This is a genomic window from Polyangium fumosum (assembly GCF_005144585.1).
Classification (GTDB): domain Bacteria; phylum Myxococcota_A; class Polyangia; order Polyangiales; family Polyangiaceae; genus Polyangium; species Polyangium fumosum.
In genome coordinates, this window is sequence record NZ_SSMQ01000075.1 from 1 (window position 1) to 57,671 (window position 57,671).

At 69.3% G+C, this 57,671-nt stretch carries 46 protein-coding genes (1 of these 46 running past the window's edge); 28 read left to right on the forward strand and 18 right to left on the reverse strand.

Going from position 1 to position 57,671, the window contains the following annotated elements:
• Window positions 1-89: 89 nt before the first annotated feature.
• The 12 genes from E8A74_RS42695 to E8A74_RS42750 all read left to right on the forward strand — a co-directional run bounded on the left by E8A74_RS42695 (window position 90) and on the right by E8A74_RS42750 (window position 14,574).
• On the forward strand, window positions 90-272 hold the full coding sequence (locus tag E8A74_RS42695) for a hypothetical protein (RefSeq protein ID WP_136934897.1): 183 nt from the start codon (window positions 90-92) through the stop codon (window positions 270-272).
• Window positions 273-410: 138 nt separating this feature from the next.
• Window positions 411-1,652, forward strand: coding sequence for a hypothetical protein (locus tag E8A74_RS42700; RefSeq protein WP_136934898.1), 1,242 nt, complete (start codon window positions 411-413; stop codon window positions 1,650-1,652).
• The gene (locus tag E8A74_RS42705; protein WP_170229802.1) at window positions 1,649-2,584 is read left to right on the forward strand and encodes an AEC family transporter; all 936 of its coding nucleotides are present in this window, start codon (window positions 1,649-1,651) and stop codon (window positions 2,582-2,584) included. Before E8A74_RS42700 ends, E8A74_RS42705 begins: the two co-directional genes overlap by 4 nt.
• 19 nt (window positions 2,585-2,603) lie before the next feature.
• Window positions 2,604-3,077 (forward strand): transcription elongation factor GreB, encoded by a 474-nt coding sequence (gene greB, locus E8A74_RS42710; RefSeq protein ID WP_136934900.1) that lies wholly within the window; start codon window positions 2,604-2,606, stop codon window positions 3,075-3,077.
• Window positions 3,078-3,136: 59 nt separating this feature from the next.
• Entirely contained in the window at window positions 3,137-3,910 is a 774-nt protein-coding gene (locus E8A74_RS42715; RefSeq protein ID WP_136934901.1) for a hypothetical protein, read from the forward strand.
• A gap of 13 nt (window positions 3,911-3,923) precedes the next feature.
• Window positions 3,924-4,904: a fatty acid desaturase family protein gene (locus E8A74_RS42720; RefSeq protein WP_136934902.1), complete on the forward strand. Its 981-nt coding sequence runs from the start codon at window positions 3,924-3,926 to the stop codon at window positions 4,902-4,904.
• Window positions 4,905-4,908: 4 nt separating this feature from the next.
• A complete protein-coding gene (locus tag E8A74_RS42725) occupies window positions 4,909-5,490 on the forward strand; it encodes a CDP-archaeol synthase (protein WP_136934903.1) in 582 nt (193 codons plus the stop codon).
• Window positions 5,487-8,042 carry a PEP/pyruvate-binding domain-containing protein gene (locus E8A74_RS42730; RefSeq protein ID WP_136934904.1) on the forward strand — a complete coding sequence of 852 codons (2,556 nt, stop codon included), beginning with the start codon at window positions 5,487-5,489 and terminating at the stop codon, window positions 8,040-8,042. The genes E8A74_RS42725 and E8A74_RS42730 overlap by 4 nt, the downstream gene beginning before the upstream one ends.
• Window positions 8,026-8,667, forward strand: coding sequence for a hypothetical protein (locus tag E8A74_RS42735; RefSeq protein WP_136934905.1), 642 nt, complete (start codon window positions 8,026-8,028; stop codon window positions 8,665-8,667). Before E8A74_RS42730 ends, E8A74_RS42735 begins: the two co-directional genes overlap by 17 nt.
• 11 nt (window positions 8,668-8,678) lie before the next feature.
• Window positions 8,679-9,656 (forward strand): class I SAM-dependent methyltransferase, encoded by a 978-nt coding sequence (locus E8A74_RS42740; RefSeq protein ID WP_170229803.1) that lies wholly within the window; start codon window positions 8,679-8,681, stop codon window positions 9,654-9,656.
• Between the two features lie 2 nt (window positions 9,657-9,658).
• On the forward strand, window positions 9,659-10,405 hold the full coding sequence (locus tag E8A74_RS42745) for a lysophospholipid acyltransferase family protein (protein WP_136934907.1): 747 nt from the start codon (window positions 9,659-9,661) through the stop codon (window positions 10,403-10,405).
• Window positions 10,402-14,574, forward strand: coding sequence for an AMP-binding protein (locus E8A74_RS42750; RefSeq protein WP_170229804.1), 4,173 nt, complete (start codon window positions 10,402-10,404; stop codon window positions 14,572-14,574). The genes E8A74_RS42745 and E8A74_RS42750 overlap by 4 nt, the downstream gene beginning before the upstream one ends.
• 2 nt (window positions 14,575-14,576) lie before the next feature.
• On the opposite strand, the gene E8A74_RS42755 is transcribed toward E8A74_RS42750, so the two are convergent.
• Together E8A74_RS42755 and E8A74_RS42760 are read right to left on the reverse strand one after the other, a co-directional pair.
• Entirely contained in the window at window positions 14,577-15,098 is a 522-nt protein-coding gene (locus E8A74_RS42755; RefSeq protein WP_136934909.1) for a response regulator, read from the reverse strand.
• A 151-nt stretch (window positions 15,099-15,249) separates the two neighbouring features.
• Window positions 15,250-15,795 carry a GNAT family N-acetyltransferase gene (locus tag E8A74_RS42760; protein ID WP_136934910.1) on the reverse strand — a complete coding sequence of 182 codons (546 nt, stop codon included), beginning with the start codon at window positions 15,793-15,795 and terminating at the stop codon, window positions 15,250-15,252.
• A 121-nt stretch (window positions 15,796-15,916) separates the two neighbouring features.
• Between E8A74_RS42760 and E8A74_RS42765 the strand changes: the two genes are divergently transcribed.
• From E8A74_RS42765 to E8A74_RS42775, 3 genes are read left to right on the forward strand one after another with little or no spacing between them, the layout of a single operon-like run.
• Window positions 15,917-16,537 carry a hypothetical protein gene (locus E8A74_RS42765; protein ID WP_232379994.1) on the forward strand — a complete coding sequence of 207 codons (621 nt, stop codon included), beginning with the start codon at window positions 15,917-15,919 and terminating at the stop codon, window positions 16,535-16,537.
• Window positions 16,537-17,310 (forward strand): DUF4159 domain-containing protein, encoded by a 774-nt coding sequence (locus E8A74_RS42770; RefSeq protein ID WP_136934911.1) that lies wholly within the window; start codon window positions 16,537-16,539, stop codon window positions 17,308-17,310. Before E8A74_RS42765 ends, E8A74_RS42770 begins: the two co-directional genes overlap by 1 nt.
• The gene (locus E8A74_RS42775) at window positions 17,307-19,619 is read left to right on the forward strand and encodes a glutamine amidotransferase (protein ID WP_136934912.1); all 2,313 of its coding nucleotides are present in this window, start codon (window positions 17,307-17,309) and stop codon (window positions 19,617-19,619) included. The genes E8A74_RS42770 and E8A74_RS42775 overlap by 4 nt, the downstream gene beginning before the upstream one ends.
• Before the next feature lie 172 nt (window positions 19,620-19,791).
• On the opposite strand, the gene E8A74_RS42780 is transcribed toward E8A74_RS42775, so the two are convergent.
• Window positions 19,792-22,107, reverse strand: a complete 2,316-nt coding sequence (locus E8A74_RS42780; protein WP_136934913.1) for a nitric-oxide reductase large subunit — start codon at window positions 22,105-22,107, stop codon at window positions 19,792-19,794.
• A 221-nt stretch (window positions 22,108-22,328) separates the two neighbouring features.
• Between E8A74_RS42780 and E8A74_RS42785 the strand changes: the two genes are divergently transcribed.
• Entirely contained in the window at window positions 22,329-23,459 is a 1,131-nt protein-coding gene (locus E8A74_RS42785) for a TauD/TfdA family dioxygenase (RefSeq protein WP_136934914.1), read from the forward strand.
• 65 nt (window positions 23,460-23,524) lie between these two features.
• Here the strand turns inward: E8A74_RS42785 and E8A74_RS42790 are convergent, their stop codons facing one another.
• Both E8A74_RS42790 and E8A74_RS42795 read right to left on the reverse strand, forming a co-directional pair.
• On the reverse strand, window positions 23,525-23,824 hold the full coding sequence (locus E8A74_RS42790) for a hypothetical protein (RefSeq protein WP_211365583.1): 300 nt from the start codon (window positions 23,822-23,824) through the stop codon (window positions 23,525-23,527).
• Between the two features lie 158 nt (window positions 23,825-23,982).
• Window positions 23,983-24,882 carry a hypothetical protein gene (locus E8A74_RS42795; protein WP_136934915.1) on the reverse strand — a complete coding sequence of 300 codons (900 nt, stop codon included), beginning with the start codon at window positions 24,880-24,882 and terminating at the stop codon, window positions 23,983-23,985.
• A 160-nt stretch (window positions 24,883-25,042) separates the two neighbouring features.
• Between E8A74_RS42795 and E8A74_RS42800 the strand changes: the two genes are divergently transcribed.
• Window positions 25,043-26,881 (forward strand): hypothetical protein, encoded by a 1,839-nt coding sequence (locus E8A74_RS42800; RefSeq protein ID WP_136934916.1) that lies wholly within the window; start codon window positions 25,043-25,045, stop codon window positions 26,879-26,881.
• A 651-nt stretch (window positions 26,882-27,532) separates the two neighbouring features.
• A complete protein-coding gene (locus tag E8A74_RS42805; protein ID WP_136934917.1) occupies window positions 27,533-27,841 on the forward strand; it encodes a hypothetical protein in 309 nt (102 codons plus the stop codon).
• A gap of 135 nt (window positions 27,842-27,976) precedes the next feature.
• Here the strand turns inward: E8A74_RS42805 and E8A74_RS42810 are convergent, their stop codons facing one another.
• The 4 genes from E8A74_RS42810 to E8A74_RS42825 form a co-directional block, all read right to left on the reverse strand.
• The gene (locus E8A74_RS42810) at window positions 27,977-28,642 is read right to left on the reverse strand and encodes an SDR family NAD(P)-dependent oxidoreductase (protein WP_136934918.1); all 666 of its coding nucleotides are present in this window, start codon (window positions 28,640-28,642) and stop codon (window positions 27,977-27,979) included.
• 34 nt (window positions 28,643-28,676) lie between these two features.
• A complete protein-coding gene (locus tag E8A74_RS42815) occupies window positions 28,677-29,378 on the reverse strand; it encodes a TVP38/TMEM64 family protein (protein ID WP_136934919.1) in 702 nt (233 codons plus the stop codon).
• Window positions 29,375-30,037, reverse strand: coding sequence for a Rossmann-fold NAD(P)-binding domain-containing protein (locus tag E8A74_RS42820; RefSeq protein ID WP_136934920.1), 663 nt, complete (start codon window positions 30,035-30,037; stop codon window positions 29,375-29,377). The genes E8A74_RS42815 and E8A74_RS42820 overlap by 4 nt, the downstream gene beginning before the upstream one ends.
• 108 nt (window positions 30,038-30,145) lie before the next feature.
• Window positions 30,146-30,712 (reverse strand): TetR/AcrR family transcriptional regulator, encoded by a 567-nt coding sequence (locus E8A74_RS42825; RefSeq protein ID WP_211365584.1) that lies wholly within the window; start codon window positions 30,710-30,712, stop codon window positions 30,146-30,148.
• Window positions 30,713-30,829: 117 nt separating this feature from the next.
• On the opposite strand from E8A74_RS42825, the gene E8A74_RS42830 reads away from it, so the two are divergent.
• From E8A74_RS42830 to E8A74_RS42845, 4 genes are all read left to right on the forward strand, one after another.
• Window positions 30,830-31,888 (forward strand): TQO small subunit DoxD, encoded by a 1,059-nt coding sequence (locus E8A74_RS42830; RefSeq protein WP_136934921.1) that lies wholly within the window; start codon window positions 30,830-30,832, stop codon window positions 31,886-31,888.
• A gap of 4 nt (window positions 31,889-31,892) precedes the next feature.
• Window positions 31,893-32,426 carry an RNA polymerase sigma factor gene (locus E8A74_RS42835; protein ID WP_232379995.1) on the forward strand — a complete coding sequence of 178 codons (534 nt, stop codon included), beginning with the start codon at window positions 31,893-31,895 and terminating at the stop codon, window positions 32,424-32,426.
• 46 nt (window positions 32,427-32,472) lie between these two features.
• Entirely contained in the window at window positions 32,473-33,144 is a 672-nt protein-coding gene (locus tag E8A74_RS42840) for an anti-sigma factor (protein ID WP_170229805.1), read from the forward strand.
• A gap of 195 nt (window positions 33,145-33,339) precedes the next feature.
• On the forward strand, window positions 33,340-33,690 hold the full coding sequence (locus tag E8A74_RS42845) for a thioredoxin family protein (RefSeq protein WP_170229806.1): 351 nt from the start codon (window positions 33,340-33,342) through the stop codon (window positions 33,688-33,690).
• 41 nt (window positions 33,691-33,731) lie between these two features.
• Here E8A74_RS42845 and E8A74_RS42850 read toward each other — a convergent pair whose 3' ends face one another.
• The 5 genes from E8A74_RS42850 to E8A74_RS42870 form a co-directional block, all read right to left on the reverse strand.
• Window positions 33,732-36,206: an MXAN_6577-like cysteine-rich protein gene (locus tag E8A74_RS42850; RefSeq protein WP_170229807.1), complete on the reverse strand. Its 2,475-nt coding sequence runs from the start codon at window positions 36,204-36,206 to the stop codon at window positions 33,732-33,734.
• A 184-nt stretch (window positions 36,207-36,390) separates the two neighbouring features.
• Window positions 36,391-37,818, reverse strand: a complete 1,428-nt coding sequence (locus E8A74_RS42855) for a DNA methyltransferase family protein (RefSeq protein WP_136934925.1) — start codon at window positions 37,816-37,818, stop codon at window positions 36,391-36,393.
• Window positions 37,815-38,255 carry a 3-hydroxyacyl-ACP dehydratase FabZ gene (gene fabZ / locus E8A74_RS42860; RefSeq protein ID WP_136934940.1) on the reverse strand — a complete coding sequence of 147 codons (441 nt, stop codon included), beginning with the start codon at window positions 38,253-38,255 and terminating at the stop codon, window positions 37,815-37,817. The genes E8A74_RS42855 and fabZ overlap by 4 nt, the downstream gene beginning before the upstream one ends.
• Before the next feature lie 26 nt (window positions 38,256-38,281).
• The gene (locus E8A74_RS42865; protein WP_136934926.1) at window positions 38,282-39,226 is read right to left on the reverse strand and encodes a UDP-3-O-(3-hydroxymyristoyl)glucosamine N-acyltransferase; all 945 of its coding nucleotides are present in this window, start codon (window positions 39,224-39,226) and stop codon (window positions 38,282-38,284) included.
• Between the two features lie 25 nt (window positions 39,227-39,251).
• Complete coding sequence (locus tag E8A74_RS42870; RefSeq protein ID WP_136934927.1) at window positions 39,252-39,854, reverse strand: OmpH/Skp family outer membrane protein; 603 nt, start codon at window positions 39,852-39,854, stop codon at window positions 39,252-39,254.
• A gap of 183 nt (window positions 39,855-40,037) precedes the next feature.
• Here E8A74_RS42870 and E8A74_RS42875 point away from each other — a divergent pair, with 183 nt between their 5' ends.
• Window positions 40,038-44,804: a MopE-related protein gene (locus tag E8A74_RS42875; protein WP_170229808.1), complete on the forward strand. Its 4,767-nt coding sequence runs from the start codon at window positions 40,038-40,040 to the stop codon at window positions 44,802-44,804.
• A gap of 144 nt (window positions 44,805-44,948) precedes the next feature.
• On the opposite strand, the gene E8A74_RS42880 is transcribed toward E8A74_RS42875, so the two are convergent.
• Window positions 44,949-46,019 (reverse strand): class I SAM-dependent methyltransferase, encoded by a 1,071-nt coding sequence (locus tag E8A74_RS42880; protein WP_232379997.1) that lies wholly within the window; start codon window positions 46,017-46,019, stop codon window positions 44,949-44,951.
• A 293-nt stretch (window positions 46,020-46,312) separates the two neighbouring features.
• On the opposite strand from E8A74_RS42880, the gene E8A74_RS42885 reads away from it, so the two are divergent.
• Entirely contained in the window at window positions 46,313-48,994 is a 2,682-nt protein-coding gene (locus tag E8A74_RS42885; RefSeq protein ID WP_136934929.1) for a hypothetical protein, read from the forward strand.
• Between the two features lie 93 nt (window positions 48,995-49,087).
• Here E8A74_RS42885 and E8A74_RS42890 read toward each other — a convergent pair whose 3' ends face one another.
• Together E8A74_RS42890 and E8A74_RS42895 are read right to left on the reverse strand one after the other, a co-directional pair.
• On the reverse strand, window positions 49,088-49,930 hold the full coding sequence (locus E8A74_RS42890) for a hypothetical protein (protein ID WP_136934930.1): 843 nt from the start codon (window positions 49,928-49,930) through the stop codon (window positions 49,088-49,090).
• A gap of 265 nt (window positions 49,931-50,195) precedes the next feature.
• Entirely contained in the window at window positions 50,196-51,848 is a 1,653-nt protein-coding gene (locus E8A74_RS42895; protein ID WP_232379998.1) for an aminotransferase class I/II-fold pyridoxal phosphate-dependent enzyme, read from the reverse strand.
• Window positions 51,849-51,985: 137 nt separating this feature from the next.
• On the opposite strand from E8A74_RS42895, the gene E8A74_RS42900 reads away from it, so the two are divergent.
• Window positions 51,986-53,347, forward strand: coding sequence for a sigma-54-dependent transcriptional regulator (locus E8A74_RS42900; protein ID WP_136934931.1), 1,362 nt, complete (start codon window positions 51,986-51,988; stop codon window positions 53,345-53,347).
• Between the two features lie 110 nt (window positions 53,348-53,457).
• Here the strand turns inward: E8A74_RS42900 and E8A74_RS42905 are convergent, their stop codons facing one another.
• A complete protein-coding gene (locus E8A74_RS42905) occupies window positions 53,458-54,108 on the reverse strand; it encodes a hypothetical protein (RefSeq protein WP_136934932.1) in 651 nt (216 codons plus the stop codon).
• On the opposite strand from E8A74_RS42905, the gene E8A74_RS42910 reads away from it, so the two are divergent.
• From E8A74_RS42910 to E8A74_RS42920, 3 genes are all read left to right on the forward strand, one after another.
• Window positions 54,044-55,027 carry a M29 family metallopeptidase gene (locus E8A74_RS42910; protein WP_136971887.1) on the forward strand — a complete coding sequence of 328 codons (984 nt, stop codon included), beginning with the start codon at window positions 54,044-54,046 and terminating at the stop codon, window positions 55,025-55,027. The two genes, E8A74_RS42905 and E8A74_RS42910, sit on opposite strands and share 65 nt — an antisense overlap.
• Window positions 55,028-55,253: 226 nt before the next feature.
• On the forward strand, window positions 55,254-56,579 hold the full coding sequence (locus E8A74_RS42915) for a PhoH family protein (RefSeq protein ID WP_136934934.1): 1,326 nt from the start codon (window positions 55,254-55,256) through the stop codon (window positions 56,577-56,579).
• A 32-nt stretch (window positions 56,580-56,611) separates the two neighbouring features.
• A protein-coding gene (locus E8A74_RS42920; RefSeq protein WP_232379999.1) for a tyrosine/phenylalanine carboxypeptidase domain-containing protein crosses the window boundary here: on the forward strand, window positions 56,612-57,671 show its 5' portion. The gene runs 11 nt beyond the window's last position; only the first 1,060 of its 1,071 coding nucleotides appear in the window; its start codon is at window positions 56,612-56,614; its stop codon lies off the right edge, out of view.

The window sequence follows — 57,671 nt, forward strand, 5'->3', positions numbered from 1 at the left end:
GGTTGCCGGGAGGCCCCGCCGCGCCGACACGTTTCTCCTCCCCCACGTCCTTCGGGACGCGCAGAACCCCAAGCGAAAGGCAAAGCTGCATGCAGAGGCAGGGAGCGCTGAAGCGCCAGAAGGAACGCGCGCGTCAGGAAAAGCAGCGCGAGAAGTCCGCGAACAAGCTCGAGCGCCGCAAGGAAAAGGACACGCGCGGCGATCAGACGCCGGGTGAAGATCCGGACATTGCCGGCATCGTCCCGGGCCCCCAGCCGCCTGTGGTGGACTGAGGCCGAAGCGCCGCGAGCGAGGCTCCGCCGCGCCCGCCCTCCCGCTCCGGCGGGTCTCAGATCCTCACAATTCCCGCGGAACCACGCCCGCATTCCCTTGTCGTTCGAGGCACGGGTCGTCATGGCTCGGAGGGAACGATGGATGCGTTTGTGCGCGAACGGAGCGTCGTGATACGCAGCCTCATGCGGCGCATGAGGCATGGGGGATTGGGGCTGGTCCTCGGGCTCGTGGCGTGCGGCGGGGCGGCGAGCGACGCCGGTGGAGGGAACACCGTGCCCACGACGCCGGGCCCTGGCGCGGCGGCGAAGGGCGGGGAGGAGGTCGGCGGCGACAAGGTTCCCGGCGACGCGATTCCCAAGGCGCCCGAGTCGCAGAAGCCGAACCGCTGCGCGAAGGGCGGGCCTTTCCCGCCGCTCTCGGCGACGCCGAAGCCCGCGACCGAGCCCAAGCCACTCGCGTGTCGCCCGAAGGATACGGCGGCCGAGCGATCGATCACGGCCGACATGCGGGCGCAGTACAAGCCCACGCGGCCGGGCAGCACGGTCGAGGTCTCGTTCGGATGTGACGGGCTCGATCAGCCCATCACGAAGCTCGTGTACGAGCATGGCGCCGGGCACGGCAACCAGCTCGAGATCGTGCAGATCTCCCGCTCGGATCCGGCGGACGCTTCGTACGACGTGATCGGGATCCGCGAGTCGTCGCCGTTCGTGAGCAACCCGAAGATGCCCCCGTTCCAGGTGTTGCGCGCGAAGATCTCGACCGACGCCGTGGCCGCGAAGATGCCCTCCGTGCGCGCGGCGCTCCACACGACGATCCGCGAGATCTTGCCGAAGTCGGGGCTCACCGGGCTCGCTGCGTTCGGCTCGTCGTCGTCGATGCACGTGCTCGTGCGTCTCGAGGACGCGGCGGGGCGCGCCGTGGAGAAGAAGTACTCGGACTCGATCGGCAGCGATGGCCAGGGCCGGTACTTGCCGCTCCAGCGGGCCGGCGCGGAGATCGGGCAGCTCGTCGACAAACTGTCGTGGCAAGAGGGGCCCGCGTCGGGGGACGTGCTCAAGCTCTTCGAGGAGCGGTTCCTCGCGGCGATGGTCGAGTCCGCCGAGCCGGGTGCGTGGTGGGTGCGCGCGGCGCATCTGCAGCTCGCCAGCCTCGCCGGGGCCCGGGCCCTCGTGCCGTCGATCCTCGAATGGCTCGGCGCGCCGAGGCCGGAGGGGCGCATCGACGCCTGGCAACGCCAGCAGGAAGCCGCGACGGCCACGCTCGCCGATCTCACGGGATGGGATCCGCGGAAGGACGAGAAAGGCGCGGCGCGCCCGATCGAGGCGGCCGCCCGTGATTTCGTGGCGGAATGCGGGAAGGTTTCGCCCCCCGCGCGATGACGCAGGCGCTCGGACCGCTCCTCGGCGGGCTCTCGCTGGTGCTGGCCCTCGGCTTCGTCCTCGCGCGCGTGCGGGGCCTCGGCGCGCGTGAGGCCGACGTGCTGAATGGGCTCGTCGTCGACGTCACGATGCCCGCGCTCCTCTTCGCCGTGCTCGCGCGGGACGGCATGGACTGGGGCGCGGCGCGGGTGCTGCCGTGGTCGGCCATGGCGCTGCTCGCCTCGCTCGGCGTGGGCGCTGCCGTGGCGCGGGCGTTTGGCCTCGACGCCCGTGCGATCGGCAGCGCGGGGATCGTCGCGTCCTTCAGCAACACGGGCTTCCTCGGGTTGCCGCTCCTGCTCACGCTCTTCCCGGGCGACGCGGCGGCGAGCTCGGCGGCCATGATGATCGACCTCGTCATCACGACGATCCTGCTCTGGACCCTCGGCCAGGCTTATGCCGAGCGCTTCGGCCGCGGCGCTGCGTTCGACGCGAGAGCCGCGTTGCGCACCTTTCGCAAGCCCCTGGTCCTCGCCGTCCCGCTCGGCGCGCTCGCGCATGCGCTCCACCTGCCGATCCCGCCGTTCTTGCTCACCACGATGGAAGGGCTCGGACGCACCACCACGTACCTCGTGTTCCTCTCGCTCGGCCTCTCGCTCGACGTGCGCGCGCTCTCGGGCCGCGTCGCGCCGGCGATCGCGATCTGCGCGGTGAAGCTCTTGTTTGCGCCGGCCGTCGCGCTCCTCTGCGTCCGCGTCTTCTCGGTGTCCGATCCGCTCGCGACCGTCGCCGTGCTCCAGGCGGCGATGCCCTCGGCGCTCGCCAGCGTGATCATCGTCGCGCTCACGGGGTGTGATCGTCCGCTCGCGGCGGCCGTGTGCACGCTCGCGTCCCTCGCGTCGATGGCGACGTTGCCTCTGGTCGCCTGGATCGTCGAGGTCACGCGGCCCTGACCCTGCTAAGGTCGCGGCCGTGCCGAACCCGAACTACATCACGCCCGAGGGGGCGCGCCGGCTGTCGGAGGAGCTCGGCCGGCTGCGCTCGGTGGACCGGCCGCGGATCGTCCAGGAGGTCGCGGATGCGGCTGCGCAGGGCGATCGGAGCGAGAACGCCGAGTACATCTACGGCAAGAAGAAGCTGCGCGAGATCGACCGCCGCATGCATTACCTCACGAAGCGGCTCGAGAGCGCGGTCGTCGTGGATCCGAAGGAGCAGAAGGGGGACAAGGTCTTCTTCGGCGCTGCCATCGAGGTCGAGGACGAGGACGGCAAGCGGCACACCTATCGGATCGTCGGCGAGGACGAGATCGACAGCAAGACGGGGCGCATCAGTTGGAAGTCGCCCGTGGGCCGGGCGCTGCTCGGCAAGGCGCCGGGGGACGTGGTGACGGTACGTCGTCCGGCGGGCGACATCGAGATGGAGATCGTGAGCGTCAAGTACACGTGAGGTGATACGATGTCCGCGTTTTCCGTCGTGGCGTGCTGCCTGACGGACCGGAGCCATCGATGCCGCCGCGTGTCTTCTTGCCGCTTGCTTCCGTCGCGTTTGCCGCCCTCGGCGCCACCGCCGCGCGTGCAGCGCCACCGCCGCCGCTCGCGCCGCCCGCCATGAGTGCTCCGCCCGCGCCCTCGGCGGCTCCCGCTTCCGATTCCGCGCCCGCTGCGGAGTCCGCGCCCGCCGCACCCACTTCCGCTCCCCCTGCGACGCTTGGCGCGCCGCCTGCGCCTCCGTGGGCCCAACCCTACTGGATGCAGCCCCCGCCGCCGTGGGCCTATGGGCCTTATCCCGGGTGGAGGCTCGAAGATGCGAAAGCGTCCGAGGCATCGAAACGGCAATGGTACGGCGCGAAAACGCTGCTCGGACTCATCCCCTCCGATGTCGTGTTTGCTCTCGGCTACGTGCTCACGTTCAGCAGCCACAGCACCGAAGACATCGGCGTGGTGATGGTGGGAGTCGGTGCTGCTGGGCATTGCTTGACGGCGCCCATCGTGCACTGGGTCCATGGCAACACCGGCCGCGGGTTCTTGAGCCTCGGGCTCAACGTGGGGTTGCCCGTCGTCAGCGCCATGATTGCCGATGTGGGCGAGGCGCGGAGCATGACCCTCCCCTTGGTCCTCCTCTCGGTTGTCGCCTGGCCCGTCGTCGACATCGCCGTGTTCAGCTATGAGGAGCCGGACTCGGAGCCGAAACGCAAGCGCACGTCCGCAATGCCCTCGTTCACCATCCTGCCCATGATCGACCGTGACAAACGAGGTTTGTCACTCGTCGGCCAGCTCTGACCGATCCGGCGCCATGGCTCCCCCGAAGGAACCTCCCGCCCGTCCCCCGTCCGCGCGCGACGCCGCCGTGACGGGCCTCCGGCCGCGGGATGCCGAGGGCGCGCTGCACACGTTCGTCGCGGTGTCCCTCACGGCTGCGGGGATCGGGTTGTCTTCGTGTGCGTCGTGGGTCGCGTGGTTCATCGGGCAGCTCGTGTTCGCCGTCTCCTTCGTGAAATGGTTTTCCCTGCTGCACGAGGCCGGGCATCACACGCTCTTCGCGACGCGGGGCCTGAATACCGTGGCCGGCCACCTCGCCTCGGTGATCTCGGTGCTGCCTTATGCGAGCTGGAAAGCCATCCACCGCATGCACCACAAATGGACCGGCTTTCAGGACAAGGATCCCACGACCTCCTCGCTCGTCCCGCGCCCGCTCGGCGCGTTCGAGCGCGCCGCGATCAACATCGCCTGGCGCGCCTGGATCCCGCTGTTTTCGTTCCTCTACCGGGCGCAGAGCTTCTGGCACCTGCCGCGCCTCTTCCAGCTCTTCCCCGAGGCCCGCGCGCGTCGCGCCTTCGTCGTCAATACGCTCGCCTTGCTCGCGCTTTATGCCGCGGCGTTCGTGTTCGTCGGGCCCGCGGCGCTGCTGCGGCTCGTCGGGCTCGGGCTTTTCCTCGGGTTCGCGTGGATGGACGTGATCATGTTGAGCCAGCACACGCACATCCCGCTCGAGCTCTCCCACGGCGCCGACGTCACGCCGATTCCCGCGCCCGAGCAGGCGCCGTACACGCGTTCGCTGCGGTTTTCGGGGTTCCTCTCGACGTTCGTCCTGACCGGCTTCGACGCGCACGAATTGCACCACGTCTTTCCCTTCGTGCCGGGCCCGCGCCTGCGCGAGATCCCGTGGACACCGCCGAACGAGGCGCCTGCGTGGGCCTGGATCCGCGCCGCCAAGGCCGTGCCGGCCGAGGTCTTTCTCTTCAAGAACCGGAGCACCTCCGGCCTCTCGATCTAGCCCCATGGAATCCGCGGCGCTCTCTCCGCTCGCTTGTGCAGGGCTCCTCGTCGGGAGCTTCGTCATCGGCGGCGCATGCCAGTCCGCGTGGTTCGCGCATCCGCTCTCGAAAAGGTTCACCCGTCCGCTCGATGGAGGTCGAACGTTTCGGGGACGGCGCCTCTTCGGCGACAACAAGACCACGCGTGGCTTCGTGGTCATCGTGCCCGCGACCGCGCTCGCCATGGCCGGCCTTGGGACCGCAGCGCAGCGCCTCGGCCTCGCCGTGTGGCCCTCGACGTTGCCGGGGCTCCTCCTGCTCGGCGCGATCTCGGCGCTCGGGTTGATGCTCGGGGAGCTGCCGAACTCCTTCGTGAAACGGCAGCTCGACGTCGCACCGGGCGCGCCGCCGAAGCACCGCTTGGGGCGCGTGATCTCAGCCGTGGCCGATCGCCTGGACTCGGTCGTCGGCGCGCTCGTCGGTGCATCGTTGGTGGTCGAACTATCGTGGGAAACGGCGTTCTTCTGCCTCTTGATCGGGCCGCCGATCCACGGGCTTTTCAGCGTCCTTTTGTGGGTGCTCGGCGTGAAGAAGAGGGCGGGATGAGGGGGCGCGGGGGGATCGGGGCGGTGCTCCGGAAGCCGCCGTTCGTGCGGGGGTTCGATGCCATCGACGACGTCGCGCTCGTCGGCGGGAAGGGGCGATCGCTCCAGGAGCTACGCGCCGTGGGGGCGCCCGTGCCCGAGGGCGTGATCCTGACGACGGCGTTTTCCGCTGTGCTGACGGACGAGAGCAAACCCGTGCCGGCGCGCTGCATGGAGGCGCTCGACGAGGCGCGCCAGAGGCTCGGCAGCGGGCCGCTCATCGTGCGCAGCTCGGCCGTCGGCGAGGACGGGACGACGGCGGCCTTCGCGGGGCTGCTGGAATCGATTTTTCCGGTCGACGGCGCGGATCCCGCTGCGCTCCTCGACGCCGTGCGTCGGTGCGTGGCGTCGCGCGCGGCGGCGCGCGTGCGCGCGTACGAGCAAGCCCGGAAGGTGTGTTTGCAGGGCGTCGCGGTCGTCGTGCAGCGGCTCGTGCCCAGCGCTGCGGCCGGCGTCCTCTTCACCGACGGCGTGATGCTTCGCGGCGAATGGTGCCGCGGGCACGGACAAGCGCTCGTCGACGGCGCGATCACGCCGGGCGCCTTTCGCCTCGATCGCCGCGCTGCGGAAGGCGCGCGACGCATCGTGCACGTCGAGCGTTTGCCCGAGGACGGGAGCCCGTTTCCCCTGACGGACCAAGCCGCGCGCGCGCTCGTGCGACATGCGACCACGCTCGAACGGCGGCGGGGCCTCTCGCTCGACCTCGAGTGGGCCGTCGATCCCGCGGACAATCTCTGGATTGTGCAGGCCCGTCCGGTCACGGATCGGCGCACGTTCTTGTGGTCGAACGCGAACATCAGCGAGAACTTCCCGGCGCCGGTGACGCCGCTCCTCGTCTCGTTCGCCCGCGCGGGGTACGACGCGTATTTCCGCAACCTGGCGCGCGCGTTCGGGATCGAGCACGCGCGCATCGCAGCCCACGATGAGGCATTCCGGGGCATCGTCGACGCGCACGGCGCGCGGCTCTATTACAACCTCTCGCACATCCACGCCGTGCTCCGGCTCATGCCGTTCGGCGACTGGTTGGTGGACAGCTTCGACGTCTTCGTCGGCGCGGGCGCCTCGTCGCCCGAGGGCCGGCGCGTGGCCGACGAGATCATGGCGCTCGGCCGCGTGATCACCCACGTGGTGCGCGCCTATCGTGATCTGCCGGCCCGCGTGGCACGCTTCGAGCGCGCGGTGGATGACGTCGCGTCGCGCTTCCATCCGCGCGACGTCGGGGTGATGCCCGCACGCGCGCTCGCCGAAGGGCTCGAAGCGATCCTCGACGTACGACTTCGGCGCTGGGTCGACGCCTCGCTCGCCGACTGCGCGGCCGCTGTCACGTATCGCGCGTTGCAGACGCTTCTCCGCGTGATCGATCCCGACGACGCGGGCGCGAGCGGGCACGGCGCGGAGGACCCTGCGGCGCGGCATCATGCGCTCCTCAAGGGGCTCGACGTCGCCGGCGCGTGGTCGCTCCGCGCGTTGTGGGAGCTCGCGGTCGTGGTTCGCGCGGACGCACCCGCGCGCGAGGCGCTCGCCGCGTGTGAGGGGAGCTTTGCCGTGTTTCGTGGCGCGCTCGGCCCGGAGCTCGGCGCGCGCGTCGATGAATGGCTCGATCGGTTCGGCTTCCGCGGATCGGGCGAGCTCTTGCTCACCGAGCCTTCGCTCGCGGAGGAGCCGGACCGCCTTCTGCCGTTGCTCTCGCGGTACGTGGAGGCCGTTGGGGATCCAAGCATCGAGAGCCCCGCGCGTGCGTTCGAGCGCCAGCGCGCCGAGCGTGAACGCGAGACGGCGCGGCTCCGCGCGCGGCTCGGGGGACCTCGTCGCGCCTTGCGACCGCTCTTCGATGCGCTCGTGCTCGCCACGCAGACCTCCGTGCAGCTCCGCGAGCGCGCGCGGTTCCGGCAGGCCTTGTTGTACACGCGCCTGCGCGCCGTCGCGCTCGCTCTTGGCCGGCGGCTCGTCTCCGCGGGCACCACGGATGCCGACGACGACGTGTTTTTCCTCCGGTTCGACGAGCTCGTGGATCTCGCGGCGGGCCGCGGTCTGTCGAGCGACGTGCGCGCCCTCGTCGCGTCGCGCCGCGCCGAACATGCCACGCTCTCCGCGCTCGATCTGCCCGATGTCTTCACCCTCGCCGCGGGCACGTGCGTCGCGCCTTCTGCGCTCGCCGAGGCCGTGGATCCCGCGCCCGATCGCCCGGCCGACGACGGCGTGCTGCGCGGCGTCCCGGCGAGCGGTGGCCGCATTTCGGGGCGCGCCGCGGTGCTCGGCGGGCTCGCCGATGCGGGCAGGCTCGCGCCCGGCGACGTGCTCGTGGCGCGCCAGACGGATCCCGGCTGGGCGCCGCTGTTTTTTCTGGTGAAGGGCCTCGTCCTCGAGCGCGGCGGCATGCTCTCGCACGGCTCGATCCTCGCGCGGGAGCTCGGCATTCCTTCGGTCGTCGGCGTCCCCGAGGCCACCACGCGGATCTCCCACGGGCGCCACATCGTCGTCGATGGAGACACGGGGCATGTTCGGCTCGCGTGACGGTCATTGGTCCATCACGTGGTTTCGCGAGCGCGTCGGTGCGTCGTGGTACCTGCTCGTGCCGCTCGCGCTCTTCGTCGCGCTCGCGGGCGGGACCGGCAGGCTCTCTGACCGGACCATGATTGCGTTTCTCGGGATCGTCGCGTTTCGCTTGTGGGACGACGTCGCGGATCTTCCGCACGATCGAGAACACCACCCCGAGCGCGCGCTTTGCCGACGCGTCTCCACGACCGAGCCCTTGCTCTACGCGCTGGGCGGGCTCGCGTTTACGGCGGCCTCGATCGGGCTCACCCGAGTCGCGATCGCGCCGTTTCTCGGCGCCGTCCTCGCCACCCAGGGCGGCTTTGCTGCGCGCGCCGCGTGGCCCCACCTGCGTGGCCTCTTCGCCCACGTAATTCTGCTCAAGGTGCCCGCGCTCGCGCTCAGCCTTGCCCTCCCCGACACGCCGCCATTCGTGGCGCTCGGCCGCGCGATCACACTGTATGGCGTGGTCGCTGCCTACGAGCTGGTGCACGACGAAGACGCGCGCCGCGGACCCCTCGGGCCCACGCTGGTCCTCGTCGACGTGGTTTGTCTTTGCGGTGGAGCTGCGCTCTGGCTGCTTCACGACCGCACTATTCTATGAAGGACACGACGATGACGACCGAGGCCACGATCCCGGACACGAAGCCCCGCATGGAAGACAATGCCTGCCCTGGTTGTGGCGGGCGCGACGCCGATTTCCTCATTGAGGCCGAGGACGATCTCACCGGCAAACCCGGCCGGTTTCGCTTCGTGCAGTGCCGTTCGTGTGACCTCGCCTATCAGCGTCCGCGGATCCTCCAGGACGACATCGGCGCGTATTACGACTCCGAGTACATCGCCCATCGCAAAAAGAAGGATTGGGGCGTGTTCACGCCGCTTTATGAATGGGGCATGAACGGGCACGATCGTCGCAAGGTCGAGCTTTGTGGCCAGTACGTCTCCCTCCGGCGCGGCATGCGCGTGCTCGACATCGGCTGCGCCGTGGGCAGCTTCCTGCAGATGCTCCGTAAGAAGCACGGGGCCGCCGTGACTGGCGTCGATTTCAAGGATCTCCGGGAAAATCCGCTGCTCGAAGGCGTCGATTTTCGCCTCGGCGTCCTCGCCGACATCGATTTCGGCGACGCTCGCTTCGATCTGATCACGATGTGGCATTTCCTGGAGCACGATTACGAGCCCCTCCAGACGCTGGAGCGCGCGCGGAGCCTGCTCGCGCCCGGGGGGCGTGTCGTCATCGAGGTGCCGCGCCTCGATTCGACGAGCTTCCGGCTCTTCAAGGACCGCTGGCCGGGGCTCCAGGCGCCACAACACACGGTCCTCTTCGATTGGAAATCGCTCCGGGCGATGTGCGAGAAGAGCGGCCTCTCGATCGTCGACCACCTGCCCTGGGGCGCCTTCCCGGCTTATTTTTACCTCTTCGCGGGTGCGGCGTTCCACGTGCTGCGTGGCAAGGGGCTCGACGTGGGCAAGGCGATCGGCCCGTATTTCGCGGGACAACTTGCGCTTTCGCCGGTCTTGCTCTTCGAAAAACAGCTCAACCTGGCCATGCAGACGATCGTCCTCGAACGGCCGTCGTCGGGGACTTCGCCGTGAACATGAAGCGGATTCGGGGCGTCGTCGCCCTCGTTTTGACCATTGGCTTCGTCACGGCCCTCTCGCCGCTGTTCGTCTTGGTACGTCTTCTCCTCGGCAGGCGCGCCGCGGCCGAGGGGCTCGGGGCCTGGGCCGCTTCCGTGGTCCTTCGCCTCTCGGGCGTCTCCGTCGAAGTGCGCGCGCCAGTGTTTCCGCTGCCAGAGCGCCGCGTCGTGTACGTCTCGAACCACACCTCGTCGATCGATCTTTTCGTCTTGCTCTCGTTGCATTTGCCGCGCGCGTGGTTCTTCATGAAGCGTGGCGCGTGGGTGTTTCCGCCGGGCGCGCTCGTCGCTGTGTGTGTCGGCACGTTTTTTACGGTGCCGCAGGCGTACACCGAAAAACGCCGCAAGCTCTTCGCCGCTGCGTGCGAGGTGCTCCGAGAGACGGGCGATGCGGTGTATTTGAGCCCGGAAGGGACACGCGTGCTCTCGGGCGGCGTGGGACCGTTCAACAAGGGCGCGTTTCACCTGGCGGCGGCGCTCGGGGCGCCGATGGTACCGCTTTATCTCGAAATTCCGCGGGCCGAGAACCCCGGGAAGAGCTGGGTCATGACGCGGACGAGGGTGATCGTCCACGTTTTGCCCGAGATCGACACGAGCGGCTGGCGGCCCGAGACCGCCCGCGAGCACGCCGACGACGTGCGCGGCATCTTCCAGGCCTTCGAGGCCAAGCTCGCCGCGCCAAACCCGGAGCGAGCAGCGGCGTGAGCGAAGCATTCACGTTTCTGCCCCTGAAGTTGCGCCAGCGCGCCGAGGTGCGGGGGGACGAACTCGCGCTCGGGTTTCTCGATGACGGCGAGGAGATTTCCGCCTCGCTCACGGTGGCTGCGCTCGACGCGCGCGTCGATGACGTGGCCGCCGCCTTGGTCGAGCGTTTTCCCGAGGAAGCGCGGGTGCTCCTGCTTTTCCCGCCGGGGCTCGATTTCGTGATCGCCTTTCTCGCTTGCCTTCGCGCGGGCAGGGTCGCGGTGCCGGCCATCCCGCCCGACCCTCACAAGCCGGCGCGCAGCCTCGCGCGGCTCGGCCACCTCGTGGCGAATGCAGGGCCCGCGGGCGTGCTCTCGACGGCCGTGATCTTGCCCTATCGCCCGATCCTCGATGATGCCGTGCCCGCGCTCGTGGGTTTGCCCTGGATCGACGTGACGGAGGTCCCGCGCGCGCGCCGTCGTGTCGAGGATCCGCGCGGGGATGGCCTCGCCTTTTTGCAATACACGTCGGGCTCGACGGCCGCGCCCAAAGGCGTACGTGTGCTGCGGAGCAACCTCTCGCACAACTTGCATGTCATCCACGGCGTCGCGCCGACGATTCCGCGCGCCTCCGTGAGCTGGCTCCCGCAGTTCCACGATATGGGGCTCATCGAGGGGATCCTGCTGCCGCTCGACGGCGGCTGGCCGGCGTGGCTCATGCCGCCGTGGGTTTTTCTGGAACGACCCCTGCGGTGGCTCCGGGCCATCGAGCGATTCGGCGCGATGCGCAGCGGCGGGCCGAACTTCGCTTACGATCTCTGCGTGCGGAAGATCGATCCGGCCGCGCGCGAAACGCTCGATCTCTCTTGCTGGGCGCAAGCGTATTGTGGCGCCGAGCCCATTCGCGCGAGCACGCTCGCCGCGTTCGCGGAGGCGTTTGCGCCATCGCGATTCTCGGCGAAATCGTGGTTTCCCTGTTACGGGCTCGCCGAGCATACCGTGCTCGCTTCCTGCCGGACGCACGCGTCCTTCACGGTCGAGCGCCTTTCGGCCGCGGCGCTCGCGCGCGGCGAGGCCGAGGAGGCGGGCGCCGAGCGCACGATCGACGTCGTCTGCGTGGGGGAAATCCCGCCGCTCGTCACGTTGCGGGTGGTGGATCCGGAGACGCGACGGCCGCTCCCGGACGGGCGCATCGGCGAAATCTGGCTCCAGGGCGGGAGCGTCGCGGATGGATATTGGGAAGACACGGAGGCGACACGCGGGGTGTTTGGCGCGACGCTCGCATGTCCGGACGGCGAGGCGGGGCCGTTTTTGCGCTCCAGGGATCTCGGCTATCGACGTGGCGACCGCCTTTTCATCGTGGGGCGTCAAAAAGACGTGCTCATCGTTCGCGGCGAGAATCATCACGCGCACGACGTCGAGCGCACGGCGGAGGGCGCGCATGCGGCGATCCGGCGGGGCTGCGTCTGCGCCGTGTTGCGCGAGGACGACACGGCGCGAGGGGAGCCGCGGCCCGTCGTGATTTGTGAGGTCGACGATCGGCTCGGCGAGGCCGGCCGCGCCGCGGTGATCGCGGCGGTCCATCGCGCCGTGTCGTTCGAGCATGGGATCTTCGTCGACGTCGCGCTCGTCCCGAAACACACATTGCCGAAGACGTCGTCGGGCAAGCTCCAGCGGCGGGCCACCGAGGCGCTCTTGCGCGCCGGCGAGATCCAAATACCCGTCCGTCCGCCTCCTGCGGCGGATCTTTTGTCAGGGGAGGGGAGCCCGCTGCGTGCGGCGCATCTCGTGCTTGCGAGGGCCACGGGGCTTTCGCTCGATGAAATCGACGTCGAGGCGCCGCCCGCGCGTTTGCCGCTCGACTCGCTGAAGGCCGCGGACGCAGCGGCTGCGCTGGGGGATTTGCTGGGTCGCACGATTTCGCTCGACGTATGGGGGCGCGCGCCGTCCTTGCGGGCTCTCGTGGAGGGAACGGGGATGCTCGATGCGCCCTGGAGCGAGGATCTCGAGTGGCCCCTGCCGCGGTCGGAGCCGCGTCGAGCGGGCCGCGAAACGATTCTCGTCACCGGCGGGACGGGGTTCGTGGGGCGCGCCATCGTCGCCGAGCTCGTGCGGCGCGACAAACGCGTGCTCGTGCTGGCGAGGGGAGCGAACGGGGCCTCGGGATTGGCCGGGGACGTCTCCTTGCCGAAGCTCGGGCTCGGGGAGGATCGGTATCGCGCGCTCGTCGCGGAGCTCGACGGGGTCGTGCACGTGGCGGGGGCCGTGAACTGGGTCTTGCCCTATTCGTCGCTCGCGCCCACGAATGCCTTCGGGACGGCCGAGGTGATTGCCCTGTGCGCCGCCGCGGGGGCGCGGCTCGTCCACGTGTCCTCGCAGATCGTATGTCACGACGGCGCGGCTGCGCCGGGGGACATCCTGGGCGACGACGAACCCCCCGCGGCCCTCCGCGCGCGGCTCCCGCGTTTGCCGCTCGGGTATGCGTCCTCGAAGGCCGTGGCCGAGCTCCTCGTGGATCGGGCGCGGGAAGAGGCAGGGCTCTCGGCCACGATCGTGCGGCCTTCGCTCGTGCTCGGCGGGAGGGACGGCGAGGCGAGCGTGGATGATGTGGTGGCCCTTTTGCTCCGCGCATGCGTCGAGGCGGGCGCGGCCCCGGACCTCGATTTGCCGTTTTCGGTTTGTCCACGGGATCACCTGGCGCGGGTCCTGGCGGACCTCGTCGAAACGGGTCCTGCGCTCGTCCACGTGGGCGACGAGTCGCGTGGGCTCCGCGAGGTGGTCGCGTGGCTGGCGCTCGCGGGGTACGATGTCGCGTTGATGCCGTGGGAGACGTGGCTCGCCCGCGTGGAGGTCCTGGGGCTTCATCGGCGCGGAGCTTTGCGAGGACTATGGCCGTTTTTCCGCGCCGGCACGTTGCGGAAATTCGAGCGCTCGCGTCGCGCATCGATATCGGTTGCGCCTGCCTTCCGCGGGGCCGAGCCCGTGGATCCTGCTTTCCTCGACGAGCGTGTCGCTGCGTGGCAAGCCGCCTCCGCGCTCCCGCCCCCGCCCCGGCGCGGCGCACGCGCGACCGCGGCCTCCCGCGCGCTCCCGCAGGCCCCTCGGCGGGTCGTGGTCGACGGCGTATCGCATGAGGTCACCTCGGCCCGCGTGATGCCAGCCATCACGGGCAGCGGCCTTTTGAGCCGCCTTGCTTGCGGGTTCTGTGATCGCCCGGTCGGCGTGTATCCGGCGACATTGACGCTCGACGACGGCCGCGTCCTCGACGTCGTCCTCAAAGCGTCGGCCCGCGGCGACGAGCTCCGCGCCCTTTGCACCGGCGTCGCGCGTGCTTCGAGCCCCGCGCTCGCCGCTGCGCTGGAGACGCATGGTCATTGGCTCGATGTCGCGGACGCCCATACCCGCGAACGCGCGTTGTATGGGCTCAACCACGCCGCGCTCGCCCGCGTGCGGCCTCGCTGTTTCTCCTCGCCGGCAGCAGCGAAGGATCTTCCGTTGGTGCTCGAACGATTGCACCCAGGGGATCAGGTGGTCGCGCTCGACGCAGTCGCCGAGCCCTGGACCATTGATGCCGTGCGGCGAGCGGTGCGGGGGCTCGGGCGATTGCATGAGGCTTTGCGAGGGCCTGCCGCGGCGCTGTCCGTGGTGCCCTGGGCGCGTGGCGCGGGGACACGCGCGGCGGAGCTCGTGTCGCTTTGGGACGCCCTCTTCGGGCACGCGCGGACGCGGATCGACGCGGACGTCGCGGCGGCGGCGGCGCCCCTGCTCGACGACGTTGGCTGGGCCGAGGCGCTCGCCGTGGTGCCGGCGACGCTGCTGCACAATGACGTCAATCCGCGCAACCTCGCATTGCGGCGGGGGGAATCGGACGGGGAGATCGTTCTTTATGACTGGGAGCTCTCGGCGCTCGGGCCCGGGACGCGGGATCTCGCGGAGCTTCTTTGCTGGACGTTGTCTCCGGAGGTGAGCGCGGAAGAGGTGTTTTCCCTCGTGCGGGCGCACGCCGAGATGGCCGCGCCGGGGCTCGATGACGATGTCCTGCGTGCCGCGTTCGGCGCTTCGCTCGCGTGGCTCTTTTTCGATCGCTTAACCACGTACACGGTGGTGTCACCGGTGTTCGAACTGCCGTGGCTCGGGCGTGTGCTGGCGACGTGGCGGAGGCTCGTCCGGATGTTTGCGCCGCCTGCATGAGCTCAGCGATCCCGCGCGCGGCGCGGCGTCGGCCAACGACGCTCGACCATGGGACTTTCGGGACGAACCGGGGCCGGGATGCATGGGCTGTCGCAGACGAGGTTCACCTCGCCCGCCGTGTCGTCGGCGCGCGCGCGGGGCTCCGCGAGGGCCGCGCGGACGTTCTCGACGAGCACGTCGAGGCCCGCGCTCTTCGCGACGAAAGGCACATGCAGGGCCTTCGCGAGCGCGGCGAGCATGTCCGACCTCATGTCGGAGCAGAGCATCACGCGGGTATGCCCGAGGCCAAAGGCGTCACGAATCATCCGCACCAGAAGGCAACCGTCGACCTTCGGCATGTTGACGTCGATCACGACGAGCTCACAACGCGTGGCCCGTACGGCCTGGAGCGTGCCGAGCGGCCCTTGATGAAAAGCCGCGTCGAGGTCCTCGGCCAGGAGCCGCCGCAGCACCTCCTTGCCGAAAACGGGATCGTCGTCGACCAATAAAATCCGCGCTTCCCCCACCATATCCAATCGAGTCATTCATCACCGGAAGTCGCCCGTCAAGGAGGTACGCGTACTCCTTTCGTATTTCACGATGGATAGACCATGACGTATCCGTACGTCTGGATGGGCAACGATACGGCGTGGACACAACGCATTCAGGGCATCGAATTCGCTACCGAATTCGATGTCAGCCGATCCGGAGTGACATCGAAATGTCGGTCACCTGCATCCCCGAATCGATCCGGAACGCGTCCTTGCGCTTGCCGTTCTCCACGAAGCCCATCCGCTGGTAGAGGCTCCGGGCGGGGAGGTTGTGCTCGAAGACGCCGAGGTCGATCCAGGCGACCTTGCCCGTGCGTTTCGCCCAGCCGATCGCGGCCTCCATCAATTGCTGGCCGTGGCCCTTCCGCGTATACCCCCGCTCGATGCCCATGCCGAGGATCGCGCGGTGCATCTCCGCCGAGAAACGCCCGCCGCGGAGCTCGAGGTGCCCCACGACCCAGCCCCGCACAGGCTCGACGAGCAGGAAACACCGGCCCCAGAGCGACTCCTCCAGTGCGCGCTCCCAGCGCTGCCGCGCGTGCTCTCGGACGCTCGCGCGCTCGGGCGAACGCGAGATCGCGAAATGCAACGAGCCCTCGCGTCCGCTCTCGGCCGAGTGGCGGACGATGTGATCGGCGAATCCGTCGAGGTCCGTGCGGTCCGCGAGGCGGATGAAAGGGCGGCCCGACATGGGAGATCCGCTCCAACCTGTACCGCTCCCACGTCCCAGCGACCAGGGGGATCGAGGGTCGAGGTCGTCCGGCGCGCGAGGTCGAGGCCCCGGGTCGTCTGTTTTGTACTAGGCTCCGCCCGTGCCCCGGTTCGTGACCTTCGCGTGCCTCGCCTTCGCCCTCGCCGCGTGCGGCGGCTCCGCCATGCCCGACCCGAAGGACGCCGTGAAGGCCTACGCCGACGCGGCCGCGCGCGGCGACGCCGACGCGATCCACGGCATGATGACCACGAAAGGCCAGCGGAGCCTCTCGCGCGAGGACGTGCGGCGCATCGTGGCCGAGGAGCGCAGCGAGCTCGCCGATCAGGCCAAGGCCCTCGCTGCGCCCGCCGTGACGATCAAGGCCCACGCCCGCATGCGATACGCGGACGGCGAGGACGCGACGCTGGAGCTCGAAGGCGGGGTCTTCCGGATCTCGGCCGCCGACGCGCTGCCCGCCGGCGCGAAGACGCCCGCGCAGGCGCTCGAGCAGCTCCGGCGTGTCCTCGCGCGGCGCAGCTACGCCGGGCTTTTGCGGGTCCTCTCGCCGTCCACGCGAAGCGCGATCGAGAACGATCTGCGCTCGCTCGTCGAAGGGCTCGAGCATCCGGAGGGCCTGGAGGTGCAGGTCGCCGGCGATCGCGCGACCGTGCAGGTGCCGGGTGGCCACGAGGTGAAGCTGCGCCGCGAGGCGGGCGTCTGGCACGTGGAGGATTTCGATTGATGCGCGCGCGGGTGAGCTCGGTCCTCCTCGTGCTCGTGGCGCTCCTGCTCGTCGCGCTCGTGCCGCGGCCGTCGCGGGCCTTCGGGGAGGAAGGGGCGTTCAATCCGCGGATCCTGCTCACGGGGACGGCGCGCTGGGAAGGCGCGCGAACGACGGGGCCCGCGCGCTGGTCCGAGGAGCTCACGCGACGCACGAGCGCGCCCGCGCGCCTCACGCCCACGACGGTGCGCGCCGACGCGCCCGCGCTGCTCGCCGAGCCGTTTGCGATCTGGGGCGGTGAGGACGACGTGCCCGCCCTGACCGAGCGCGAGGTGCTCGGCATCCGGCGCTTCCTCGCGCTCGGCGGCGTGCTCTTCGTCGACGATTTCGCCCCCGAGTCGGCCGCGTTCGGCAAGGCCGCGCGGCGCGAGCTTGCCCGCGTGTTGCCTGACGGCGCGCCGATCCCGATCGGCACGGAGAACGTGCTGTTCCGCTCGTTTTACCTGCTCCGTCGCGCCGTCGGGCGTGTCGAGGGCGAGCCGAAGCTCGAAGCGATCCTGCGCGGCGGCGTGCCGCAGGTGATCTTCGCCAAGCACGACGTGCTCGGCGCGCTCGCCCGCGCGGCGAACGGGACGCATCCGTTCGTCGTGGTGCCGAACGGCGAGCCGCAACGCGAGCAGGCCGCGCGGCTCGCGGTGAACGTGGCGATGTTCGTGCTCTGCTCGAACTACAAAGACGATCAGGTGCACGCGCCCTTCCTGATGCGGCGCCGTGCGGCGGAGCCTTCGCCATGACGACGAGCCTCGCGCCGTCGGGGGATCTCGCGCCGTCCTTCCAGCTCCTCGCCGCCCTGCTCACGGTCCTCGGCATCGTGCTGCTCGCGATCGAGCTCAGGCGCTCGCGGGGCTCGCGGATCGCCGCGTTTGCCACGGGCTCGCTCGCCTCGATCGGCCTGCTCTTCGCGGTGCTGCGGCCGGTGGCGATCCAGAGCAAGGGCAGCCTCGTGGGGCCCCGTGTGGTCGTGCTCGCCGACGCGTCGCGCTCGCTCGATCTGCCGGGCCCCGCGGGAAAGACGCGCCGGCAGGAGGCCGCGCGCGCGCTCGGCGAGCTGCAGAAGCATGGCGCAGACGTGCGGCTTTACGGGCTCGCGTTCGGCAAAGGCGCGCCGACGCCGCTCACCGCCGCGCTCGCGGACGGCGCGCCCGAGGCGGCGCAAAGCGGGGCGGAAGGTCGGCTCGGGCAGGCGTTGCTCGCGGCGCGGCCGATGCCGCGATCGGATCTCGCCGGCGCGATCGAGTCGGTCGCGCGCGCGGCGGATGAGCGGCCCGCGGCGATCGTGGTGCTCTCGGATGGAAGGCTGGATCGGCCCGGCGAGGCGCAGGCGGGCGAGGCGATCCGCGCCGCGCTGGGGACGCTGACGGTGCCGGTGCACGCGGTCGCGGTCGCGACGGAGGCGCCGCGCGACGCGAGCGTACGCGCGGTGCGCGCGGCAGGCGCGGCGGTCGCGCATCAGCCGCTCACGTTGCGGATCGAGATTGGCTGCGCGGGCGGGCTCGACTGCGACGAGATCCCCGTGTCGCTGCGTGAGCTGCGCGAGAGCGGCGAGCCGACGTTGCTCGCATCGGGCAAGGCCAGCGCGTCGAGCGGATCGGCGACGCTCGAGCTCGAAGTGACGCTCGATCGCGCTGGCGCGCGTATCCTCGAAGTGTCGATCGACGCGCCGGACGGCGACGCGGTGCCGGACAACGACACGCGGTACATGACGATCGACGTCGCGCGTGATCGCGTGCGCGTGCTGCACGTGGCCGGGCGGCCGACGTACGACGTGCGCGCGCTCCGCATGTGGCTCAAGGCGGACGCGTCCGTCGACGTCGTGGCCTTCTTCATTCTGCGCACGCCGACCGACGACGTGGTCGCGCCGTCGGAGGAGCTTGCGCTCATCCCGTTCCCGGTCGACGAGCTCTTCAGCGAGCACCTGCCGAGCTTCGACGCCGTGGTGCTCCAGGACTTCAACGCCGCGCCGTATGGCCTCGCGAAGCACCTGCGATCGCTCGCGCGGTACGTCGACAAGGGCGGCGGCTTGATCATGGTCGGCGGCCCGGATGCGTTTGTGCCCGGCAATTACGCGGGTACGCCGCTCGCCGAGGTCCTGCCCGTCGAGCTCGATCGCGGGCCGGACGCGCAGGGCGCGGACGTGGCCTCGTTCGTCCCGCGCACGACCGAGGCGGGCCGCGCCGCGCCGGTGCTCGGGCCGCTGCGGGATCTCATCGGCGAGGAGTGGCCCGAGATGCCTGGCGCGAACGTGGTCGGCGACGCGCGGCCGGGCGCGACGGTGCTGCTCGAGCACCCGACACGCAGGACGCCGAAGGGCGGGCCGATGCCGATCCTCGCGCTCGGCGAGCACGGCAGCGGGCGGACGATCGCGCTCGCCATCGACGGCTCGCACCGGCTTTTGTTCAGCGCCTTCGCGGCGAACGCGGCAGGGAGGGCGCACGGCGCGTTCTGGGACGCGATGCTCGGCTGGCTCATGCGCGACCCGCGCTTCGAGCCCGCGGTCGTGGATCTCGCGGACGGGTGCATCGCCGGGGAGAACACGACCCTCACGCTGCGGCCGCTGCCTGGGCAAAAGGGCGACGCGAAGATCACGATCCGCAAGCTCGGCACGGGCGAGGAGGCGCGCGTGCTCTCGGCGCGGCTCGACGGCAAAGGCGAGCCGCTCTCGCTCGACGCCGGCAAACTCCAGCCGGGCGGTTATTCGGCGACGGTGGAGATCGTGCCGAACGAGGCGGGCGTGGCGCCTTCGGACGGGTCGGCCTCGGCGCAACGCGGTCCGACGACCCGGCGAGACTTCGCGTGCGAGCGCGGCGGCGACGAGTGGGCGGACACGCGGCCCGATCCGGAGCGGCTCGCGGCGATCGCCGCGGCGACCGGGGGCAAGAGCGTGACGGTGGATCAGATCAGCAGCCTACCGCTGCCGGCGGCGACGCAGATCGCGGCGGAGCGGCGGGTCTCGCCGCTCCTGCCGCCCTGGGCTTGGACGCTCGGCGCGGCGATGCTCGTCGGGGTGCACTGGATCGTGCGGAGGCGGGGCGGGTTGTCCTAGAGCATCGACTGTTCGATGCTCGGAAGATCGCGGAGCGATCTTCCCTCGGGGGGTGAATCGTCCGGGCTTTGCCCGGACGAGAGGGGGACGCGAGGCGTCCCCCTCGGGACAAAAGAGCTAGGACATCGAGCGGTTGCAAACCGATCGATGTCCTAGCGGAGGCGGGGCGCCGTCAGGTCTCTTTTTCCGCGGGCTGCCCGATCTGGAGCGCCTCGCGCTCGCGCTCGGTGCTTGGATCCCCCTCGGCGCGGAGCGACCACCCCGTCTTCAATCCGAGGACGAACCACCCGAGCGCGAGCGCGCCTGCGGCGAAGATCGTATCGCCGAGGATGCGTAGCCATCGCAGCGTGTCCATGCGCGGCGTCTGGAGGAACTCGGCCGATCGCGCGTACCACATCCCGTGCTCGACGCTGGCCCAGGTCTGGAGCAGGCCGAGCGGCAGCAGGCTGAGGAGCACCATCAACACGAGCCCGATGTTGATGGTCCAGAACGCGAAGGAGAGCACGCCCGTCTTCCACGCGCGGTGCGTCGACAGGCCCTTCAGGCAGAAGAGCATGAGGCCGATGCCGAGCATGCCGTAGACGCCGAAGAGCGCGGTATGGCCGTGGACGGGCGTCGTGTTCAGGCCCTGCATGTAATAGAGCGCGATCGGCGGGTTGATGAAGAAGCCGAAGAGCCCCGCGCCGACGAGGTTCCAGAACGCGACCGCCACGAAGAAGTAAATCGGCCACTTGTACGCGGCGACCCAGGGCCTCGCGCGCGTGAGCGTGAGGTTTTCGTAGGCCTCGAAGCCGATGAGGACGAGCGGCACGACCTCGAGCGCGCTGAACGTCGCGCCGAGGGCGAGGACGGAGGTCGGCGTGCCCGTGAAATAGAGGTGGTGGAAGGTGCCGATGATGCCGCCCGAGAGGAACAGCACCGTCGAGAAGAGCACGGCCGAGGTCGCCGTCGCGAGACGCAGGAGGCCCATGCGCGTGAAGAGGAATGCGATCACGACCGTGGCGAAGACCTCGAAGAAGCCCTCGACCCAGAGGTGAACGACCCACCAGCGCCAGTATTCGGCCATCGCGAGGTTCGTCTGCCGCCCCCACATGAGCCCCGCGCCGTAGAAAAGGGCGATCGCCGTGGAGGCAACGAGGAAGAGCGCGAGCAGGTTCTTGTTTTCGCCGCCCTTCTTGAACGCCGGCCACAGGGCCCGACCGACCAAGAAGAGCCAGAGGCAGAGGCCCACGAACAGGAAGATTTGCCAGAAGCGGCCGAGGTCGACGTATTCGTAGCCCTGGTGGCCGAACCAGAAATTCGCTTCGAACCCGAGCTTCTGCCGGATCGCGAACCACTGGCCGGCGAGCGAGCCGACGACGATCACGAGCAGGCACACGAACAGGAAATGGACGCCCGCGCGCTGGAATTTGGGCTCGTGCCCGCCGACGGCCGGCGCGATGAACAGGCCCGTGGCGAGCCACGCCGTGGCGATCCAGAAAATGCCGAGCTGGACGTGCCACGTCCGCGTCACGGCATAAGGCAACCACCGGTCGAGGGGAATGCCGTAGAAGCCCGAGCCCTCGACGCCGTAATGCGCGCTCACCGCGCCGAGCGCGATCTGCGCGACGATGAGCGCCGCGACGACCCAGAAATACTTGCGCGTCGCGCGCATCGAGGGCGTCGCCTGCTGGCCGATCAGCGGATCTCGCTCGGGGTAGACCGGATCCTCCGTCGGGCGGTGGCGCTGGGCCGCGAAATACCACGAGAGCGCGCCGATCCCGGCGAGCAGCAGGACGAAGCTCACGACCGACCACACGACGATCGCGCCCGAGGGGTGATTGCCGATGAGCGACTCGGAGGGCCAGTTGTTGCTGTATGTGACGTTCTCCCCGGGCCGCTCGGTGCCGCATGCCCAGGCCGCCCAGAAAAAGAAGGCGTTCATGAGGCGCTGGCGCTCGGGGTCCTTGAGCGTCGCGGCGGGGATCGCGTAGGCGTCGCGCAGCTCGGCCATCGCGGGATCGGTGCCGAACACCCCGGTGTAATGCTTCGAGACGGCCTCGATCGCGCGGGCCCGGAGCGGGCTCACCGTGAGCGCGCCGGACGCCGCGTCGTAGGTGTTCGTGCGTATCTCGGCCTTGAGCCGCTCGACGAGCGCGGCGCGCTCCGGGGCGGGGAGTTTGTCGAAGGTGGTCCCTTTTTCGTCCTGCGCCCAGACGTCGAGGAGCCACGTCGCCTCGCGGTGCAGCCAATCTGCCGACCAGTCGGGGGCGACGTAGGCGCCGTGCCCCCAGATCGAGCCGACCTGCTGGCCGCCAAGCGATTGCCAGACGTTCTGACCGTCACGAATGTCCTGACCCGTGAAGAGCGCGCGGCCGTCCGAGGCCACGACGACACGATCCGGTATCGGTGGTGCTTTGCGATAAATCTCGAATCCGAAGTAACCGAGGACAGCGAAGGAAAGCACGATGACCGCGCCGAACGCTGCCCACAGCCTCGTATGCCGCATTGAATACCTCCCGCGTGGGGTGGGACCGTTGTGCGCGCCCGGGTGACCAATTTCAAGAGCAAACGCGTGTCGAATTCGAGCGGAGACGCATCAAATGCTCCGTTACGTTGCGTTTGTCTTCGTGGCCGATCGCCCCCGTCGCACCCCCAGACCCCCGAGGACTGCGCCGAAAGTCTCTTCCCGACGTGGCCCATGTCCGCTATGATGGACGAGCATCCGCCATGTCACCCACATCTCCTGACCTGGTCCCTGGACCGGACACCGGCCCCTCGCTCGCTCCCCACGAGGGGTGGCTTCGTGTCCATTTCGGCGCCGGGAGCCCCTCGCACGCCGATTTCCACTGGTTCTGGCTTCGCCACCAATGCGACGTCGACCGGCACCCGCGGACCGGGGAGCGCACGCTCGATGCCTCGGAGGTCCCGCTCGGCGCGCGCCCCCGGAGCGTGGGCCTCGACACGCAGCGCCGCCGCGTGCTCGTCACCTGGGACGAGCCCTCCGGCCGGCAAAGCAGCTACGAGCTCGAATGGCTCCGCGCCCACGCGTATGCGCCGGGCCGCGTCGAGGTCCCGCCGCCGCCCGCAGACGCCGCGCGGGTGACGCTCGAAGCGGGGCGATGCTCGGACCTCGCCGCGCTCGTGGAGGCCTGCGTCGCCCGGGTGCGCCACGAGGGGCTTTGCGTCGTGCGGGGTTCGTCGGCGGCGTGGGGGCGTTCGCCCGAGGACGACACCGAGCCGCTCATCGAGGCGTTCTCCGCCGCCGGGCTCTCCCTCGTCGGCACGCATTTCGGCCGCGTGGAGGACCTGCGCACCGACAACACGACGAACCAGAACACCGATCAGCTCGGGTATACCGACGCGGGGATCGATCTCCACACCGATCAGCCGTTCCTCGACAAACCGCCTCGTTACCAGCTCCTGCAATGCATCCGGACGGCGGACGTGGGCGGGGACAGCTTCTTTTGCGACGCGCTCGCCGCCGCGCGGTACATCGCGTCGATCGACGCGCCGGCGTTCGAGCGCCTGACGACGCTCCCGGTGCGGTTTCACCGAAAGCAGAAATCGTTCGAGCGGGTCGTCGTCTCCCCGCTGCTCACGATGGCGGGCCCGAGCGGCTTTCTCGTGCGATATTCCTATTTCACGCTCGCGCCGTTCGAGGCCTCGTTCGCGGAGATGGAGGCCTGGTACCGAGCGTATACGCGGTTCGCGGAGATCGTGCGGGATCCACGCCACCAGGTCCGCCTCCGGCTCGAACCGGGTGATTTCGTGCTCTACGACAACCACCGGATGCTGCACGGAAGGACGGCCTTCTCGGGCGCCCGGTGGCTCCGGGGGATCTATTTCGATCGGAAATGAATCAAGCGCGATCGAGCGTCGAGGGGCGCGAACGAGCGCCCCTCGTGCTCACGGCCATCCCTCGATCAGGTGCCGCCTTGCCCGCCGGCGCCGCCTTGGCCACCGGCGCCACCGGCGCCACCTTGGCCGCCGGCACCACCGCCGCCGCCTTGGCCGCCGACGCCACCTGCGCCGCCCGTGCCGCCGCCTGCGCCGCCCGTGCCGCCGCCCGCGCCACCCGAGCCCGAGCCCGAGCTCGAGCTGCTGGACGTCGTGTCACCCGTCTTCTCGTCGTCGCCGCAACCGGTCATGCCGGCCAGCGCGACCACGGCGAGCAACGAGCCAAAACCCAGGGCGAAGACCGAGCTTGTTCGCGAATTCTTCATGCAAGCGCTCCTCGACGTCCCAACACGAGGCAAGGAAGGAAAGCAACCTCTGCCGTGACGTCCGTTATCGCGGATGTTACGATGTGTTAACGGACGTGGCAAGCTTCTCTGCGTCGAGATTACGCGCTGCGTTCGTGTGACCTGGATCGCGGCGCTGCTCAGCCTCCTCCCTTGCCTTTGCGCCGCAGGGCGATACCCACGCCGAGCAGGCACATGAGCGCGGCCCAGCCGACCCTGTCGTCGTCCGACCCGCTCACCTCACACCCTGCACATCCGCCGCCGCTCGGCGGTTTCGGTGGGGCGGGCGGCACATCGACCGGCGTCTCCCCCGGACCTGGCTCCGTGGGGGGGGAGGCTGCGCCAGCGTCCGGCGGGCCCTCGGGCGCAGGGGGCCTGCTCGGCGTATCGTCGGGCGGCTCGGGGACGTCGGGCAAGGCCGGCAGCTTCTGGCCCTCCTTGAGCACCGGGTAGCGCGGCGGGGCCCCGCCCATTTGGCTCGCCACGTACGGCGCGGGGACGGCGCTCGCGGGCACCTTCTTGGCGGCCTCGATTCGCGCGGCCTCGTTTTTTCGCGTCGCCGGGTCCGCGCAGGTCAAACGTTTTTCGCATTTGGTGCGGGGAATCCCCGCGCAATCGGCCTGGGACCTGCACGTGCCGTGCGCGACGGGCATCACGTAGCGGTGCATGTTCCGGTGCTCGATGCAGAACGAGAGCTCCTCGCATGCGCCGTTCTCGCAGGCCTCGCCCACCTTGCCGCAACTGTTGTTCAGCACGCACGAGGCCGTGTCCGGCCCGTCCGACTCCCAGTGCAGGCCCTTGGGGCAGGGCGCGGGCGGAGGCGCCTCGCAATAGGACGTCGCGTGGTGGATCTTCGGCACGTAGCCGGCCGGGCAATCCGCGCGGAGCGGCGGGGAGCAATAGGGCCCGCCGTGGCTCAATGCCTTCTCGGTGCCTCTCGGACAGGTGATCGGCAGGTTGGGGACGACGTCGGCGAAGGCCGCGGTCGTCCACGAAGCCGCGCTGAAGCCGAGGGCAAGAGCCATTGCGAGGGGGCGCATCGATATCCTGCTCGTGTTGGAAATGGGAGGAGGAGCGCCATCCTCCACCCGGCGGCGAGCCACGTCAAGACGTCGCGGGGCGGAAGGAGGATTCGACCGCGCCGAGGAAGACACCCCGTCCGCCGTGATGACAAGGGACCCTTCGGCATCCAAAGGGGTCATGCTCGACGCCGGTCCGTCCTACCTGCGCGCAAAACCCCTGGTGGGGCTGCTCCTCGGCCTTTCCTCGCTCGCTTGCGCGCCTCTCTCGTCTCCCCGCAGCTTTCACGCGCCCGGCGCGCCCGTCGGCCGTATCTCTGCGACGCTCGTGCCTGCGCCCGGCGTCCGATCGGGCGGGCCTCACCTCGTGACGTTTGGTCTCCCATTGCCACCGGAATCGCTCACGCGCGCGGGCCTCGCGACCGTGCGTGTTCTCCAGGGCGGCGTGGAGATCCCGGCGCACGTCGAGGAGCTCACCCCTTATCGGCACCTCACCGATCCCGCGCGCTCCGGGCGCTGGGTGCGCGTCGCGCGGGTGCAGCTCATTCATACGTTCCCGACGAGCCCGCCGGAGCCCACGTCCGTCATCGTCGAATGGGGCGCCGCGGAGCGCACACGCGACATCCCCGACCTCCTCCCGCCGCGGCGGGGGTTTCATTCCGTGGCGACAGGTAGCTTCACGCCCGAGGACCTCGTCACCGAGCCCGCCGTCTACGTCGTCCTGCCCAAGGCGCTCCTCGCGCAAGGGGCCTTGCGTACGCCTTTCGTGCCGCTCGACGATCGCGTCGGCGAAGACATGGATCCCCCCGCGCTCCTCCACGGCCGGCGCCTGCCGTGGCCGCTCGCGTACGACGTTGCCCAAAAAAACTATTTTTATGGCCTCCTGAACGAGCCGGCCGGCGATAGCCCCTACCGGACGAACCTCGACAACAACGGCGAGGCCTGGCTTTACGATCGGGCCTCCGCAATGTTCGTCCTGTACCTCCGGGGCGGCTCGGCCCGGGTGCTTCGCGAGGCCGTGCGCGCGTCGGTTTTTTACGAGCGCCTCCTCGTGCTCGCGCGGCAGCACCGGGGGGATCCCTCGGCGGAGGCGCGCCCCAAGGCGGCGTTTTTCTCGTGGCGCAAGCCGCGGCCCGATCCGAAGGACGCCGCCAAGGAGCCCGCCTGGGATCCGAAATACTCCTACGTGGAGTGCCTCGCCCTCATGTTTTGGCTCACGGGGGACGATCGTATCCTCGACAAGCTCGACGCCTTGGTCGCGGCCTTCGCGGACGTCCCCTCGCGCTGGTCGCCCGCCTATTCGCCCGTCCGCAAGAGCACGGGCGAGCGTTTGCGCGAGGCGTGGACGGAGAGGCATGTGGCGTTCAAGCTGCTGGCCGCGACGATCGCGTTCGAGCTCCGCGGGCGGGAGGAGGACCGCGCGCGGGTCGTTCGTATCGTGGAGGATCTGCTCTGGCATCAGGATCAGAGCCGCCCCGGCGGCCTGTTCGCGCGAGTCGGCGCGGTCGTGGACGGCGGGCTTTACCATTTCGGTACACAACACGATCCGGACGAGGCCGGCGAGGAGCTCGTCGCTTCGCCGTGGATGTCCGCGTTGCTCGTCGATGCGATGGTGCGCGTTCATGCATTATGGGAAGACCCGCGCATCGCGCGCTTCATCGTGCGCATGGGAAGGATGCTCTCGGCGGCCTCGAAGGTGCGCGTGTTGCCCGATGGTTCGAGGATGCTCACGCCCGATTACCTCGTTCGCCCCGACGGCTCCACGCACACCGATCACGACGGCGCCGCGCACGCGGCCGACGTGATGGGCGCGCTCGCCTGGGCCGACGCATTCGCGCGCCTCCTCGGCGAGCCGGATCCCAGGTTTCGCCGCGTGATCCTCGGCTCGCCGGGGCTCTACGAGACGTTCACGGGAGAGCTCTTCCAGAGCCCGGACGATTGGATGCTGCGGCCTTACCGCCGTTATGCGTGGATGTTTCGGACGTCGGCGGCGTTTTCGTATGCGCTGGGGGCGTGGTGAGGGGAGCGGGAGCCTCCTCCTCTCCGACGGTGTCCTTCGCAGGACCGTTCGCCGGGTGGGGTGAGATCGTCTCCGGGAGGGGTGAGACGGTCTCCAGAGACAGGTGCGCGTGTCTTCCGGGAGGGGAAGACCCTCCTGCAAGAGGGTTGGGAGCGTCCTCGAGGGGGAGGAGACCCGCCTCCGAGAGGGGCGCAGGTGTCTCGGGGAGGAAGGAGAGGGCCTCCGGGGAGGGACGATACCCTCCTGCAAGAGGGTCGCGCGTGTCCTCGCGGTGAAGGAGAACCCTGTCCCGGACGGGGCGAGGGGTCCCGAACGGCGGTTGGGAGGGTTTCGGAGAGGATTGTCAGCATGCAAGGGGAGGGACGAGAGCGTCCTCTGGGAGGGTCGAGAGCGTCTTGAGGAGGGATGGCGCTGTTCTCGAACAGGGACGAGAGCCTTTGGCAGGGGGATGGGACGGTCGTTGGGGAGGGTCGAGAGGGTCCTCCAAGAGGCTCTCGAACGCCTCGGCGAGCACGTCCTTGTGGACGACGCGCATCATGGGGAGGCGGGCCCTCTCGACACGAGAGGCCCGCCTCCGCAGGTTTCTCGTAAAGCCGGGAGGCGAAACCGCGACGATTTCGTCGCGGGGATGCCCTCCGGCGGGGAGGGGTCATGAACCGATTTCAGGGTATGCTCGTGATGCTCGTGGCATGCGCGCCGCTGGGGATCGCTGGTTGCTTGGCGGAGATGGCCACGGAGGATGAAACGCAGGCAAACGCGGACGTCGATATCGGGAACGAGGCGAGCGCCGGCGAGGCGCTCGCCGCGCAGCGCCGTCGTTGTCCGCCCGGCTTCGTGCGGCCTCCGTGGTCTCGGTTCTGCATCGCGGCTTATCGCGACACCCCCCGACCGTCCCCCTCTTGCCCGCCCGGCTGGACGTTCAGCATCTACACGAACAGTTGCAGACCCGCGCGGCGATGAAGCGGGAGCATGACTGTTAAAAAGTGCCGGCGACGGGGGCTCGCCCCGTGGTCATCAAGAAGATCGCGGCAGTGTCCGGATTGTCGTTCTCGGCAGTGCTCCTCAGCGCAGCATGCATGGCGGACGTGGAGGACGCTACGGCGCCGCTGGACCCGTCAGCGTTGGCGGAGCTGACGGAAGAAGCGGAGAGCGAGCTTTGGCCTCGGCGCAGAGCTTCTCGCTCAACGTCCACAGGTCGGCCGCGAGCTTTGGGTCCAGCGCTTGTTTTGATGGATCCACGGGACGGCGATTCGAGACGAATTGCCCCTTGCGCGACGCCGCTTCCGGCGAGGTTGCGAGCCAGAGGAGGGAGTCCGCACCTTGCTCCGGCGTCTTCGAGAAGGGCCTCGCCACTGCGTACACCAGGTTCATCAGAAGCCCCATGTCCGACCCGAAGCCGCCAAACTGGGTCCGGACCGAGCCCGGCTCGAAGCAGTTCGCCGTCGCGGTGGTTCCGGAAAGCCGCTTGAAGGTCGCGCCAGCGTTATTCACGAGGACGTCGAGCCGGTCGTGCTTGGCCTTGAATGCCTCGGCGGCGCGCTTCACGTCGGCCATCCGCGAAAGATCGCAGAGGAGAAGGTCGAGGTTCTGGTTCCCGCTCGCGTCCTTCAGCTCTGCGAGCACCTGCGTGGTCTTCTCCTTGTTGCGTCCGACGATGGTCATCGTCGCGCCGCGCTTGGCGAAATCCATCGCCGCGGCCTTGCCGATGCCATCCGTTGCTCCGGTTATCAGAATCACTTTGCCTTCGAGATCGTGCTTCATGAGTTTCCCCATGGGTTGTGGTGAAGCGAAGCGCCTAGACGCCGCGCTCTGCGCTCCGGAGATCTCCAGAGGAGCGACGGCGCTCGTAGGCTCGATGGAGCGCGGCGATGAGCAGGGAAGCGATGAGCAGGCCGGCGAGGATCGGCCACGCGCCGGGCTGAATCCTCCCCGACGCATCGAACATCTCGCTGCCGAGGTAGCTCACGAGGAGAAGGGTCGGCGTGTAGCCGACGAGCGAGCCCCAGAAGTGGGTCCAGAACCCCACCTTCGAGACGCCGAAGAAGGAGTGGAGCACCTGCGGCATCCAGAGAATCAGACGAAGGACGACGACCGTCTGGAATGCGTTCCGCTCGAGCGACGCGTCGTATTTGCGGAGCCGGGCAGGAATACGCGCCGAGACCCAGTCCTTCGCCACGAAGCGCGCGAACGAGAATCCAACGACGCTCGCGCACATCGTCCCGATCATCGAGAGCGCGAAGGCTGTCTGCCACGGCCATATCAGCGGCGCTGCGACGATGAAGATCGTCCCAGGGACGCCGAACGGCTGCAGCACCGTGTACGCCAGGATGAATGCGAGGTAGCCCCACGCGCCCCTCGCGACGAGCGTCTCGGCCAGGATCTTCGGTTCGGCGACCTGCGCGAAGATCCCGAAGTGATAGGCACCGGCGAGCGTGAGCAGCACCAGCGCGACGACGCCGAGCTTGGCGTTGCGGAGGGAGCGCGTCGCCTCGCTCATGCGCCGACCCGGTTGATGTCGGCCGATTCGAGGAGAAACCGGTCGGCCTTTCCTTCGACGACGCGGAGCATGGCGCGCCCAAGGACCTCCGAGGTGGTAAACAAGAACGGAAAGACGCGCACGAGGAGCGGAACGAAGAGAAACAGCGGCTTTAGCAGCACGATGCCGACCTGGTACTGCCACGTGCGACTCCGAATGCCGGGGCCAGGCCGAATGAAGCCAGGCCTGACGCTCCCCGCGTGACGGAAGGGCATCCCGCGCAGGGACTCCTCCACGCGCCGCCTCACGCGAGCCCACATTCCGGGCCCGCCAGCGCCGCCGCCAGAGCAGTAACAGAAGGAGAACTCCGGGTTCAGCCGGAGGAGCGCGCGCGCCCATACGAGCGTGAGCTCCTCGGTCACGCGCGCGTAGGCGGGTTCGTCGAGACCGGCGGAGCTGATGCCCACGGCCCAGATACAGGCGTCGTAGCCGACGAGTTGGTCCTCGACGGCGGCGAAATCGAAGAGATCGGGCAGCAGGAGCTCGCGCAACTTCGGGTGCGTGACGCCGCAAGGGCGTCGTCCAATGCTGAGCACCGACTCGACGTCGGAGGCGTTGAGCGCTTCACGCAGGGCCCCTGCGCCGACCATGCCGGATGTGCCAAAAAGGATGAGCTTCATCGTAACGTCCTCTTCATCCCCCGAGATCAGAGCGCGTACCGAATCCCTGCAATGCGCGTGGTCCATGCGGTACTCATGGTGCGAAGCCCTCCGAGGGGTCGTCGTGGTTCACGCGCGTGTTCCTTTCTTTTTCGCCGGCGGAACGAACTGTTCTGCGAGGATTCGGAGCCGTCGTTCGAGCACGGCAACGGTCGGTTGATCCGCAAGGAGACCATCGAGAGAGAGAAGGAAGACGTCAGCTTTTTCCTCGTCCCCGAGAATCGTCGCGACGCACTCCAGCGCGACCTTTCGGTGCTGCGCGTCGATGTCGGGATCGATCCGCTCGCAGGCGTCGAAGAACTCACTGCCCATCGGCGCTCCGACCATGTCGGACCAGGGCTCGAGCACCATCACCCTGCACACGTCGACCAAGCGTTCGTACGGGCTGCCCGGCGCGGTCACCGCCTGTTTTGCCAAGGGATGTCGCGAAACCAGCCAGTCGGCGAAGACGGCCCTGAAGATGTCTTCCTTGTCCTTGAAGACCCGGTAGATCAGCGTCCGTGAGAGGTTCGCGCGCTTGGCGATGTCCTCGAACGACGTCTTCGCGAAGCCAAAATGGAGGAAACACCACCGCGCGGCGAGCAGGATCTTCGAGCGGCGCGCGGCGGCCTCGTCCTCTTTCATGGTCGCTGCCATGGCGACACTGTGACAACTGGATCAATATTTGTCAACGTGTTCCGGAGCGAGGCTTGAAGGGGAGCGCAGGACCACCCGGGAACTTTGTGGGTCGCTCGTCGTGTCCTCCGGAGCGGCATGCAAGAAGCTCCTTCCTCTGCCGGCTCGCCCACGCAGGACGCGACCCTCGCGCTCCTCTCGCTCCGCCTCGTGACCGGGTGGCTCTTTTTCTCCGCGCTTTGGCGGCGCCTCGTGCTCGAACCGGAAAAGATGGTGCCCGATGCGGCGGGGTACGTCGGGGAGAAGTTCAACCACTTCCTGCCGCACGCAATCGGCGTGCGTGGGCTCCTTGATTGGCTGGTGCGGCACCCCGAGGTGCTACACCCCTTCCTCGTGGTCTTCACCGTGCTGGAAGGGGCGGCGGGGCTCGGGCTGATGCTCGGGCTCCTCACGCGCGCCGCGGCCGCGGGCGTCGTGATGTTGTCGGGGGGCATCCTGCTCGGCGCGGGGTGGATCGGGTCGACGTGCCTCGACGAGTGGCAAATCGGTGTGCTCGGGATCGCGGGTGGAATGTCCGTCGTTTTCGGGGGCGCCGGACGTTTTGGGCTCGATGCCGCCCTCACCTCGCGTTTTCCACGGCTTCGTGCGAGCCGCGCCTTTGCGCTCCTCGCCTCGGGTCCGCTGCCGCTTCGCCCGGGGATCGTCCGCCGCGGCGGGATCGCCCTCGCAGGAGCGACGCTCGCGCTCACGCTCGCGACGAACCAGATTTTCTTCGGCGGCGTCTGGGGCAAGCTGCACAATCACTCGGTGCGGCCGCACGTGACGATTGCGGTAGCGGAGCTGGATCCAGCGGGCGCGCTGCGGCTGAAGCTCGCGCGCGACGGAGGGCCGGACACGTATGGCGCGTTCATCGTGGATATCGTGATCCTCGACGGAGCGGGAAAACCGGTTCATGGCTGGGACGCGCGGGCCTTGGCTTCGCTGCCGGCGAGCGCGATCACGAACCATTATCTCGTGAAGGTTCACCCCGGACCCCATGGGCTCGTTCTCCCGCTCGGGAGCGTCGCGGACGTCGTTTTGCCGATCCCGTCGGAGGTGCCATCGCCGGGGCATTCCCGCGTGCGGGTGTCGGATGTGAGCGGCGCCGTGTGGGAGGCGGGGCTCGACATCACACCGCGGCTGGCCACGAGGGAGTGAGGGCGTGCCGGGTCGGTCTTTCGTCGAACGTCTCGTCGCTGAGCTGCCGGCGCTCTTCCGGATGGCCAGGAAGATGACCCGCTCGGAGACGGATGCCGAGGATCTCGTGCAATCAACCGTGGTGCGGGCGATGGAGAAGCGAGGTGATCTGCGGGACGAGGAGCGAATGCGGGCCTGGCTTTTTCAGGTGCAACGCACGGTGCTCTTGAATGGGGTTCGCGGGGCGGCGCGGCGCTTCGAGGTGATCCAGGGAGGCAAGGGCGCAGAAGCGCCGGAGCCGAGCGAGGATCTCGAGGAGGAGATCCTGCGCCGTTCGTTCGACGATCGGGTGACGCACGCCCTCGATGGGATGCCGCCCGAATGGAAGGAAGCGCTGCTCTTGCGCGAGGTGGAGGAGCTCTCGTACGAGGAAATCGCGTCGGTGCAAGGTTCTCCCGTGGGTACGGTGCGTTCGCGTCTGGCGCGGGCGCGGGCAGCGTTGTTCGAGGGGCTCTCCGAGGCGAATCGAGCGCGTGGGGTGCATCATGGCAAGATGTGACGAATTCGACAATGTCTCGGCATGGCACGACGGGGAGGTGAACCCCATGGAAGCGAGGCGCATCGAGGCGCACCTGGCATCGTGCGCCGTTTGCCGCGAGACGGCTGATGTCCTCGCACAGACACGGCATTCGTTGCGACGCTCGGCCAGAGCCGACGTGCCCGCGCGCGTCGTACAAAAAACGAAATCGCTCGACACGCCCGCGCGTCCTCGGCGTCGGCTCGCGGTCGCTGCATTGCTCGTGGCGGCGTCGTTGGGTGTGGGGGCGGTGCTCTTGCTTTCGCGTGGCGGCATCGCGCAGGCGATGGCGGATGAGCTCGTGAGCCACCACCTGCGAGGATTCGCCAGAGAAAAACCGTGCGAGCTCGATTCGTCCGATCCCGCGGTCCTCGCTCGGTGGCTGGAGCAGAGGCTCGGCTATGCGGTGGTGGTGCCCTCCATGCCCGGAGCGAAATTGCTCGGGGCGCGCCTTTGCCAGCTCGAGGGTGATCGGACGGCTGCGCTCATGTACATGCAGGACGACAAACCGGTCACCGTCTTCGTGCCGAGGCCGGGATCGAGCGCCGCGGTGGCGGCCGAATCGTTATCGCGAGGCGAGGTTCGTTGCGCGCGAGCGCCGCTCCGCAATCGGATCTGCGCGAAGACCACGCAGCAACCCATGCTGGCTGTCGCCGAGACGAGCGAAACCACGCTCGCCGCAGCGCTCGAGGCTCCGTGAACGACGCTTGTTTCTTGAAGGAAAGGTGAGGAGATGTCTTTGAGGTCATCGAACCGGGTTCGCGTCGCGGCGACTGCCATCGCATCACTCGCCACGTTGGCGGTCGCTCTTGGCGTTTTCCTGGCTCGGTCGGATGCGCATCGAGGTGCGGCTTCGGTTGCCCCTTGCGCAATGGGCTCCGCGACGGCATGCGCCATGCCGAGTGGCTCGGGGCGGCGTGGCGGCGGGGACCTGCCGACCGGCGGACAACCGAGGCTCCTTGAATTCACGAGCGGTTCTTGTGCTGCTTGCGCGCGGATGGCGCCCATCGTGAACCAAGTCGAGCGGCGGTGCCTCGCCGAGGCAGACGGATCCCTCGTGCACGTGAACATCGACGAGCCCGAGGGCGAGGCGCTCGCGGAGCGTTACGAGGTCCGGGCATTGCCGACATTTGTCGGGATTGACGCAGAGGGCGCGGAGGTCTTGCGGATGGTCGGGGTCCAGACGCAGGAGAAGCTCGCTTCAGCGATCGGCGAGGTCCGCGGACGCGCATGTCCGCCGATCTGAGGGCCCGAGGGCGAAGGTCTCCTCGAGCATTCTCCCTCGGATCACATCCCCGTTCCCTTGAGCAGGGTCGTGGCCTTGGTCGATAAGCCCGTCACGCTCGCCGCGAGCGTCGCGGCCCGGAGCCCCGTGCCGGCGGGCGCGAATCGCACGTCGGCCGTGAACGTGCCTCCGGCCGGGACCGTGACCGGCAAGGGCGAAGACGGCGTCACCGAGAACTCGCCAATGTGGCTCCCGCTCAGCGTGAACGCCGTGATCGTCTGCGGATTGCCCGACGGGTTCGTGTACGTCACGGTCTGCGGCGCGCTCTGCGTAGCAAGCGCCTGGCCCGGGAAGCTGAGCTCCTGCGCCGTCGTGAACGCAGGAAGCGGCATCGACGCGTACAGCGCGTTGCGAATGAGCTTCGCGGCGTCGGTCGTCGTATCCCAGCCGATCGTGCTGTTGCCCGTGGTCGAAAGGCCAAAGCCGTTGATCTCGATCAGCGGCCGCCCCGTCGCGGGGCCGCTCGACACCACGCCTCGGACCAAGGCGGGCGTGCCGTCCGAGAACAACGCGACGACGATGGGGTTGTTCTTGTTGAACGCCGACGCCGGCATATGGTACGGCGACGAGCCCTGATAGCCGAACGTCGTGACGCCCGTGAGCAGCGGGCTGCCCGGCTCGAGGATGGTCCCGAGCGTGACCTTCGTCGTGAGGAACGCGACGTCCGCGATGGGCGTCGAGAGCGTGTATTGCGTGGCGAAGCGGCCCTTCAGGGCATACGTGCCCGTCTCCTGCGACTCGTAATCGAAGAGCACGACGCCGCCGCCCTGCTCATAATAGTCGGCCAGGTTGTCGCCGAACCCCGTCGTGACCGACAGGTACGTCATGACCGCGACGGCGTCGTACGCCTTCAGTTGCGCCAGCGTCGGCGTCGTGGAGTTGATGTTGACGAAGCCGACGGACGCGAACGAGGCCGTGGCCACGAGCTTGGTCTGGAGGTCGGTCGTCCCACCCGCATACAGGACGCCGACCGTCGGCGGGAACAGGCCCGTGTACGTGCCGCCCACCCGGCCATTGCCGGTCGTGAGGTTCGCGCAGACGCCGGCCGCGCAGACCTGGTTCGCGCCGCACGTGGTGCCGCAAGCGCCGCAGGAGAGGCTGTTGTCGGAGAGGTTGACGCAGCTCGCGCCGCACGTGCTCTCCCCGGGGAGGCAAGCGCAGGCGCCGGCCGAGCAGACCTGGCTCGACGAGCACGCATTGCCGCAGGCGCCACAGTTCGCCTTGTTGCTCGACGTGTCGACGCACGCGCTGCCGCACGCGGTGGTGCCGCCGCCGCAGGTGAACGCGCAGGCGCCGCTCGAGCAGACCTCGCCGGCCGCGCAGGCATTGCCGCAAGCGCCGCAATGGGCCGGATCGTTCTTCGTGTCGACGCACGCGTTGCCGCACGCGGTGGTGCCGCCGGCGCAGGTGAACCCGCATGCGCCCTGCGAGCAGACCTCGCCGGCGGCGCAGGCATTGCCGCAGGCGCCGCAGTTCGCCGGGTCGTTCGTCGCGTCGACGCAGGCGTTTCCGCATTTCATGGTGCCGCCGGCGCAGGTGAACCCGCATGCGCCGTTCGAGCAGACCTCGCCGGCGGCGCAGGCATTGCCGCAGGCGCCGCAGTTCGCCGGGTCGTTCGAGATACTGACGCAGGCGTTCCCGCATTTCGTGGCGCCGCCGGAGCACGTGAGCGCGCATGCGCCCTGCGAGCAGACCTCACCGGCGGCGCATGCATTGCCACAGGCGCCGCAGTTCGCCGGGTCGTTCGAGGTGTCGACGCAGGCGTTTCCGCATTTCGTGGCGCCGCCGACGCAGGTGAGCGCGCAGGCGCCTTGCGAGCAGATCTCGCCGGCGGCGCAGGTGTTGTCGCAAGCGCCGCAGTTCGCCGGGTCGTTCGAGGTGTCGACGCAGGCGTCGCCGCATTTCGTGGTGCCACCGGCGCAGGTGAGCGCGCACGCGCCTTGCGAGCAGACCTCGCCGGCGGGACAGGTGTTGTCGCAAGCGCCGCAGTTCGCCGGGTCGTTCGAGGTGTCGACGCAGAGTTCCCCACATTTCGTGGCGCCGCCGCCGCAGGTGAGCGCGCACGCGCCCTGCGAGCAGACCTCACCCGCTGCACACGCGCTCGCGCACGCGCCGCAATTCTGGGGGTCGAGGTTGGTGTCGACGCAGAGCTCGCCGCATTTCGTGGTGCCGCCGCCGCAGGTGAGGGCGCATGCGCCGTTCGAGCAGACCTCGCCCGGGGCGCACGCATGACCGCAGGTGCCGCAGTTCAGCGGGTTCGTGTCGAGGTCGACGCACGCCCCGTCGCACCTGTCCTGCCCGGCCGCGCAAGCGGGCCCGCCGCCTGTGCCCCCGACGCCGCCCGCGCCGCCTGTGCCCCCCGTGCCGCCTGTGCCCCCGGTGCCGCCGCCCTCCCCGGAGCAGCCTGCCGCGATGAACGCCGCGACGAGCGCGGAGAGCGCGAGCCCTCCCCGCCACGCGCCGAGGACCGTCGTCATGGGTTGGTGTGCGTAAGTTCGGAATCTGGTCATTGATTCATCCCCGTAGAAGTCGTTTGGGCGTCAAAGAAATTCTCGACCAGCCTTCCATAGTATCATTGTCCGCTCCGCGGAGAGCCACGCATGTGCGTGCTCCGCATGACCACAGCGTGCGGAAGGGCGGCGTTGGCGGGGGACGGCGGTTTCAGCCGGAGCGCACGAGCGCTTCGAGCGAGATCGACTGCAAGAGGCCCTTTCCGATGGGCCGCTTGTCCTCCCAGAAGACACGCGCCTCGAAGAAGGCCCGCGCCGCCTCGCTCTGCAAGGCCCGGAGGACCGCCTCGGCCTCTTCGCGGGCCTCGAACGGCAAGAAATAACACGTGTCGTCGAGCACCACCGGGCGCCCCTCGTGCGGCTCGACCAGCGCGAACGAGAATTTCTTGTAGAGACCACAAATCGCGACTTTGTAGGGCGCGAACGTGTACGGCCCGATTCCGAACACCGAGAAGGGGGGCTTGTCGCGATAAATGGAGCTCTTGCGGACGTCGAGCTTCTCCTCGTGCCGGACGAGGTAGGCCCACGCCCGCGGCGCCTGATCCTGCAAGGTCCGCGTCTCCTCGCCGAGCGAGCGTTGCGTCACGAGCACGAAGCGCCTCCCCGGGCGCCGCCCATTCGCCACGTCCGAGCCCTTGAGCAGCGGAAAGACAACGGATTGTTCGATGTCCACCCGCTCGCCGAGGCCATTGACGAGCGCGCCGTCCTTCGCTTCGAGCTCCATCACCGGCGCGCAGTCGTGCTTGAGCCCCGAGCGCCACGCCGGGGTGCATTGGCCTTCGAGGCCCTGCGTGCGTTCGAGTCGATCGATGTCGCTGTAAATGCGCCCGCCGTGCACGCCCATCGTTCGCCGCGGAATTTCGGCGTCGAGCGAATCGAAGACGGCCCAGCCGCGCGCCGGGGGGCCGCCCGGCGGATTCGACGCGAGCGTCATCACCACGGCCGCCGTCGCCACGTCGAATGCGCCGCGCGCGTCGATCCGATACGTCGCGCCCGAGACCCGGACCCCCTCGTGGGCCACGTGCTCCATCACCCGCCGCGCGACGTTGCTCTTGCAGAGCACGACCATGCGGAAATCACGGCCGCGGAGCGCCGCGAGCAGGCGCAGGAGGATCCACTCCGAGACGTCGAAATTGCTCTTGCCCGTCCGCGCGTCGAGGCCCCGGAATCGCTTGAAGTTCGATTTCGGCGGCAGGTTCCGCGAGCCGAGCGCGCCGAGATCGGCGCTCGTGACCCAGGGCGGATTGCCCAGCACGAGCACCGGATCCGGCATCGCCGCGAGCACGTCCTCCCACGCGACCTCGAAACAATCACCGAGGCGCACGTCGACCGGGGCGCCCGCGAGCGCGAGGCGCGCCGCCTCGACGTGGCCCGGGTCGATGTCGAAGCCGCGGGCAGGGATGTCCGGAAAGACCTCCGCCGCCGCCGTGAGGAACGCGCCTTTGCCGCACGTAGGCTCCAGGATCGAGGACGGGCGCGCGCCGAGCCGCGCGGCGAGGCGGGAGACCTGCCGCGCGAGCTCGAGGGGCGTCTGCCAGTCCCCACGCTCGACGCGCGAGGGCCGCGAGGGCGCTGTCACGCCGAGGCGTCCGCGACCTGCGCGAGCATCTCCGCCTCGGCGCAGAGGTTGCCGTCGACGCGCGCCTCGCCCCGGAGCTTCCACACCGGGCCCCGACGCTGCAAGGCCGTGGCCGAGAGATCGAGCCTGTCGCCCGGCACGACGGGCCTGCGGAAGCGCGCCTTGTCGATGCCCAGGAAGAGCACGACCTTGGGCTTGGGTCCCGGCGCAGGGTCGGACGCGTGCGCGAGCAGGCCGCCGATCTGCACCATGGCTTCGACGATGAGGACGCCGGGCATGATCGGGTGCGCGGGGAAATGGCCCTGGAACCAGGGCTCGTTGTACGCGACGCACTTGTGCCCCGCGATGCGCTCGCCCGGCACGAGCTCCGTCACGCGATCGACCATCACCATCGGATACCGATGCGGGAGGATCGTGAGGATCTCACGCACCTCGATCGGAAGTTTCACGTTCGCCCCTTCGGTCACCCGGACCGTCCCTTCCGTTTGCGTCCCGGCTCTTCGAGCTGCCGCGCCGTCGCGCGGAGCCACCGCGCCTTGTCCACCGCGGGATACCCGCCGAACACGGCGCCCGCAGGCACGTCGCCGATGACGCCCGCTTTCGCGGCGAGCCGCGCCCCGGCGCCCACGTCGCAATGATCGGCGACGCCCACCTGCCCGCCGACGAGCGCGCCCGCGCCGATCCGCGACGAGCCCGCGAAGCCCGCTTGCGCCGCGATGAGCGCGCCCGCGCCGACGGCGGCGTTGTGGCCGACGTGCACGTGTGCGTCGAGCTTGGCGCCGCGGCCGATCACGGTCGGCCCGAGCGTGCCGGCGTCGATGGTGCAAAGCGGGCCGATCTCGACGTCGTCCTCGATGATCACGCCGCCGAGCTGCGGCACGCGCACGACGCCGCCCGCGGGCGACGCCGCCCAGCCGAAGCCGGGGCGGCCGAGGACCGACGAGGCGCCGACGACGACACGCGCGCCGAGCGAGACGCCGCCATACACGACGACGTGGGGCTCGATGCGGCAGCGCGGGCCGATCTCGGCGCCGGCAAACACGACGGCGAAGGGGCCGATGATCGCCGTGGGATCGACGTTCGCGAGGGGATCGATCCGCGCGAGCGCGCGCGCGTCCACGGGCGCGGGCTGCGGCACCCGTTCGAGCACGCAGGCGAGCGCGTACGCCGCGCGCGGGTGGATCCAGCGCTTGCCCGCGGGCACGAGCGAGGCGAGCGGGCCATCGACGAGGAGAAACGCGTCGCTCGCCCGCGCGGCTTCGAGGTACCGGCGCGAAAGAAGCGGCGCGAGGGTCGTCGTGCCTTCGGAGGCTTCCGCGTCGATCGGAGCGACGCGGGACACGACGGCGTCCTCGAGGCCCGGATCGAGCATGCCCCCGAGCGTCGCCGCGAGCTCGTGAAGAGGCACGGGCGCGGGCAGGACGGCGCCGGCGCTACTTCTTTTCGTCGCCGCCTCCCGACGGTTTGTCACCGCCGCCCTCGGGCGGGGCGTCGCCGCCGCCGTCGCCGCCGGAGTTGTACATCTGCACGACCTGCTCGGTGAGGTCGAGATCCGGCCGCGCGTAGGGCGTCGCGGAGCGGTCGAGGATGAGCTCGTAGCCGTTCTTTTTCGCGAGGCGCGTGATGATGCCCATCATCTTGCGGAGGATGGGGCCCGTCAGGTCGCCCTGCTTCTTCTGGAGCTCTTTGTTGTAGTCGACGAAGCTCGTCTGGAGCTCGACCATGCGGCGCTGCCAGTCCTCCATGCGGCGGGCGAGGGCCTCGCGCGAGAGCACGCGGGCCTGGCGCTCGATGTCCTCGCGCGCGCGCTGGAGCTCCTCTTGTTTCGCGTCGAGCTCCTTCTGGCGCTTGTCGAAGAGCTTCTTCAGCGTGCCCTGCGCGCGGATGCCGTCCTCGGTCTGCATGACGGCCTGCTGGACGTCGACGACCGCGATCTTGTTCTCGGCCGAGGCAGAGCCAGGGGCGAGGGAGACGAGCGCGGAGAGCACAGTGGCGGCGAGGGCCGCGTGAAGGCGGGGAAGGCGACGCAGTAGCATGAAGGCGATGAAGCTCGCTTACCTGCGCGCGGTGAGGCGGTCAAGCACGCCGCACGCCGCGATCGCAGGAAGCGGATCCGGCGTACGATGAGGTCCGGCGGAGAAAAGCGGGAAGGGTGCGCGGCATCGCCCTTGCGTCGTGTTTGTCACCGCGGTTATGTCGGAGAACTGTACGAGGACCTCATGCGAACGTTTGACTCTCGCAGGCGCCGGGGGCGCAGCATCGCGCTGCTGTTCGGGCTCGCTGCCACCACGCTCTCCGCGGCCGCGACCGCGCAAACCTTCCCCCCGAACGCGACGTGGGCGCCGCTCACGCGCCTCGACGCCGGCTCGGGCACGCACGTGCCGCTCGGCGACGTCTCCGGGGACGCGAGCAACCCGCGCGACATCGTGGGGAACGCGGCGAACCCCGTGGCGTACGTGCACGCCGACGGGACGCACGTCTACTTCCGCCTGCGCATCAACACGTCGGCCCTCATCTCGGCGACGACGTTCGATGCCGGGTCGAGCTTCGGGTGTCTGATCGACGCCAACGGGAGCGACGCGAACTACGAGTTCCTCGCGATCGTCGAAGGCATCTCGTCGCCGGACACCGTGCGCTTTTATGCGAACACGACCCAGCAAACGGTGAACTCGCCGTCCGACACGCCCGAGGTGCTGGTGAAGTCCTACCTCGGCCCGCTGCAGGTCGGGCAGCCGGGCTACGGATACGCGCGGCAGGTCGCGACGGGGGTCGCGGTGTTTCCGATCGGGTCGGCCGATACCGATTACTTCGTCGACTGGGCCGTCGAGAAATCGCTGCTCCAGGCCGCGGGCGTCGGGGACGCGACGCCGCTCCGTTTCGCGTGTGGAAGCAGCGTGGGCATCTCCACGCTGACGTCCGATTTCACGGACACCCCGAGCTTGCCGCTCCTGTTCAGTGATCCGTACTTCTGCGGCGGATCGGGCTGCGTCCCGCAGACCTGCGTCGGATACGGGGAGCCCTGCTCCGCAGGGATCGGCGGCTGTGCGGTGACGGGATCGCGGTACTGCAACGCGGGGGGCGTGGCCGTGTGCGACGCGTTTCCGGGCGAACCCTCGGAGGAGACGTGCAACACGATCGACGACGACTGTGACGGCGTGGTCGACGACGGAAACCCCGAAGGCGGCGCCGCCTGCACGACGGCCCTTCTGGGCGTGTGCAGCGCGGGCACGGAGAATTGCCTCTCCGGCGTCGTTCAGTGCACGCCGAACGTGACGCCGGGATCCAACGCCGAGACGTGCAACACGCTCGACGACGATTGCGACGGCCAGACGGACGAAGGCTTCGGGCTCGGGCAGAGCTGCTCCGTGGGGATGGGCGTCTGCGCGGCCTCGGGCGTCCGGGTCTGCGACGGGCAGGGCGGCGCGACCTGCAACGCGACGCCGGGCACGCCCCAAGACGAGACGTGCAACGGGCTCGACGACGATTGCAACGGCTTCGCCGACGACGGGGATCCGGGCGGCGGGGAGGCTTGCGTGACCGGCTTCGAGGGCGTCTGCGCCGTGGGGATCACGGCCTGCTCGCCGGGCGGCGTGGCCTGCGTGCCGGGGGTGCTGCCGGGCGAGCAGCCCGAGCTGTGCAACTCCACGGACGACGATTGTGATGGCGAGGTGGACGAGGGGCTCGGCCTCGGCAATCTGTGCGTCATGGGCGTCGGCGCCTGCGCGGTCGAGGGCTCGATCGTGTGCACCCCGCAGGGCGGCACGGAGTGCAACGCCGTCGCCGGGACGCCGACCGACGAGGTCTGCGGCAATGCGATCGACGAGGATTGCGACGGCGCGCTCGACAACGGCTGCCCCGACACGGACGGCGACGGGCTGATCGACGCGATCGAGCAGCAGATCGGGACCGACCCGACGGACGGCGACACCGACGACGACGGCGTGTCCGACGGCGAGGAGCCGAGCGTCGGCGACGATACGGACGGCGACGGGCTCATCAACGGGCTCGACGCCGACAGCGACAACGACGGGCTCTTCGACGGCACCGAGATCGGCAACGATTGCAGCGGGCCCGGCACGGACCTGGCCGCCGGCCATTGCAGGCCCGACGGGGACGCCGGGCTCACGACGACGAACCCGCTCGACCCGGATTCGGACAACGGCGGGGTGATGGACGGGTCGGAGGACGTGGACCTCGACGGCGTCGTCGACCCGAACGAGACCGACCCCACGGCGAGCCACGGCGCAGACGATGGGGCGAACACGGACACGGACGGCGACGGGCTGAGCGACGGTCTCGAAGAGACGATCGGCACGAACCCGAACGACGCCGACAGCGACGACGACGGCCTGCTCGACGGCGACGAGCCAAACCCCTCCGACGACACGGACGGCGACGGGCTCGTGAACCCGCTCGATCCGGACAGCGACGACGACGCGCTCTTCGACGGCACGGAGTCGGGGAAGAACTGCTCGCACCCCGCGACGAACCCGGCCGCGCAGAACTGCCGGGCCGACGCGGACGGCGGGTCCCTGACGACCTCGCCGGTCCATCGGGACACCGACGGCGGCGGCGTGAGGGACGGGGCCGAGGATCGCAACCTGAACGGCCGGATCGACATCAACGAGACGGATCCGACGGCGGGCAACTCGCCGGACGACAACCAGCCCTCGAACCTGGACAACGACGGCGACGGCCTGACGAACCAGCTCGAAGCGTTCCTCGGCTCGAACCCGAACGACGCCGACAGCGACGACGACGGCGTGCTCGACGGCGACGAGTCGAACCCGTCCGACGACACGGACGGCGACGGCAAGATCAACGTCCGTGATTCGGACAGCGACGGCGACGGGCTCTTCGACGGGACCGAGGTCGGCAACGGTTGCTCGCACCCGTCGACGAACCCCGCAGCGAACGCCTGCCGCGCCGACGCCGACATGGGCGCGACGCGCACGTCGATGGTCGATCCGGACAGCGACGACGGCGGCGTGAGCGACGGCGACGAGGACAAGAACAAGGACGGCGCGATCGATCCGGGCGAGACGAACCCGACGAAGGGCAACGGCGAGGACGATCCACTCGACAGCGACGGCGACGGGCTGCTCGACAAGGTGGAGCTGATGCTCGGGACCGATCCGTTCGACGCCGACTCGGACGACGACGGCGTCTCCGACGGGGAGGAGCCAGACCTCGGCGAGGACACGGACGGCGACGGGCTCATCAACGCGCTCGATCCGGACAGCGACAACGACGGGCTGCCGGACGGGCTGGAGATGGGCAAGGGCTGCAACAACCCGGACACCGACGCGTCCGCAGGGCACTGCATCCCCGACGGCGACAACGGCGCGACGAAGACCGACCCACTCGACTGGGACACGGACGACGGCGGCGCGAGCGACGGGGCCGAGGACAAGGACAAGGACGGCGTGATCGATCCCGGCGAGACCGACCCGACCGCGGGCCACGGCGCCGACGATCCGCCGGACACCGACGGCGACGGGATCTTCGACGCCGACGAGGAGGTGCTCGGGACCGATCCGAACGACGCCGACACGGACGACGACGGCGTGCGCGACGGCGACGAGCCGAGCCTCGATGAGGACACGGACGGCGACGGGCTCATCAACGCGCTCGATCCGGACAGCGACAACGACGGGCTCTTCGACGGGACCGAGCTCGGCCTCGATTGCACGGACCCCGCGACGAACATCGCCGTCAATCACTGCGTGGCCGACGCGGACGCGGGGCTCACGACGACGGATCCGCTCGACTGGGACACGGACGACGGGACCGTGAGCGACGGGTCGGAGGACGTTAACCTCAACGGCAAGATCGATCCCGGCGAGACGAACCCGACGGCCGGCAACGGCGCCGACGACGTGGGCGTGCTGGACACGGACGGCGATGGGCTCTCGGACGAGCTCGAAGACTTCATCGGCACCGATCCGTTCGACGCAGACAGCGACGACGACGGCGTGATCGACGGGCAGGAGCCAAACCCGACCGTCGACACGGACAGCGACGGGACGATCAACGCGCTCGACCCGGACAGCGACGACGACGGGCTCTTCGACGGGACCGAGATGGGCAAGGATTGCAGCTCGCCGGCCACGGACGCAGCCGCAGGGACCTGCATCGCAGACGCCGACATGGGCGCGACGACGACGTCGCCGCTCGATCCGGACACGGACCACGGCGGCGTGTCCGACGGCGACGAGGACACGAACGGCAACGGCGTGGTCGATCCCGGCGAGATCGATCCAAACGACGGGAGCGACGACGCGACGAAGCTCGACGCGGACGGCGACGGGCTGACGAACGCAGAGGAGATGCAGATCGGCACGGACCCGTTCGACGCCGACTCGGACGACGACGGCGCGTCCGACGGCGCGGAGCACGACGTCGGAGCCGACACGGACGGCGACGGGCTCATCAACGGGCTCGACCCGGACAGCGACAACGACGGGCTCTTCGACGGGACGGAGCTCGGCTTCGATTGCTCAGGCCCAGGGACGAACCCGATGGCCGGGAGCTGCATCCCCGACGGCGACAAGGGCGCGACGAAGACCGACCCGCTCGATGCCGACACGGACGACGGCGGCGTGAGCGACGGTCTGGAAGACAAGGACAAGGACGGCGTGGTGGACGCGGGCGAGACGAATCCGCTCGATCCGTCGGACGACATCGTGGAGCCGAAGCCCTGCGCGACGGACGACGAGTGCGGCGGCCCGAACAGCGGTCAGATCTGCGTCGAGGGCTCCTGCACGGAAGGCTGCCGCGGCGAAGGCGGCAACACTTGTCCCACCGGCGAGGTGTGCACGTCGACGAACACCGCGCCGGGTGAATGCGTGTCGGAAGACGACATCCGTCTGGCCGGCGGCGGCTGCGCCTGCACCACCGGGCCAACCGAAGGCACGCCGCGCGGCGTGGCCCTCGCCCTCATGGCACTCGGCGCGCTCGTCGTGCGTCGGAAGCGGCGCGCGTAGAGCCGAGCTGGGGCGTTGCCCCAGGCCCCAGGAGGGGGCTCTCCGCCCCCTCCACCCCGGACCAGCCAGGGGCTGGACCCAAGTTCGATGAACTGCGCGGTGCGCAGTTCATCGAGCAGCCGGGGGCAAGATCGGCGAGCCGCTTCAGCCCGGAGCGAGCTCCAGGAGCGAGTGGTAAATACCCAGCCGCTCGTGTGTCGTCTGGAGTGCGAGCCCCTCCTCGCGGGCGAGCGCGAGGATGTCCTCCGCGCGGTACATCCGGCTGTTGCCGTTTGCGATCGCCGTGAAATAGGGCGACGTGTTGATCAGGCAATAGGCGGCTGCGTCGAAGCGCTGCGTGTCCCAGAACGTATCGAGGATCCAGAGCCGCCCCCCGGGGCGCAACGCGCGGCCGGCGCGGCGCAGGATGGTCCTCACCTCGTCCTCCGAGAAACATACGAGGAACTGGCTCATCCAGACGGCGTCGAAGCCGGAGGGCAGCTCGGCGTGGGGATCGAGCACGTCCACGGGGCAAGGCACGGCGCGGTCGCCGAGGCCTTTTTCGCGCAGGTTCTGCATGGCCATTTCGAGCTGGTTCGGCAGGTCGACGAGCGAGGCGCAGAGCTCGGGCGACCGCGCGAGGCAAAGCGACGCCCATTTGCCGGTATTGCAGCCGATGTCGAGCATGGTCTTCGGCTGCCGTTCGAGTACGATCCGGCTCGCCGCGGGGAAGGCCGCGTCCGAGTAGAAATGGTCGAAGCGTAGCCAGGCGCTTTTGGCGTTCTCGGGCAGGTGCGCGAGCGCCTCGTAGACCGTCTTCCATTCGCCGAAGACGCGCAGCCCCGCAGGCTCGCCGAGCTTCAGCGCGTCCTCCAGCTTGTGCATGCCGAGGTAACAGACCTCGTGGATGAACTCCATGTTCACCGCCGTCATCTCGTCGCGGCGGATGAAGGCGCCGAGCGTGGTGATGACGAATTTTCCGTTGTCATAGGCCACGAGATCCGCCGAGAGCCCGCATTCGAGCAGGACCGTCGCGGCATAACTCGAAAGGCCCGTCTCCGTCGCTGCCTCGGCCGCCGTCATCCCCTCGGCGCCGCGGCCCTCGACGGCTTCGAGCAAACCCGTCGACCGCAAGAGGCGCGTGGCCTGGAACACGATCGGCGCGAAGGCGATCCGTTGGGCGTCAAAGCGTGTTTCCAGGCCGGTTTTGTCGTGACCGAAGCGTTTGTGCAGCACCACCTTCACCTCCGCGGGGGAGCCGCATCATGCCCGGGACGGAGAAAAAGTCCCACGATAACTTTACGTCGAGGCGCGTGTTTTCGCGGTGCGGGTGAGGACCGTTGCCCTCGATTGCGGTGTCTTGTCCTCATTTTGAGGTGGTAAGTAAGCAGTGCATGCGCAAGAAGCCGGCGCATTTCACGTTCTCGTTCGGTGAAGGGGTTGTGATATGTGTCCCTGACGATAGCCACGAACCCCCGTCCGAGGGAGAACACATGAAATCGAGAGGTACATTGGGGCACAAACGGATCGTGAGCGGTATCGCTCTCGTCGTGGGCTTCCTGGGGCTCTCCGTGCCCGTGACGGCGCGCGCGCAGACGTTCCCGCCCGATGCATCGTGGGTCGCGCTCGAGCGCACGGATCCGATGACGGGTTTGACGGCGCCGCTCGGCGATCCCGAAGGCGATACCGCCGGCCCGCGCGACATCGTCGGCAATGAGCAGTTCCCGCTCGCCTACGTGTACAGCGACGGGACCCATTATTACTTCCGGATGCGGATCGACGAGTCGGTGCTGCAAAATGCGACGAACTTTTCGTCGTTCGGCTGGGGGTGCGTGATCGATACGGACGACGATCCGAGCGATTACGAGTACAGCACGCTCGTCAACGGCGTCTCGAACCCGGACGAGGTGCGGCTCTGGGCCAATACGACGCAGCAGACGTCGAACGATCCGGGCGATCCGCCGGAGATGTTGCTCCAGACGTATCTCGGCCCGCTGGTGACGGGCGCGGAGGGCTTCGGGTACGCGCGCGAGGTGTCGGCGGGCTCGAACTTCCCGCTCGCGCCGATGACGCCGACCGAGGATTTCTTCATCGATTGGGCCGTCGAGCGGGGCGCGCTCATCGCCGCGGGCGTGAGCCTCGATCAGCCGCTGCGTTTCGCCTGTGGCACGGCCGCGAACGGCACGACCCTCTCGCAGGACTTGACGGGCCCGGCGAACCTGCCCGACCTGCTCAGTGATCCGGTGAGCTGCGGCGCCGGGGGCTGCATTCCGCAAAATTGCATGGGCGCCGGCGAGGCGTGCTCCGCGGGCGTGGGCGAATGCCTCTCGACAGGCATCTTCCTCTGCAACGCGGAGAACGAGCCGGTCTGCAACGCGTTCCCGGGCGAACCGGGGACGGAGGCCTGCGGCGACAGCCTCGACAACGATTGCGACGGCATCATCGACAACGGCTGCCCCGACACGGACGGCGACGGCCTGCCCGACGGCCAGGAAGTCGCGCTCGGCACCGATCCGAACGACGCCGACACGGACGACGACGGCATCTCCGACGGCGAGGAGCCGGCCGCCTTCGTGGACTCGGACGGCGACGGGCTCCTCAATGCGCTCGATCCGGACAGCGACAACGACGGGCTCTTCGACGGGACCGAGGTCGGCAATGCATGCGATGCGCCGGGGGTCGATCCTGCGGCGGGCCATTGCGTGCCCGACGGCGACATGGGCGCGACGAAGACGAACCCGGTCGACGCCGACACGGACGACGGCGGCGTGTCCGACGGCGCAGAGGACCAAGATCGCGACGGCGTGATCGACGCCGGCGAGACGAACCCGACGAGCGGCAACGGCGCAGACGATGGGGCGAACACGGATACGGACGGCGACGGCCTGAGCGACGGGTTCGAGGCAGGCCTCGGGACCGATCCGAACGACGCCGACACGGACGACGACGGCCTGCCCGACGGCGAGGAGCCGAACCCGACGCTCGATGCGGACGGCGACGGGCTCCTCAACCCGCTGGATCCGGACAGCGACGACGACGGCCTCGCCGACGGCACGGAGGCCGGCAAGGATTGCTCGAACGCAGGGACGAACCCCGCGGCCGGCAACTGCGTGCCCGACGGCGACATGGGCGCGACGAAGACGTCGCCGATCGACGCGGACACAGACGGCGGCGGCGTGAGCGACGGCTCGGAGGACGCGGATCTCGACGGGATGGTCGATCCGGGCGAGACCGACCCGGCGACGGGTCAGGGCGGGGACGATGGGGCGAACACGGACACGGACGGCGACGGGCTGAGCGACACGCTCGAAGGGACCCTCGGCAGCAACCCGAACGACGCCGACAGCGACGAGGACGGCGTGCCCGACGGCGAGGAGCCGAACCCGGCGAACGACACGGACGGCGACGGGCTCAAGAACGTGCTCGATCCGGACAGCGACGGCGACGGGCTCTCGGACGGCACGGAGGTGGGCAAGGATTGTTCGAACGCGGCGACGGACCCCGCGGCGAACAACTGCGTGCCCGACGGCGACATGGGCGCGACGAAGACGTCCCCCGTGGATGCCGATACCGACGACGGCGGGCTCTCCGACGGCGACGAGGACACGGACAAGGACGGCGTGGTCGACGCCGGCGAGACCGATCCGACGAAGGGCCACGGCGGCGACGACGACGGCGATCCCGACGACGACGACGACGGCCTGACGGACGACGACGAGGCGACGCTCGGGACCGATCCGAACGACGGCGACAGCGACGACGACGGCGTGCTCGACGGCGAGGAGCCGAGCGCCGGCCTCGATACCGACGGGGATGGGCTCATCAATGCCCTGGATCCGGACAGCGACGGGGACGGCCTCTTCGACGGGACGGAGCTCGGCAAGGATTGCTCGGCGGCGGGGACGAATGCAGGCGCCGGCCATTGCACGCCCGACGGCGACGGCGGCGCGACGACGACGGATCCGATGAACGCGGACACGGACGGCGGCGGCGTGAGCGACGGCGACGAGGACACGGACAAGGACGGCGTCGTGGATCCGGACGAGAGGGATCCGAATGACGCGGCCGACGACGTGCCATCGTCGGAGGGCACCGTCCTCACGGGCCACGGCTTGATTTGCGCGGCCGGTCGCGGCGGCGAGAGCAGCCCTGCGGCGCTCGTCGCGCTCGTGGCCCTCGGGGGGCTCGTGATGCGCAGGAAGCGTCGTTAGCTCGACCTGAGCTTACGAAAAGAACGCGGGGAGCGGTCGGCGAAAGCCGGCGCGCTCCCCGCGTCGTTTGGGGGCCTCTCCGTCCATCGACGGTCAGAGGCATTCGTTCGAGATACAATCCTTGCCGGCCGGGCAGGGGGTATTGAGGTCGCACTCGGGGTTGACCTCTTCGTTCGTCTTGCAGAGGCCCTGATCACAGGCGACGAAGCGGTTGTCGATGAGCTTGCAGGCGTTGAGGTTGGCGCAGGGGTAATGGCAGTAGCCGTCCGCGCCGCACTGGGCCGCGCCGGGGCAGGGCTCCTTGCCGGGGCCGCAGCCGGGGATGGGGGAGGGATCGGGGATGCAGCCGCCGGCCGTGCTGTCGCAGATTTCGCCGGCCGGGCAATCCGCGTGCGTCGTGCAGCCGGGCTCGCAGATGCCGTCGATGCAGGCCTCTCCGCTCGGGCAGGGTTTCTGCGGGCCGCAGGCGGTCACGGGGTCGGCGACGCAGATGCCCTTGTCGCAGATGTATCCGGTTTCGCACGGGCTCTTGTCGTCGCAGCCGACCTCGCACTGGCCGTTCGCGCAGACCTTGCCGGGGCCGCATTCGTAGCTGTGGTTGCAGCCGACGAGGCAAAGGCCGTCCAGGCAGAGCGTGCCGGAGGGGCAATCGCTGTCGGCGTCGCAGGCGCAGGTGGTCACGTTCGGGTCACACCCGGGCTCGCCGCCGCCCTGGCCGCCCTGGCCGCCTTGGCCGCCGCCGCCGCCCTGGCCTATGCCCGGCTCGGCGGGCTGACAGCCGTAGCCGTCGCAGATCATGCAGTTTTCCCCGCGCGCGTCGCACACGACGGTGGCGTCGGCGTCGGAGCAACCGCCGCAGCCGGTGCCGCTCACGGCGAGGAGGAGGAAGAAGGCGCTCGGGGCGAGGAGCTTGGCGAAGGATGGACGCAAGAACATGACAACCCTCCAGCGACCGGACGCGCCGCAACGAGCGCGCGGGCGCCTGCTTATTCGTACCACGGGGGTGCGTAACACGCACCGTGCCACCGTCTTACGTTGCTTGGGGCTGCCGGACGCGCTTCCTTCTGTGAACCGTAGGCCACGCGTCGTGGTGCGTGAGCGTTCACGTCTCACCCGAGACAGCGGCCCAATGCCGGGGTAGTCCCGAACGGAGCAAAGCGGAGTGAGGGACGTAGGGGGAGCCCCAACGAGGGCACCCCCTCTACAAAATACCGAACTTCTTCCCTACTTTTTCAAAGGCTTCGAGGGCGCGATCGAGGTGATGGCGCTCGTGCGTCGCCATGTAGCTCGTGCGCAGGACTTGCTGCTTCGGGGGGACGCCGGGCGTGATGAATGGGTTCACGTAGATCGAGTGCTCGTCGAGCAGCGTCTTCCACATCATCACGGTGCGCAGGTCGTCGCGGATGTAAATCGGGATCACGGCCGTCTCGGTCTTGCCGAGCTCGAAGCCGAGGCGGCGCAGCTCGTTCCGCATGTACGTGAAGTTCTCGCGCAGCTTGTCCTGCCGCTCGGGCTCCGCCTGCATCACCTCGAGCGCGGCCATCGCGGCGGCCACGCTCGGAGGCGCGGCGCTCGCGGCGAAGAGGAAACTATAAGCAAAGTGCTGAATGTAATCGAGCACCTTGCGTTCGCCGACGAGCCAGCCGCCGATCGAGGCGAGTGATTTCGAGAACGTCCCGCCGATGAGGTCGACCTGGTCCGCGACGCCGAAATGGGCGGCCGTGCCGCGGCCGCCGGGCCCGATCACGCCGAGCGCGTGCGCGTCGTCGACGAGGAGCCGCGCCTTGTGCTTCTTCACGACCGAGACGATGCCCGGCAGGTTCGCGATTTCGCCCTGCGCGCTGAAGACGCCGTCCGTGATGACGAGCGCGCCTTCGCTCGTGTCGAGCTCGGAGAGGGCCTGGTCGAGCGCCTCGGGGTCGTTGTGCCGGTAGCGCACCATGCGCGCGCCGGCGGCCTGGCCGAGGCGGACGCCGTCGTAGATGGAGGCGTGGTCGTCCTTGTCGATGACGGCGACGCTCTTCTTGTTGGCGAGGAGCGAGCTGATCGTGGCGATGTTGACCTGGTAGCCCGTGGTGAACACGAGCCCGGCTTCCTTGCCGTGGTAGGCCGCGAGCTTCTCTTCGAGCTCGTTGTGCAGGCGCATCGAGCCGTTCACCAGGCGCGAGCCGGTCATGCTCGTGCCGTACTTGTCGATCGCCTGCTTCGCGGCTTCGCGGACCTTCGGGTGCGTGGTCAGCCCGAGGTAGTTGTTCGAGCCGAGCATGATGACGTTGCGGCCTTCGAGCTGCGCTTCCGGCCCGTTGTTGAAGTCGAGCGGGCGGAAGAACGGGTAGACGCCCATGGCGCGGGCGTTGTCCGCGGTCATGAACTTGTAACACTTCTCGAAGACGTCCCGGCCGCCGATGCGCGAGAGCGACGTGCGCGACGCCATCTGCTGGGCGAGTTTTTCCTCCGCCGCGCTCCCGGGGCCCGCCGGCTTCGGCGCCTCGGGGCTCGCGGCTTCGCCGTTCGTCGCGGCGTGCGCGGCGGCGCCGTTCGTCGCGGCGCCGTTCGTCACGGCATGCGCGGCGGCGCCGTTCGTCGCGGCGGCGGCCTTCGGTGCGGGCGCGGGGCTCTTCGCGGCTGCGGCGACGACGTCGTCGCCGCCGTCGAGGGCCGGGTCGATCGTGGGCAGCGCGTGGCCGTTGAGGAGGATGCTCCAGGCCTCGGAGGCGCGCTCGGCGGCCGCTTCGAGCCGGCCTCGCGCGTCCATGAGGCCCGTCGCCACCTGCATCACGCGGTCGTTGCTGATGAGGCGCATCACGGCGCTGGAGGACGAGAGCTTCTTTCCCAGTCGATCGATCACGCTCATGAAAGGATCCTCGGCCCCCAAACGATGGCTTACGTGCGACCCGGGGGATACGGCTCGTGGAAGCCCCTGTCAATCGTGCCCCCAGTGCAAGCGTTGCAGGGTAGCTTCGATCCGTGTAGAAAAGTTTGCGAGGATCCATGCGTCGAGTCCTGGTCGTCGACGATGAAGAGAACTTGCGGGTCGTCGTTCGCTCCTTTTTGAAGCGCGACGGCTACGAGGTGGAGGTGGCGCCTGGGGTCGAGGAGGCGCTCGCGCTCCTCGAATCTTTTGGCCCGGACTTCATCCTCACGGACGTGCGGATGCCCCGGCTCGGCGGGCTCGATCTGCTCGCGACGTTGAAGGCGAAGGGTGATCCGGCGACGGTCATCGTGATGAGCGCGTACGGCAACGTCGACCTCGCCCTCGAGGCGATGAAGGCCGGCGCGTACGACTACATCCAGAAGCCGTTCAAGGCCGAGGAGCTCTTGCTCACGCTGCGCAAGGCCGAGGAGCGGGAGGCGCTGCGCCGGGAAAACCGCGCGCTCAAGCAGGAGATCCTGCGCGAGAGCACGTTCGAGGAGATCCTCGCGAAGAGCGGGAGCATGCAGGCGATCTTCAAGACGATCTCCAAGATCGCCGACTACAAGACCACGGTGCTCGTGATGGGCGAGAGCGGCGTGGGCAAGGAGCTCGTGGCGCGGGCCCTGCACCGGCGCAGCTCGCGGCGCGGCGGGCCGTTCGTCGCGGTGAACTGCGGGGCGATCCCCGAGAGCCTGCTCGAGAGTGAGCTCTTCGGTTACCGGCGCGGCGCCTTCACGGACGCGACCACCGACCGCGTGGGGCTCTTCGAACAGGCGAACCACGGCACGCTCCTGCTCGACGAGATCGGCGAGCTGCCGCTCTCGCTCCAGGTGAAGCTGCTCCGCGTGCTGCAGGAGGAGACGATCCGGAAGCTCGGCGACTCGAAGGACATCAAGGTCGACGTGCGGATCATCGCCGCGACGCACCGCGACCTGCACGCCGAGACGCAGGCCGGCCGGTTCCGGGAGGATCTCTTTTATCGGATCAACGTCCTGCCGATCGGGATCCCGCCGCTCCGGGAGCGGCGCGAGGACGTGCCGCTGCTCGTCGAGCATTTCATGAACCGCAACAACGCGCGCTTCGGGACGAACATCCGCGCGCTCTCGCCCGAGGCGCGGCGCCTGCTCCTCGAGTACGCCTGGCCAGGCAACGTGCGCGAGCTCGAAAACACCATCGAGCGGGCCATGGTGCTCGCCGAGAAGGACAGCATCGAGGCCGACGACCTGCCCGAGCGCATCCGCGAGGCGCGGGATCCGATCCAGCTCCACCTGACGAGCGGGGAGCTCTCGATCAAGAAGACCGCGCGCGTCATCGAGGAGATCCTGATCCGCCGCGCGCTGCAGAAGACGAAAGGCAACCGCACGCGCGCCGCCGAGGTGCTCGAGATCAGCCACCGCGCGCTGCTCTACAAGATCAAAGATTACCGGATCGATCTGTGATCCCCGCGCGCGGGCGTGAACCTGGCTACGCGTTGGAGCGGCGGTTTTGTGCCATGGCATTGAAAGCGTCAGCGGACCGACACAGGCCCTGACACGTCGCGAAAAATTGGTTAACTTTCGAGGGTGACGACCATGAAGGGTCCGCCCGGCGCAACGGGACCGACGCCTCCTTCGCCGGGGCGCGGGTCGTCGCGGCGAGCGTTTTCCGAGCTTCCTCCGAACGGCGAGCCCAAGGCCGCGCGGGAGCCCACGGCCCCGGCGACGAACCCGGACGACAAACCCGCGTCGACGGCGAGCGGCAAGCGGTTTTTCTCGCCGCCCCCGCAGCGCGGGCCGACGCCGACGCCGCCTCCGCCGGCCGCACGTCCGGCGGGCCCGGCCTCCGTGCCGCCGCCGATGCCGGCGTCGGGGCACGGGCGATCGACGCCGCTGCCGCCTTCGCCCGTGGGGTTTTCCCGCGCGTCGACGCCACCGCCGCCCTCGACCGCGCCCCGCTCGTGGGCCCCGTCGACGCAGCCGCGCCGCACGCCGCTCCCGGCGTCGTCGCCCCAGGTGCCGCCGCGGGCGATCTCGACGATCCCGCCGCCGCCCACGTCGCCGCCGCCCTCGTCGCTGGCGCACTCGACGTCGCGGCCGCCGGGGGCGCCCCGCGGGCCCTCGCTCCTCTCGGCGCGGCCGGCGGTGGATCCGGGGCTCGTGACGCCGGCGGCGCGGGTGCTCGACGAGCTCGTCGCGCTGGAGATGAACGAGCGGCTGCTCATCGTGCACGACCGGCAGAACGAGGCCGTGGCGCGCGCGTTCGAGCAGGTGGCGCTGGAGCGGCGGGCCCGCGTGGACCGGATCGACGCGGAGGCGGTGGCGCCGCGTCCGTGGGGGCGTTGTCCGCAGGAGGTGCTCGCGGCGCTGCCGGGCGCGGACGTGACGTTGTTTGCCGCGACGTACGAGGAGGGGGAGTACGACGCGCGGCATTCGTTCGTCACGATGGCCACGGCGAACCGCGCGCGGCACGTGCACATCGTGGGGACGAGCCGGCGCGCGTTCGTGAACAGCATGCTGGCGAGCTCGACGCGGGTCTTCGACCTCATCGGGGCGCTGCGCGACGCGGTGAAGCCGCATTCGAGGATCCAGGTGCGCTCGCAGGTGGGGACGTCGCTCGAAGTGGAGATGGCGCCGAACCTGCGCTGGTTCGCGAACGGAAGCACGATCCGCTCGGGCCAGTGGCTCAACGTGCCGTACGGCGCGCTCGTGACGTCGCCTGCGCAGGTGACGGGCACCTATGTGGTCGACGCGTCGATGGGCGGCGGCTACGGCTCGCGGCTCGGCTCGCTGTCGAGCCGGCCGATCCGGCTCACCTTCGACGGCGGGCGGGTGCAACGTGTGGAATGCCGGGACGCCGCGGTGAAAGCGTACATCGAGAAGTTCATCGGCGAAGCGATGGGCCACGATCGGGTGGGGCTGCTCTCTTTGGGGGCGAACATCGGGATCGCGGCGCCGCTCGGCGAGCTCATCCACGACGAGAACATGCCGGGCGTGCACCTCGCGCTCGGGGAGAACTTCGCGGCGCGGACGGGCGCGCTCTGGACGTCGCACGGTCAGCTCTCGTTCGCGGCGGCCGACACGGACGTCGACCTGGACGGCGAGCCGCTCATTCGCCACGGGCGGTACGTGCGATTGGTATAGCCTTGCGCACTTCCCCGACGGGGGCTACGCCGCTTGGCCGTCATTCCTGACAACGATTGGGGCTGCGCTCGGACAAGCCGATCTACGCCCCAGACCTCAACAACGATTGGGGCTGCGCTCGGACGAGCCGAGCTACGCCCCAGACCTCAACAACGATTGGGGCTGCGCTCGGACGAGCCGATCTACGCCCCAAACCCCAGTTGCAACGGGCCGAAGAAGCTCAGCCATGAGGAAAAACTACGTCCTCGACGCCAACGTCCTCCTCCACGATCCACACGCGATCTTCAAGTTCGAGGACAACGACCTGATCATCCCGATCTACGCGATCGAGGAGATCGATCAGTTCAAGCGGGAAGGCAGCGAGCGGGGTCGCAACGCGCGCACGATCGCGCGGCTGCTCGACGGCCTGCGTAGCGCTGCGGGCGCGCTCTCCGTGGGCGTGCCGCTCGAGCGCGGGGGCTCGCTCCGCATCGCGATCCCGGAGCGGCGGCCGAATGCGCTCGTGGGGCTCGATTCGAAGTCGCAGGACCTCGCGATCCTGCAGGTGGCGATCGACGTCCGCGACAAGGACAAGGGCAAGCCGACGATCTTCGTCACGATGGACACGAACCTGCGCATCCGAGCGGACGCGCTGGGGGTGACATCGGAGACGTACGAGAGCCAGAGCGCGCCCGATACGGAGAACGAGCTGTCGGTGCTCGAGGTCGAGGTGCCGGGGACCGACGTGGACCTGTTTTTCCAGAACGGGTTCGTCGCGGCCCCCCACCCCTCGGCGCTCTACCCGAACGTGGGTGTGCTCCTGCGCGACGAGGCGAGCGCGACGCACACGGCGCTCGGGCGGTACGACGCGTCGAAGGGGCAGGTCGTGGCGCTACGCACGCCGCGCGACGGGGTGATGGGCGTGCGGCCGCGCAACAAGGAGCAGGCGTATGCGCTGGATCTCTTGCTCGACGACACGATCCGGCTGGTGACGCTGATCGGCAAGGCGGGCACGGGCAAGACGCTCCTGGCGCTGGCGGCGGGGCTCAAGCGGACGGTGGAGGACGGGGTTTACTCGCGGATGCTCGTGAGCCGCCCGGTGATGCCGCTCGGCCGGGACCTCGGGTTCTTGCCGGGCGACGTCGACGAGAAGCTGAACCCCTGGATGCAGCCGATCTTCGACAACCTCGAGTTCCTGTTCACGAGCGGCGCCTCGCGCGGCAAGAATGTGGACGGGCGCGGGTTCGTGCAGCTCCTGGAGAGCGGGATCGTGCAGGTCGAGCCGCTCACGTACATCCGCGGCCGGAGCTTGCCGCATCAATACCTCATCGTGGACGAGGCGCAGAACCTCACGCCGCACGAGGTGAAGACGATCATCACGCGCGCGGGCGAGGGGACGAAGATCATCCTGACGGGGGATCCGCACCAGATCGACAACCCCTACGTGGATCACGCGTCGAACGGGCTCAGCGTGGTGGCGGACAGGTTCAAGCAAGAGCAGATCGCCGGGCATGTCGTGCTGGCGAAGGGCGAGCGCAGCGAGCTCGCGGAGCTCGCGGCGAACCTGCTGTAGGGGCTGTGTCGCGCGCGCCTACCCCTCCTTCGTTGCCTTGGATCTCGGACGCGGGGAGCGCGCTCGTGCAGGCGGCCTCGCGCGTGCGCATGATCCTGTGCACGACGCCGACGAACCTGCGGGCGGAGCTCGACCGGCTCGGCCGCGCGTGGGCGCGGGGTGATCACGAGCTGCCGCGGTTCTCGTACGATCCGGCGCCCGATCACGAGGTCCTCGTGCGCGCGCTCGGGGAGCTCGCGGCGTTCCTGGAGAACGAGGGGCCGCTCGGCTTGGTGTACGCGGGGCGGGCCCGGGAGATCGCGGCGGAGGCCTTGGTCTGCTCGGCCGTCGGGACGAAGGGGCTCTGGGCCGCGGCGCGGAAAAGGTTTGGCCGGCGCGATTCTCATGACGACGCGGCGGACGACCTCGCGCGGCGATGGCTTTCGGAGCCGCCGCCGCGCGCGTCCGAGGAGGAGGCGCCGATTCGCAGCGACGACGAGGCGGCGGAAGGATCGCTGCTCGTGCGGATGCGCGCGGAGATCGGGGCGCGGCGGCTGCCGTTTCGGGTGGTCGTGGTGCGGGATTTGTCGTCGCTCGCGGCGACGGGCGAGGGGGTCGTGCAGGTCGCGGCGGGGCGGCCCATGACGCGGGCCGACGTGGAGCGGACGGTGCTCCACGAGATCGAGGGGCACGTCATGCCGCGGTGCCGGGCGGCGGAGATGTCGCTCGGGATCTTCGTGATCGGGACGCAAAACGGCGCGGATGATCAGGAGGGGCGCGCGCTCTTGCTCGAACGGCGCGCGGGTGCGCTCGTGGGCGGGCGGCGGTATGAGCTCGCGTTCCGGCACGTGGCGGCCCGCAAGCTCGAAGCGGGCGCCGATTTCGTGGAGACGGCGCGGCTCCTGCTCTCGCACGGGGCGAGTTTGCCGGACGCGCTTCGGATCACGGCGCGGGTGTATCGCGCGGGTGGGCTCGGGCGCGAGGTCGTGTATTTGCCGGCGCTGCTCCGCGTGGAGGCGGCGCTCGTGGGGGATCCGGCGCTCGACGAGGTGCTCGGCGCAGGGCGTGTGTCGGTGGACGCGGCGTCCGTGCTCCGGCCATTCGTATCCCGCG

Coding starts and splice junctions, on each gene's coding strand:
- E8A74_RS42775 (WP_136934912.1), top strand. CDS start 17,307: ATGACGACGAGCCTCGCGCCGTCGGGGGATCTCGCGCCGTCCTTCCAG.
- E8A74_RS42700 (WP_136934898.1), top strand. CDS start 411: ATGGATGCGTTTGTGCGCGAACGGAGCGTCGTGATACGCAGCCTCATG.
- E8A74_RS42705 (WP_170229802.1), top strand. CDS start 1,649: ATGACGCAGGCGCTCGGACCGCTCCTCGGCGGGCTCTCGCTGGTGCTG.
- E8A74_RS42895 (WP_232379998.1), bottom strand. CDS start 51,848: ATGAGCGTGATCGATCGACTGGGAAAGAAGCTCTCGTCCTCCAGCGCC.
- E8A74_RS42890 (WP_136934930.1), bottom strand. CDS start 49,930: ATGTTCTTGCGTCCATCCTTCGCCAAGCTCCTCGCCCCGAGCGCCTTC.
- E8A74_RS42845 (WP_170229806.1), top strand. CDS start 33,340: ATGCCGAGTGGCTCGGGGCGGCGTGGCGGCGGGGACCTGCCGACCGGC.
- E8A74_RS42770 (WP_136934911.1), top strand. CDS start 16,537: ATGCGCGCGCGGGTGAGCTCGGTCCTCCTCGTGCTCGTGGCGCTCCTG.
- E8A74_RS42840 (WP_170229805.1), top strand. CDS start 32,473: ATGGAAGCGAGGCGCATCGAGGCGCACCTGGCATCGTGCGCCGTTTGC.
- E8A74_RS42870 (WP_136934927.1), bottom strand. CDS start 39,854: ATGCTACTGCGTCGCCTTCCCCGCCTTCACGCGGCCCTCGCCGCCACT.
- E8A74_RS42730 (WP_136934904.1), top strand. CDS start 5,487: ATGAGGGGGCGCGGGGGGATCGGGGCGGTGCTCCGGAAGCCGCCGTTC.
- E8A74_RS42900 (WP_136934931.1), top strand. CDS start 51,986: ATGCGTCGAGTCCTGGTCGTCGACGATGAAGAGAACTTGCGGGTCGTC.
- E8A74_RS42800 (WP_136934916.1), top strand. CDS start 25,043: ATGCTCGACGCCGGTCCGTCCTACCTGCGCGCAAAACCCCTGGTGGGG.
- E8A74_RS42905 (WP_136934932.1), bottom strand. CDS start 54,108: ATGAGCAGCCGCTCGTTCATCTCCAGCGCGACGAGCTCGTCGAGCACC.
- E8A74_RS42785 (WP_136934914.1), top strand. CDS start 22,329: ATGTCACCCACATCTCCTGACCTGGTCCCTGGACCGGACACCGGCCCC.
- E8A74_RS42875 (WP_170229808.1), top strand. CDS start 40,038: ATGCGAACGTTTGACTCTCGCAGGCGCCGGGGGCGCAGCATCGCGCTG.
- E8A74_RS42810 (WP_136934918.1), bottom strand. CDS start 28,642: ATGAAGCACGATCTCGAAGGCAAAGTGATTCTGATAACCGGAGCAACG.
- E8A74_RS42825 (WP_211365584.1), bottom strand. CDS start 30,712: ATGGCAGCGACCATGAAAGAGGACGAGGCCGCCGCGCGCCGCTCGAAG.
- E8A74_RS42830 (WP_136934921.1), top strand. CDS start 30,830: ATGCAAGAAGCTCCTTCCTCTGCCGGCTCGCCCACGCAGGACGCGACC.
- E8A74_RS42715 (WP_136934901.1), top strand. CDS start 3,137: ATGCCGCCGCGTGTCTTCTTGCCGCTTGCTTCCGTCGCGTTTGCCGCC.
- E8A74_RS42820 (WP_136934920.1), bottom strand. CDS start 30,037: ATGAAGCTCATCCTTTTTGGCACATCCGGCATGGTCGGCGCAGGGGCC.
- E8A74_RS42790 (WP_211365583.1), bottom strand. CDS start 23,824: ATGAAGAATTCGCGAACAAGCTCGGTCTTCGCCCTGGGTTTTGGCTCG.
- E8A74_RS42695 (WP_136934897.1), top strand. CDS start 90: ATGCAGAGGCAGGGAGCGCTGAAGCGCCAGAAGGAACGCGCGCGTCAG.
- E8A74_RS42780 (WP_136934913.1), bottom strand. CDS start 22,107: ATGCGGCATACGAGGCTGTGGGCAGCGTTCGGCGCGGTCATCGTGCTT.
- E8A74_RS42735 (WP_136934905.1), top strand. CDS start 8,026: ATGTTCGGCTCGCGTGACGGTCATTGGTCCATCACGTGGTTTCGCGAG.
- E8A74_RS42740 (WP_170229803.1), top strand. CDS start 8,679: ATGACGACCGAGGCCACGATCCCGGACACGAAGCCCCGCATGGAAGAC.
- E8A74_RS42745 (WP_136934907.1), top strand. CDS start 9,659: ATGAAGCGGATTCGGGGCGTCGTCGCCCTCGTTTTGACCATTGGCTTC.
- E8A74_RS42915 (WP_136934934.1), top strand. CDS start 55,254: ATGAGGAAAAACTACGTCCTCGACGCCAACGTCCTCCTCCACGATCCA.
- E8A74_RS42850 (WP_170229807.1), bottom strand. CDS start 36,206: ATGACGACGGTCCTCGGCGCGTGGCGGGGAGGGCTCGCGCTCTCCGCG.
- E8A74_RS42795 (WP_136934915.1), bottom strand. CDS start 24,882: ATGCGCCCCCTCGCAATGGCTCTTGCCCTCGGCTTCAGCGCGGCTTCG.
- E8A74_RS42815 (WP_136934919.1), bottom strand. CDS start 29,378: ATGAGCGAGGCGACGCGCTCCCTCCGCAACGCCAAGCTCGGCGTCGTC.
- E8A74_RS42760 (WP_136934910.1), bottom strand. CDS start 15,795: ATGTCGGGCCGCCCTTTCATCCGCCTCGCGGACCGCACGGACCTCGAC.
- E8A74_RS42805 (WP_136934917.1), top strand. CDS start 27,533: ATGAACCGATTTCAGGGTATGCTCGTGATGCTCGTGGCATGCGCGCCG.
- E8A74_RS42725 (WP_136934903.1), top strand. CDS start 4,909: ATGGAATCCGCGGCGCTCTCTCCGCTCGCTTGTGCAGGGCTCCTCGTC.
- E8A74_RS42755 (WP_136934909.1), bottom strand. CDS start 15,098: ATGACTCGATTGGATATGGTGGGGGAAGCGCGGATTTTATTGGTCGAC.
- E8A74_RS42720 (WP_136934902.1), top strand. CDS start 3,924: ATGGCTCCCCCGAAGGAACCTCCCGCCCGTCCCCCGTCCGCGCGCGAC.